The following is a 57671-nucleotide window of genomic DNA, read 5'->3' on the forward strand; positions in this document are numbered from 1 at the left end:
TGTTCCAAATTAGATAGTTCAACTATCGTTCCTATAGGAAGGTCGGCAACAATATCTATTAGTGCACGAACTACTTTAATATCAAACTTCCCAAATTCAGATTCATTAATCATCTCTATGACTTTAAAGGAAGATTGCTTTGTTCTATACAATCGCTCACAGGTCATTGCATGGAATACATCTGCAACAGCGATGATTTGAGCAAAAGTGGAAATATTTGCTATTTTTTCCCCTTTTGGATAGCCACTACCATTTAAACGCTCATGGTGCTGGAAAATAGCCTCTTTCATTGTATCTTTTAATATCGTTAAATCTTTGACCATATTATAGCTATAAATCGGATGCTTATAAATTTCAGCAAACTCTTGCTCTGTTAAGGTTGTTTTTTTATCGCGGATACGTGGATGAACTTTTGCCATTCCACAATCAGCTAATAACCCTCCAATTGCAACTTGAATTGTAATTCCTTTGTCATAGCCTAATTTTTGTGCAATCACTGAAGAAATCAATGCTGTTGCTACACAATGATGGTACAAATAATCTTTGGGATTTGAATACTCATTTAAATCAAAAATTATAGTCCGATCTTCTAAAACCATTTCTAATAATGGCAAAATGATTTTACGTGCTTTCGTAATATCTACCTTTGCCCCAGCTTCCCAATTTTTAAATTCCTTTTTGAATTGTTCAATAGAATTGTCATAAATCCTTTTAAAAGTTGGAATAGCCTCTATTGGAACAACTATTTCTGCTTCTTTTATCTCTGATTGAGCCTCTTTACCATCTTTATAAACTGGGACTCTCGAAATATTAAAAGCAAAAAAAACTTGTAAATGTTCATGGGAAATCATCGTGTTTTTAAAAATTATTGGATATCTTGTATTAGCAAAAATATCTTCAGAAATTACTTTTCCAACGCGTAACTCTGAAATAGGGACATGTATAGTTTCCACGCAATTAACTCCTCTTCACTATTTCGCTTGCTTAATTATAGTTAATTTTATTTTATCATGGAATTCAAAATAATTACTTATTTTTCAAGATTTATGTTAAAAAAACCGATGAACGGCAACAATAGCTGTCGTCATCGGTCTTTTATTATTCTTCTACTTGATCATTTTCTTCGTTAGATTCTTCATTAGACTCTTCTTCTTTTTCAACCTTCGCTACAGTTGCAACAAGCTCTTCATCGCCTAAACGAATTAAACGAACTCCTTGTGTACTACGCCCAATTAAAGAGATATCATTCACATCCATACGGATTAGCATGCCGTTAATTGTAATAAGCATTAAATCTTCTGAACCATCAACAGTTTTTACAGCTACCATTGGACCGTTCTTATCTGTGATTTGAATTGTTTTTAATCCTACACCGCCACGGCTCTGTAAACGATATTCCTCTTCAGAAGTACGTTTACCATAACCTTTTGCTGTAACAACTAAAATTTCCTGTCCTGGTTCAACAATTTCCATACCAACTACTTCGTCACCATCACGTAGTTTGATACCTCGTACACCACCCGCAGTACGGCCCATTGAACGAATATCCTCTTCTTGGAAACGTACTAGCATTCCATCACGAGTACCGATAATCACTTGTTTATCACCATCTGTTAAACGAACAGAAATGAGATCATCATCTTCTCGTAAACTTATAGCTATCAAGCCATTTGTTCGGATGTTAGCAAATTGAGATACTGGTGTACGCTTTGTAATACCTGTTTTAGTAGTGAAGATAAAGTATGCATCTTCATCAAATGAACCGACACGGATCATTGCTGTTACTTTCTCACCTTTTTCAATATTGAGTAAGTTAACAATCGGTAATCCTTTCGCTGTACGACCAAATTCCGGAATCTCATAACCTTTTGCTCTAAATACTTTTCCTTTTGTAGTGAAGAACAAAATTGTATCGTGTGTAGATGTATTCATAAGATGCTCTACAAAGTCATCTTCATTTGTACCCATTCCTTGTACACCACGACCACCACGTTTTTGACTGCGATATGTATTAGCAGCTAAACGTTTGATATAACCATTGTGCGTTAAAGTTACAACCGAATTTTCGACTGGGATCAAATCCTCGTCCTCAATCATTTCTAAACCGCCAGAAGTAATTTCAGTACGTCGTTTATCGTTAAAGCGTTCTTTTAGTTCTAATATTTCAGTACGAATAATATCAACAATTTTAGCTTCATCCGCTAAAATTGCTTTTAATTCAGCAATTAATATTTGAAGCTCTTGATATTCTGCTTCAATTTTTTCACGCTCTAATCCACTTAAACGAACTAAACGCATATCTAAAATCGCCTGTGCTTGACGTTCAGATAAATTGAATCGTTCCATTAATTGTGGTTTCGCTTCATCACCGCTTCGCGAACCACGGATAATAGCAATTATTTCGTCGATATGATCAAGGGCAATACGTAAGCCCTCTAAAATATGTGCACGATCTTCTGCTTTCCTTAAGTCAAATTCCGTACGACGACGAATAATAACCTTTTGGTGCTCTAAATAATGATACAACATTTCTTTTAAGCCCATTACTTTAGGCTGACCATTTACTAATGACAGCATATTAATACCGAAGCTAGACTGCATTGCTGTTTGTTTATATAAGTTATTTAAAACTACATTAGCATTTGCATCTTTACGAATTTCAATGACTACTCGCATACCACGTCGGTCAGATTCATCACGCAAGTTTGTAATACCATCAATTTTTTTATCGCGTACAAGCTCTGCTATTTTCTCAATAAGCTTAGCTTTATTCACTTGGTATGGTAATTCATGAATAAGAATTGTTTCTTTACCATTTGATTTCTGTTCAATCTCTACCTTTGCACGAATAATGATAGAGCCACGACCCGTCTCGTAAGCACGACGAATACCACTACGGCCCAAAATTAATCCACCAGTTGGGAAATCAGGTCCTGGGATAATTTCCATCAATTCTTCCGTTGTAATAGCCGGGTTGTCAGAAAGTGCAATCACTGCATCTATCGTTTCACCAAGATGATGTGGCGGAATATTTGTCGCCATACCAACCGCAATTCCTGCCGCTCCATTTACTAATAAGTTTGGATAGCGACTTGGAAGGACAATAGGTTCCTTTTCTGAACCATCATAGTTATCTGTATAGTCAATTGTGTCTTTATTAATATCGCGAAGCATTTCCATTGCAATACGAGACATACGTGATTCTGTATAACGCATCGCTGCCGCTCCGTCGCCATCGACAGATCCAAAGTTACCGTGACCATCGACTAACATATAACGATAGCTGAAATTTTGCGCCATACGTACCATTGCATCATAGATGGATGAGTCACCGTGTGGGTGGTATTTACCCATTACGTCCCCAACTATACGTGCTGATTTTTTGTACGCTTTATCTGCTGTATTCCCTAGCTCTTGCATGCCATATAATATACGGCGATGTACAGGCTTTAATCCATCTCGTACGTCTGGTAATGCACGAGAAACGATTACACTCATCGCATAATCGAGGAAGGATGTTTCAATTTCTTTTGTTATATTAACTCCTTTAACTCCGGAGCGTTCTTGTTCTGACAAAGTGTAGACCTCCTCTCAAGCAAAAATTAAATATCTAAATTAGCGTATACTGCATTTTCTTCGATAAATTGACGACGTGGTTCAACTTCATCGCCCATTAAACGCTCAAATGCTTGGTTTGCTTTAATTGCGTCATCTAATTCTACTTGTAACAATGTGCGGTGCTCAGGATCCATTGTAGTTTCCCAAAGCTGCTCTGCATTCATTTCGCCAAGACCTTTGTAACGTTGCACATTTGGTTTTGGCATTTTTGGTAGTCGTTCTAAAATTCCTTTTAATGTTTCTTCATCATAACAATATTCAACATGCTTACCTTGCTTTACTTGATAAAGAGGTGGTTGTGCAATATAAATATAACCTGCCTCTATGAGCGGTCGAAGGAAACGGAAGAAGAATGTTAGTAGTAATGTGCGAATGTGGGCACCATCGACATCGGCATCTGTCATAATAACAATTTTATGATAACGAGCCTTTTCTAAAGTAAACTCTTCACCAATACCTGTGCCAAATGCTGTAATCATCGCACGAATTTCTGCATTCGATAAAATTTTATCTAAACGAGCTTTTTCGACGTTAAGGATTTTACCACGTAACGGTAAAATTGCTTGGAAGTGTCGGTCACGTCCAGATTTCGCTGACCCTCCGGCAGAGTCACCCTCAACGATATAAATTTCGCATTCAGCTGGATTTGTTGATGAACAGTCAGCTAATTTACCTGGCAAGCTTGATACTTCAAGTGCATTTTTACGACGTGTAAATTCACGTGCTTTTTTAGCAGCGACACGTGCACGAGCAGCCATTAAACCTTTTTCAACAACTTTACGAGCGACAGTTGGATTTTCTAACATAAATCGTTCAAAACCATCTGAGAATAAGGAGTTAGTAATTTGGCTAACTTCAGAGTTACCAAGCTTTGTTTTTGTTTGTCCTTCAAATTGTGGATCAGGATGCTTAACAGAAACAATAGCCGTTAACCCTTCACGAACATCCTCACCAGTAAGATTTGCATCTGACTCTTTCAATAGCCCATTTTTTCGCGCGTAATCATTAATAACACGTGTCAGAGCCGTTTTAAAACCAGACTCATGTGTACCGCCTTCATACGTATTGATGTTATTAGCAAATGAAAAAATATTTGAAGAGAATCCAGCGTTATATTGCATAGCAATTTCAACTGAAATACCATCCTTTTCTCCAAGAACATCTATTGGATCATGGATTGGCTCTTTAGATTGATTCAAATGCTCAACATAAGAACGAATACCACCTTCATAATGATACGTAGTAGAACGTTCCTCTCCTTCACGTTCATCAGCAATTGTAATCTTGATACCACGATTTAAATAAGCTAATTCACGAATACGATGTGCTAAAATATCATATTCATAAACAGTCGTTTCTTTAAATATTTCAGGGTCTGCTTTGAAACGTGTAGTTGTTCCATTATGATCTGAATCACCGATAACTTTTAGCTCTTGAACAGTTTTCCCACGTTCAAATTTAATTTCATGAATATGACCCTCACGATGAACTTGAACGATTGTCTCAATTGATAGTGCATTTACAACAGATGCCCCTACACCATGAAGACCACCAGAAACTTTGTATCCTCCACCGCCGAACTTACCGCCAGCATGGAGCACTGTCATAATAACCTCAACAGCAGGCTTACCCATTTTCTCTTGAATACTTACCGGAATACCACGACCATTGTCTTCTACACGAATCCAATTGTCTTTTTCTATCGTTACATTTATATCTGTACAAAATCCTGCAAGTGCTTCATCAATACTATTATCAACGATTTCCCATACTAAATGGTGAAGCCCTTTAGAGCTTGTTGAACCGATATACATCCCTGGTCTTTTACGTACCGCTTCTAAACCTTCTAATACCTGTATCTGATCGGCTTCATAAGCTTGGTTTTGTAAACCTTCGTTCTCTATAGCCACGGCTTTCATCTACTCCTTCATAACATCATTGTGTGTAAATGAATGAACAGTCAACCGAGCTGACTATTACCATTCTTTTGTAATCTAAAAAACTCCCTGGCTAACTTTCTTCAATCGCTCCTTGTTTCACGTGAAACAGCTGTGCATGCTCCATCGTTTCATGATGAATTCCATCAACACTTGTAGTCGTAACAAAGGTTTGAACTTCACCTTGAATGGTATTTAATAAATGCGATTGACGATAATCGTCGAGTTCCGACAATACATCATCTAAAAGTAGTATGGGTGTTTCATTTGTTTCTTGTTTAATTAACTCGATTTCAGCAAGTTTTAATGAGAGAGCGGTTGTACGTTGCTGTCCTTGTGAACCGTATGTTTGAACATCATAGCCATTTACTAAAAACTGCAAATCGTCTCGATGTGGACCAACTAGTGTTACACCTCGGTCAAACTCACGCGGCTTAGCTTCTATTAGCTTTTTATGCAAGAAGTCTTCAATTTCACTGGAATTATGTTCTTTTTCCATACCAGCTACTGTGCGGTATTTAATAACTAACGTTTCTTTCCCTTGTGAAATACCTGCGTGAATTGGTTCTGCCCACTCCTGCAATAAATCCATAAATTGAAATCTTTTTCGAATAATTTGGGTAGCTGCGTGAATATATTGTTCATTATAAACTTCGTACATCACGTCATCCGGCATTGCTTTACCTTGATTCATTTTTAAAAAGTGGTTACGTTGCTTTAAAATTTTTTGAAAGGTTAACAAATCATGTAAATAGACAGGCGAAATTTGCCCAATCTCCATATCAATAAAACGTCGCCGTATTTGCGGACTTCCCTTTACAACATTTAAATCTTCGGGTGCAAACATCACGACATTCATTTGGCCAATATAATGACTGAGGCGACTTTGTTCTATGTGATTTATCTTACCCTTTTTGCCTTTTTTCGTAATCGTAAGCTCAATCGGTAAAATACCATGCCTTTTTTGAACGGCCCCTTCTATTTTACCATAGTCTGAATCCCAACGTATTAATTCTTTATCGTTCGTCGTGCGGTGGGATTTAGCCATCGCCAATACGTAAATAGATTCCATAACATTTGTTTTTCCTTGAGCATTTTCACCAATAAAAACATTAATTTTTGGAGAGAAGTTTAAAGCTAAGGCATCATAGTTACGGTAATTTGTAAGTTTTAATTGCTCTATATGCATAATCTACTGTCCAGCGGTACCAACGATACGAAATCGACCACACCCAGGAATATTTACAATGTCACCGTCACGTAATTTACGACCGCGGCGATCATCTACTTCTCCATTTACATATACTTCATTTTCGTGTAAAAACCACTTGGCCATGCCACCAGAGCTAATAGCATCGGTCATTTTTAAAAGTTGCCCTAATGTGACAAACTCTACATCAATTTCAATGTCCTTCATAGTTGAGTTCCCCTCCAAATACAGACTGTCTATCTCTCTATCATACCTAAAAATTCGCCATAAGTAAAAAAAGATAGCCGCAATTAGCGACTATCAGTACATTTTTCAAAGTCCTTTGAGTTTGAAATTATGAAGTTTATTCTCTATTTACTTCTTTCAACTTATTTCGGACACAATTAGGCCTCGGTTTAATTGATTTTCTAATAAGTACGTACAGGTAATATCAATTGTAAAATAGCATCGTCATGAACAGAACGTAAAATAAACGGTCTCATTGCTCCTGTGAATTGAATGACTACCTCTTGACCATCAATTGCTTTTAATGCTTCCATCATGTATTTCGCACTGAAAGAAATTTTTAAGTTCTCCCCTTCTAATGACTCAACAGGAATTTCCTCTTGAACTTTACCAATTTCAGGAGAATTAGAAGAAACTTCGACAGCTTGATTATCTAAAATCTCAAAACGTACAACATTATTACGATCACCACGAGCAACAAGAGATGCACGATCGATTGCTTGTAATAATGATTTACCATTAATCGTTAGATTTGTTTGGTACTCTTCTGGAATTAAACGTGATGTATCTGGGTAGTTACCTTCAAGTAAACGAGAGAAAAATAATACTTCTCCAGTTTTAAATAATACTTGCTGACTTGTCATAACAATTTGCACAAGATTTGTAGAATCCTCTAAAACTTTATTTAACTCATTTAAGCTTTTACCAGGAATTACAACACTATGTTCGACTTCAGGTAAATTTTCCAGTTGAACTTTACGTCTTGCCAAACGATGGCTATCTGTTGCAACACAGATTAATGTTCCATTTTTTATCTGCCAGTTTACACCTGTCAACACCGGTCTACTTTCTGAAGTGGCAACAGCGAATACTGTTTCACGGATAATCGACTTTAATAGATCCGCAGGAATAGTAAATTTTTGATCCTCTGTTAATTCAGGTAATAACGGATATTCAGTAGCATCTGAGCCAATTAAGTGGAATTCAGATTTACCTGAACGGATATGAGTTTGGAAACCAGTTGTTACTTGAATTTCAACCTCATTTGTTGGTAACTTACGTACAATTTCATTAAACATACGAGCTTGTACAACAATTGATCCTGTTTCTGTTATATGAATTATTTGTTGGCCATCTTCTTCAACTGGAATAAATGTTTGAATTGTAATATCGGCATCACTACCTGTTAAGCGAATACCCTCATCTGTTACATCAATTTTAATCCCCGTTAAAATTGGAATAGTCGTTTTTGAACTTACGGCTTTCATGACATCATTTAAACCCTCTAATAAACGGTCACGTAAAATATCAAATTTCATTCGTTTTCCCTCACATATTTATATTATTTATTTATATAAAATAAAAAAGATATAGTAATAGGCCCTGTGGATTTGTGGATAAGTGCTTTTAAGTGAATAAAATCAGTCTATCCACATGTAGATAGACTGTGTATAAGTTTGTGTTTAAATATTAGTGTTGTCCACAGCATTATTTTCCTAGCATGCTTCGAATTTGTTTAATATCTTGCTGTAGCTGAACGTCATTTTTCAACATAGAAGATATTTTTTCGTGAGCATGAATAACAGTAGTATGGTCACGTCCACCAAATTCTTCGCCAATTTTCGGCAACGAAAAATCTGTTAATTCGCGAGATAAAAACATGGCGATTTGACGTGGGAAAGCAATTAACTTTGTACGTTTTTTCGCGGTAAAATCCTCTAAACGAATGTTAAAATGCTCTCCTACTGCATTTTGAATGTCTAATATCGTGACAGTTCGTGGCTTTGAATTAGGAATAATATCTTTTAATGCTTCAGCAGCCAAAGTCGCATTAATATCCTTGTTAACAAGTGATGAATAGGCCACGACGCGAATAAGCGCACCTTCAAGCTCCCGGATATTGGAGTCAATCTGGTTCGCAATATAGAGCATGACTTCATTTGGCACTTCTAGACCATCAGCCTTTGCTTTTTTTCGAAGAATGGCGATACGAGTTTCCAAATCAGGAGGAGCAATATCTGTAATTAGTCCCCATTCGAATCGAGAACGTAAACGATCTTCCAATGTCGGTATCTCTTTAGGAGGACGGTCACTGGAAATAACAATTTGTTTCGATTCTTCATGCAATGTATTAAAAGTATGGAAAAATTCTTCCTGAGTTGATTCTTTTCCAGCTAGAAATTGAATATCATCAATTAGCAGTACATCTACATTGCGATATTTATTGCGGAAATCAAGTGCCTTATTATCTCGAATTGAGTTAATAAATTCATTTGTAAATTTTTCAGATGATAAATATACCACCTTTGCATTTGGATTGTGTTCCAATACATAATGACCAATCGCATGCATTAAGTGGGTTTTGCCAAGTCCTACTCCCCCATAGATAAAAAATGGGTTATAAGCCTTCGCAGGCGCTTCTGCGACAGCTAACGAGGCAGCATGTGCAAAGCGGTTACCAGAGCCAATAACAAACGTATCAAAAGTATACTTCGGGTTTAACATACCTGGTGAAATATCATGGTGATCGTTATTTTTTGCTTGGATAATCGGCGCTGGTAAATCGAAATCGTCCGAATCCTGGTTTTTTTGAACAACAAACTTAATAAGCAAGTCTTCGCCTGTAAGCTCCGTTAATATACCTGTAATCAAATGAATATAATGATTTTCAAGCCAGTCTCGAGCAAACGAATTTGGCGCAGCAATTGTCACAGTAGAACCACTACCATTGTAGGAAAGTAGTTTAGTAGACTTTAGCCACGTTTCGAAGCTTGGTTTAGAAATTTTTTGTTCAACTTGAGCCAGGACATTATTCCATAGTTCTTCTAAATGTTCCAAGCGGCTAATCTCCTTTACAGTTCAATACATAAAAAATAGCGAATTTATAGAAACGGTAAATACGTTCATTTTACAACTAGTCCACAAACTCACAAGTTGTGGATAAAAGTTAACCAAAGGCTGTGATAAAAATTATCCACAGCATATCAACAGTTGTGGATAAAATAAAAGTTAATTTCAGTTTTCAACAAAGTGAAGCACAGATATCGTATCAGAAAAACAAAGCCATTTCAATAGTTTGTGAAACTTATCCACATACCTTTTATTTATACACGTCCTAGTTGTCCACAAGGTCTGCATATGTGAAAAAGGTGTAGATAAATGTTGTGGATAAAAAATAATGCAAAAAATACTATACACAACTCTGTGTAAAAAAAACAAGTATTCTGTGGATAAATTATTTTTATTCTGTAGAGGATGATCGTAGTGAATAATAGACATAGATTTTGAGTAAATATAGAAATTTATAAAATCCATTGACAAAATAACTAGTTACTTTATATAATATTCAGGTCTGTATGTTGAAAAATTCAACTCATCCAGGAGGTGTCTATATAAATGAAACGTACTTACCAACCAAAAAAACGTAAGCACAGCAAAGTTCACGGTTTCCGCGCACGTATGAGCACGAAAAACGGTCGTAAAGTTCTTGCTGCTCGCCGTCGTAAAGGAAGAAAAGTATTATCAGCTTAAAATAAGTCCACTGAGACACATCAGTGGTCTTTTTTTTCTTTATTTTTGGTAAACCTAGAAATGAGGATTAAAGGATAATTATCAAGTAGCAGGTGAAAGTAATGAAAAAACGCCAAAGAGTGAAAAAAAACGATGATTTTCAAAAGGTGTTTAAAAAGGGTAAATCTTTCGCTAATCGTCAGTTTGTCGTTTATTTTTTAGAAAAAGAGGGACAAACAGAATTTCGTGTAGGATTATCTGTTAGTAAAAAGCTTGGGAATGCAGTAACACGCAACCAGATCAAACGCTATATTCGACAAAGTATCCATGAAATGAAGGATGAGCTGAAGTCGAATATGGACTATGTTATTATCGCCAGACAACCGGCGGCCACTATGGATTATCATGAAGTAAAACAAAGTTTGCAGCATGTACTACGAATCGCAAAGGTATTAAAGAAGACGTAATATGGATGGCAACCAAAGTGGTGAATAGAACGTTTCTGTGCGAAAGTGAAGTTATTGAAAATACTCACAGGGGTATTTTTGAATGGATTTTCACTACAATATATGAAGTATTAGTAACATTACTTAGTAAATATGTGCACATTGTTAGAATATTTAGTAGAGTGAAACGTTATATGCATGATAAAATAACTGATAACTTTATTCAGTAGCAGGGAACTGTAAATGTCTAAAGAAGAGAACGCATATAGTTTTAGAAAAAGTGAATAGTATTTGTAGGGGGAAGAAGGTTGAAGAAACAACTTTGGGTAATTCTGTCGCTAGCATCTGTAGCATTACTACTATCTGGTTGTACAGAATTCAAAGAACCAATCTCCAAAGAAAGCACAGGCTTCTGGAATGAATTCATTGTTTGGCCATTAGTGTCAGTGATTAAATACTTTGCTGATATGCTTGGTTCATATGCATGGGGGATCATTATTGTAACGATTATCATTCGTTTAGCAATTCTTCCATTGATGATTAAACAAACAAAGAGCTCTAAAAAAATGCAAGAAATTCAGCCGAAATTGAAGGAATTGCAAAAGAAGTATGCTTCTAAGGATGCTCAGACACAGCAACAGTATCAGCAAGAAATGATGAAGCTTATGAGTGAGTCTGGTGTCAATCCACTTGCTGGATGTTTACCTGTAATCATTCAAATGCCAATTTTAATTGGTTTCTACCATGCGATTAGTCGTATGAATGCTACACCTGCTTTTGATTTAGGAAATTTCTTTATTTTCCCGTTAGCAGATCCTGCACCGGCATTAGCAATTACTGCTGGTTTAATGCAATTTCTAGTTTTACGTACTGGCCCAGCGATGGATAACCCTCAAATGAAGATAATGATGTACATTATGCCATTTATGATTATTGGTTTCGGTATAGCATTGCCAGCAGCATTATCATTATACTGGGTGATCGGTAACATTATTTCGATTATGCAAAACCTGTTTATTTACAAACCTTGGGAAAAAGATAAAACACAACCTGCTCAAAATGGAGGGGCTAAAAAGTGAAACAACTTACGCAAATAGGCGCAACAACACAAGAAGCGATCTCATTGGCGTTACAGAAACTTGGCAAAACCCGTGAACAAGTAGATGTTGAAGTTTTACAAGAAGGTAAAAAAGGATTTTTAGGTTTTGGGGCACGATCTGCAGAAGTTCGTGTAACAGTAAAAGAAGTACAGGTTCGACCAACAATTGAAGCAGAAAAAGCTGAACAGCAAAATATGACTCAATTTGACGAACCAACAGTAATAGATGATGTTGAAACAAGAAGTTCACAAGTTTCTGAACAACCAAGTGATATCGAAGCTGTTCAACAAATCGTAGAGGCACAAAAAGAGGAAGAAGAAACCTCAGTAAATCCAATTGAAGAAGCAAAGGCTTATTTAGTAAATATTGCTGAACAATTGGATATTCATGATCTTGAGGTTGAAACGACACGTGAAGGGAAATATGTATTATTTCAACTAAAAAGCGAGAAAGCTGCACTGCTTATAGGGAAACGTGGTCAAACATTGAATTCCCTGCAACAATTAACACAACTTGTGTTAAATAAAAGTGCCAAGCAATTCTTAATGGTGAAATTAGACGTAGAAAACTATCGTGAACGTCGTCAAGTAGCTTTGGAGTTACTGGCAGATCGTATGGCGGATAAAGCACTTCGCTTAAATCAGCGTGTGACATTTGAGCCAATGCAGTCGTACGAGAGGAAAATTATTCATAATCAATTAGCAAATCGCTTTGATATTGAAACATACTCAGAAGGAACGGAGCCTAATCGTTATTTAGTCATTGAACCTGTAAAGAACGGTTAAACTTCGTAAAAACATACAGACAAAAATCAAAAGTCATTTTATCGTCATGATAAAATGACTTTTTTATGTTGTTGAAAAACAAGATGGTTAAGGGAACCTTTGTGAATGTTGTGGTGCTTCAGATGAGGGTTATTTCCGTTCCAGGCTACTCGTTTTCATGTGGGCGAGCGTCGAGCTGCTTCCTCGACTGTACTCCGTGCAGGGTTTCGTCTGTCTTGCTTTCCCACGGGAGTCGAGTAGCCTTCCACCATTCAGCGATAGTGTAGAACTTTAATAAGTTTTAATTCAAAAGTGAACACTATATCTATTTAACATAATCGAAAAGAAAAGACTTATAACAGTGACACAATTGTACACCAATTATTACTGCCACTGAGCTTTCGCACAGAGAACATTGCTGAAGTTTTTATTTCATCACTATAAATTTTGAGTGACATGCAGAAGATATATGCCTAGTGAAGTGGTTGATTGGAGTGGAGACTGAGCGACTCCTTGGGGATCAGCGAATAGAGGAACGAAGGCTAAAACCATCACATCCTGTGATAACGCCTTACGAAAATCAACCTCTCGTTTTGCCGAAGAGCCATACTTCTAGCATTCGCAATTCTTGTCGAAATACGTGCTATAATGTAAAGCTCTCTTATTATCCACAGTTGGAAATTATCCTTACTTTAGATTTTGCAGAAAATATGTTAGTCTAAGGTGTTAGTAAGTATTGGTCGGTTTTATTTATCCACATGTGGATAACGTTAAGGAGGTCATTAGATGGAGTTCGATACAATTGCTGCAATATCCACACCTATGGGTGAAGGAGCTATTGCTATTGTTCGTTTAAGTGGGGACGAAGCAGTCGCGATTGCAGATAAAATATTCAGATCGCCTGGTGAGAAAAGTTTAACTACGAAGGCTTCACATACAATTCATTATGGACATTTGGTCGATCCAAAAACAAATGAGATTGTTGAGGAAGTAATGCTGTCTTTAATGCGCGGACCTAAAACATTCACTCGTGAGGATGTAATAGAAATTAACTGTCACGGGGGACTAGTTTCGGTGAACCGTGTATTAAAGCTAGCATTAACAAATGGAGCAAGACTCGCAGAACCAGGTGAATTTACAAAACGCGCATTCTTAAATGGACGCATCGATTTATCACAGGCTGAAGCAGTCATGGATTTAATAAGAGCAAAAACTGATAGAGCGATGAATGTTGCGTTGGGACAAATGGATGGTAAACTATCGCGTTTAATTGGTGACTTACGCCAAGCATTACTAGAGACATTAGCGCAAGTAGAGGTTAATATAGATTATCCGGAGTATGATGATGTAGAAGAGATGACAGTACCAGTATTAGTAGAAAAATGTACATGGGTACGAAATGAAATTATTAAACTTCTGCAAACATCTTCTCAGGGGAAAATATTACGAGAGGGTCTATCAACTGTTATTTTAGGCCGCCCAAACGTTGGGAAATCTTCTCTTTTAAATAGTTTAGTACAGGAGAATAAGGCTATTGTGACAGATATAGCGGGTACAACTCGTGATATTATAGAAGAGTACGTGAATGTACGTGGTGTTCCTCTTCGTTTAGTCGATACTGCTGGTATTCGAGAGACAGAGGATATCGTCGAACGAATTGGTGTTGAACGTTCACGTGAGGCGTTGCGTGGCGCAGATTTAATTTTATTTGTTTTAAACTACGCAGAGGAATTGACTGCCGAGGATGAGCGTCTATTCGAAACAATTCAAGCGATGGATTACATCGTTATTGTCAATAAAACAGATCTACCGCAAAAAATTGATGTAGCTCGCGTTAAAGAGCTAGCCGGCAATCATCGCGTTGTGACAACTTCTCTTTTACAGGAAGAGGGTATCACAGAGCTAGAGGAAGCGATTGCCGCGTTATTCTTTGAAGGGCAAATTGAAGCGGGCGATTTAACATATGTTTCAAATGCAAGACATATTGCATTACTTCATCAAGCACAAGCAACGGTCGAGGATGCATTAGCTGGAGCACAAGCTGGTGTACCTGTTGATATGGTGCAAATAGATGTTACAAGAACATGGGAAATTCTTGGTGAAATTATCGGCGACACAGTACAAGAAAGCCTAATCAATCAGTTATTTTCACAGTTCTGCTTAGGAAAATAATTTTATTAAAGAAAGGAAGATACGAGCTATGCCAACAAATTATGAGGCAGGCACGTTTGATGTTATCGTAATTGGCGCAGGTCATGCAGGTTCTGAAGCTGCACATGCTGCTGCCAAAATGGGTGCTAACACACTGATGTTAACAATCAATTTAGATATGATTGCATTTATGCCATGCAATCCTTCCATTGGTGGTCCGGCCAAAGGAATCGTAGTACGAGAAATTGACGCATTAGGTGGCGTCATGGGGAAAGTTATTGATAAAACGCATATTCAAATGCGTATGTTAAATACAGGGAAAGGTCCTGCTGTGCGTGCATTACGTGCACAAGCGGACAAAGTTTTATACCAACAAGAAATGAAACGCATCTTGGAGGAAACTGAAAACTTGACAATTCAGCAAGGAATGGTTGAAGAGCTAATAATTGAAGACGGGGAAGTAAAAGGTGTTATTACACAAATTGGTGCTATATACCGCGCTAAAACAGTTGTTATCACAACAGGTACATTCCTTCGTGGTGAAATCATTATTGGTGACGTAAAGTATTCAAGTGGGCCTAACAACCAACAACCGTCAATTCGTTTAGCTGATAACTTAAAAGAGCTTGGTTTTGACCTTGTGCGTTTTAAAACAGGTACTCCACCACGAGTGAATAACCGTACAATTGATTATGATAAAACAGAGATTCAACCAGGAGATGATGTTCCACGTGCATTCAGCTTTGAAACAACTGAATTCATCATGGATCAGCTACCTTGCTGGTTAACTTATACAAGCCTAGAAACGCATGAAATTATTGAGGCAAACCTACATCTTTCACCGATGTACTCAGGGATGATTAAAGGTACGGGCCCACGTTATTGCCCTTCTATTGAAGACAAGGTTGTGCGATTTAACGATAAACCGCGCCACCAAATTTTCTTAGAGCCAGAAGGTCGCAATACACGTGAAGTATATGTACAAGGTTTATCAACTAGCTTACCAGAGCATGTACAAACACGTTTACTAAAATCAATTCCTGGCTTAGAAAAAGCAGAAATGATGCGTGCTGGCTATGCTATCGAGTACGATGCAATCGTGCCAACACAATTGTGGCCAACTTTAGAAACAAAACGTATTAAAGGTTTATATACTGCTGGTCAAATCAACGGAACATCTGGTTACGAGGAAGCGGCTGCTCAAGGCTTAATGGCTGGGATAAATGCTGCTGCTAATGTGCTCGGTAAACAAGAATTAATCTTAAGCCGTTCAGATGCTTATATTGGCGTATTAATTGATGATCTAGTAACAAAGGGAACAAATGAACCATATCGCTTACTAACATCTCGTGCAGAATATCGTTTACTACTTCGTCATGATAACGCTGATTTACGTTTGATAGAGCTAGGTTATAATGTGGGAATGATTGCTAAAGGAAGATATGCAACATTCAATGAGAAAAAAGAGCTGATTGAAAACGAAATTGCACGTCTCCGTGAAGTTATTATTAAACCAAATGAAGCAACACAAGCTGCTATTCGCTCTGTAGGTGGTAGTGAGCTAAAAGATGGTATCCGTGGAGCGGATTTATTAAAACGTACAGAAATGCATTATGAATTAGTTTCTTCGTTAATCCCAGCAGACATAGAGTTTTCGGATGAAGTAAAGGAACAAATTGAAATTCAGCTTAAATATGAAGGTTATATTGAAAAAGCATTGCAGCAAGTTGAAAAGCTTCATAAAATGGAGAATAAAAAAATCCCTGAAAATATTGATTATGACGCTATTTCAGGTCTAGCAACAGAAGCTCGACAAAAATTAAAACAAGTTACACCACTTTCCATTGCCCAAGCATCGCGAATCTCTGGGGTAAACCCGGCAGATATTTCAATATTACTTGTTTATATTGAGCAAGGTAAAATCGCACGCGTCAGCGGGGAATAATTAAGAACAGTAAAGTGAATAAGAGGCGGGCATTCTTTGTGCCCGCTTCCTATTTTTAATTTCTTTCAGCATTCATCTCCCATCTCCATAGGTGGTGAAATGAATGTGGTTTCATTTGCAGGCCTAAGCACAAAGCCGATTCCGGACGCAATTATGCCGAGGCATAATTGATGGTTTTGCTATTTTTATGTGAACGAGTACATGCTTACAGATCCATAATAGAGGTAGTAAAGCCAGTTAGAAAAAGGAGACTTTACATGAACGAACAACAATTTATCGAGGCTCTGAAGAAAAAGGGCATTGAACTTTCTGAAAAGCAGATTGCTCAATTCAAAAAATACTTTGAGTTACTTGTTGAGTGGAATGAAAAGATGAACTTAACTGCTATTACGGATTTAGAAGGGGTTTATTTAAAGCACTTTTATGATTCGATTAGTGCATCTTTCTATTTTGATTTTTCAAAGGTGACGACAGTTTGTGATGTTGGAGCAGGCGCTGGTTTCCCAAGTATTCCAATTAAAATCTGCTTCCCACATTTACATGTAACAATTGTCGATTCATTAAATAAAAGAATTACATTTTTAAATCATTTAAGTGATGAGTTACAATTAGATAATATGAATTTTGTACATGCCCGTGCAGAGGAATTTGCTCAAAATGCAAAATATCGTGAACAGTTTGATGTTGTAACAGCTCGTGCGGTAGCCCGATTATCTGTCTTATCGGAGTTATGTGTGCCTCTAGCAAAACAAGGTGGCTATTTTGTTGCTTTAAAAGCAGCAGCTGGCGCGGAAGAATTAAAAGATGCAAAAAAAGCATTGGCTACATTTGGGGCTGCACTAAAAGAAGAATTTTCTTTCCAGCTACCTGTTGAAGAAAGTGACCGCATTTTATATATCTTTGATAAAATAAAAGGAACACCGAAAAAATATCCGCGTAAACCAGGTGTACCAAATAAATCACCGATTCAATAATTAGTGTTTCATGTGAAACTTCTCAAAGTAGAAAATATTTTTTCTATTTTGAGCATACATACTAGTTATGGATGGTTCACGCAAATGACATCTACGAACTATATACATTTTAAGAAATATAATAAATAATAATAGAAATGAAACAGAGCAAGATAGTTACTTAAAGGTGGTGCCACTTGGATGAAAAGTCCTTTTTCACGTTTTTTTGGAGGCGGGAATAAAACTGAGCCTATTGTGAAAAATGAAGTAGAACAAGCAGAGACGGTTCATGCAGCAGAAGAAGTTATAAAGCTGCCTATAGATCAAATTGTGCCTAACCGTTTTCAGCCACGTACTATTTTTGATGATGAAAAAATTGAAGAATTATCAAGAACCATTCATACGCATGGTGTAATTCAGCCAATTGTTGTACGTAAAACAGCAGAAAATCAATATGAAATCATTGCTGGTGAACGTCGTTATCGAGCAATGAAAAAGCTACAATGGACAGAAGTTCCGGCAATTATAAGAAATTTAACTGATAAGGAAACAGCCTCTATCGCGTTAATTGAGAACCTACAGCGTGAGGAGTTAACAGCAATTGAAGAAGCTGTTGCCTATCAAAAACTATTAGAGCTGCATGAGCTTACACAAGAAGCTCTAGCCCAACGACTTGGAAAAGGACAATCCACGGTAGCCAATAAATTACGTTTATTAAAGCTGCCTGAAGAAGTGCAGCGAGCTATTATGAAGCGTGAAATCTCTGAACGACATGCACGTGCATTAATTGCAATTAAAGATCAGCCATTACAGCTAGAAGTTTTACAACAAACGATTGAAAATGATTGGAATGTTCGTCAGTTAGAAGAACAGATTTATTCTTTATTACATCCGGAGGCAGAAGCTCAAGAAGAAGCGGAGCCAAAGAAAGTAAAACCGAAACGTAAGGCCATTAGTAAAGACGTACGCATTGCTTTAAATACGATTAAACAATCGTTATCTATGGTAACAAAGAGCGGTATAACAGTTAAGACTGAAGAAGAAGACACAGAGGAATATTATCAAATTACAGTGAAAATACCTAAAAAGAAAAAGTCTTAAATAGTGATTGAATTGACTTTATGACATCATCAAAGTTGAGGATGATATTTTTATAACGGTCACCATGTGTATTAATTGATTGGAGCGAAGGCTGGGTGACTCCTTGGGGATTAGCAATAGAGAAACGAAGGTTAAAAGCATCACGTCCTGTGATAGCGCCTTCGTGACCAACATCGTGTTGCCGCTTCGTTTCGCGCAGATAAAACCCTTTTGCTGCCGCTACGTTAGCACTGCGCTTTCGCACAAGAAACATCTGTTGGCCCGAGACCCTGCAGCGAAGCGGGTTTCGTCATGATGAAGAGCCACTTTTATATGTCTGAAAGAAGGAGGTATCTCAGTAATAAATCTGAGATGTCTCCTTTTTTGCATATATTCTTAATATTTTATACAACTATTTTCTGTTTTTTTGATAGAATGAAAGTAAGATAGAGGTATTGAATAGTGATTTTACAAATGATTTGTCAAAGTGAACCTTTGATAGATGAAAGCAGGTGCTTTTAAATGGGTAGAATTATAGCAATCGCCAATCAAAAGGGTGGCGTAGGAAAAACAACGACATCGGTCAATTTGAGCGCTTGTCTAGCATACTTAGGGAAGAAAGTGCTCTTAATCGATACTGATCCACAAGGAAATACAACAAGTGGACTTGGTGTTAATAAAGGAGAACTTCAAGGATGCATTTATGATGTATTAATTGATGATGAAAACGTTGAAAATGTCATTCAACAAACTAATGTAGAAAATTTAGCAATCGTTCCAGCAACCATTTCACTAGCAGGAGCAGAAATTGAATTAGTTTCGACAATTTCCAGAGAAGTACGATTAAAGCATGCGCTTCAAGATGTAAAAGAAGACTATGATTATATTATTATTGATTGTCCGCCTTCGTTAGGACTACTAACAATTAATGCTTTAACTGCTTCGGATGCGCTTATTATTCCTGTACAATGCGAATATTACGCATTAGAGGGGTTAAGTCAGTTATTATCAACTGTACGTTTAGTGCAAAAACATTTAAATCAGCAATTATACATTGACGGTGTATTATTGACGATGCTTGATGCACGAACAAACCTAGGATTACAAGTGATTGATGAAGTAAAAAAATATTTCCAAGATAAAGTGTACAAAACAATTATTCCTCGTAATGTGCGATTAAGTGAGGCTCCAAGTCATGGGCAGCCAATTATCATTTATGACGCAAAATCAAGAGGTGCAGAAGTGTATTTAGAGATGGCGAGGGAAGTGATTAAAAATGGCTAAAGGTTTAGGGAGAGGCATAGGTGCATTATTTCCTGGAGAGTCTATAGAACAAAGTGGACAAGTGGAAGAAATACAATTAGAGCTTATCGTCGCAAATCCATTTCAGCCTCGTAAAATTTTCGATGAAGAAGCTTTACAAGAATTAGCTGACTCTATACAGGAGCATGGTATTTTACAGCCAATTGCTGTACGAAAAAAAGGACGTAAATATGAAATCGTTGCTGGAGAACGCCGTTATAGAGCAACTCAATTAGCAGGTTTAGAGGTTATTCCGGCTATTATAAAAGAGCTATCAGATGCGCAAATGATGGAACTTGCTATTTTAGAAAATCTACAGCGTGAAGATTTGACCGTTATTGAAGAGGCTGAGGCATATCAAAGCTTAATGGAAAGCTTACATTTAACACAAGAGGAGCTATCCAAAAGATTAGGAAAAAGTAGACCGCATATAGCCAATCATGTTCGTTTACTTACATTACCAGAGGATGTTCGTGGGTTTATGAATGATGGAACACTATCGATGGGACAAGGGCGAGCGTTACTAGGATTAAAAAATAAAAGAAGAATATCAGAAGTGGCAAACAAGGTCATTAAACAAGGTTTAAATGTACGGCAAGTTGAAATGTTAGTACACAATTTGAATGAAGAAGTTTCACGTGAAACAACTCAATCAAAGAAAAAGGATATATTTGTGGCAGCTAAAGAGTCGCAGTTACGTGATTACTTTGGAACAAATGTACAAATTAGAAAAGCTAATAATAAAGGGAAAATTGAAATTGAATTTTACTCTGAAGATGATTTAGAACGCATTTTAGAAATATTAAATTTACAGGAAGAATAAGAGAAATATCGATATCGTAATCAGAGCGCCGAAATACAAGGCGCTCTCTATTTTTCTAGAGAGAAGGAAGGTTGGGACGTGGTATTACTAGGAGCATTAATTAACGCATTGCTTATTATGGCAGGTTCATTAGTAGGACGTATTTTTAAAAATATTCCCGAATCGATGAAATCTACTGTATTATCGATTATTGGTTTAGCAGTTGCACTTTTAGGGATTAAAATGGGCTTTGAAAGTGATAATTTTATTATTTTAATGATAAGTTTAGTGGTAGGTACAGTAATTGGCGAGTGGTTAGATTTAGATAAGCAAATGAATAGACTTGGAAAATGGGTAGAATCTTTATTTAGTAAAAATCGTACTGATAATAATCAAATTGGGATAGCAGAAGGTTTTGTAACTGCCTCTTTAATATTTGTAGTCGGCTCTATGGGCGTCATTGGTGCGCTCGATAGTGGTCTGCGTAATGATCATAATATACTTATTACGAAAGGATTAATCGATGGATTTATATCGATAATATTAACATCTACATTAGGTATAGGAGTGCTATTATCTGCAGTACCTGTATTCGTCTATCAAGGTTTAATTGCACTTTTTGCAGGTGTAATCAGCTCTTTTATACCAGATGCTGCACTACAAATGTTTATTCAAGAAATGACTGCTGTAGGTGGTGTTATGATTTTGGCCATTGGTTTAAATATAGCTGGCTTAACTAAGATCAAGGCTGCTAACTTGTTGCCAGGTCTCATCATTGTTGGTATTGTGGTTGCTATCTTCTATATTTTTCAGTGAGTAACGATGTGCAGCGAGCAATAAAGCTCTTGAAAGTTTTTCCGCCATTGCATAAGAAATATGAAGTCTTGTATTTTGTAAAACAAGCATTTCCATAAAGCCTCCAACATTGACTATTCCTTTAACGGAAATATCGCCGATGGGAGGCAATTGTTTTTTTACAGCTTTTCCTGGAAAAATAGGTCCATTCTGTACAGAAATATGTCCAACGTTTTGTTCACTTCCAAGACATGCATCAATCGCAATAATGAATGGTTTTATAGTATGATTGTGTAGCTGTTGCATAGTAGTGTCTAAATTAAGAGCATGCAAAGGATTGTCTAGAGAGCCTACAATTTCATACGGAAAACTAACAGACTTTTTTAGGAAGCTACCTGTTAATGGCCCAAGTGTATCACCTGTACAACGGTCACTTCCAATACAACAGAAAATAAGGCGTTCATGATGAAAGGGTATATGTTCTAAAAATAATGTACTTAACTGCCAAACAATATTTTTACTTTCATGATGAAGAGAATAAGGGAGTAGCAATTTTGGTATAGTATTCATAAAAAAACTCACTTTCCTTTTTATTTGTAAAAAGTGCTCGATTTTTATGCAGTATACGCAAATTTTTAGCAAGTTATTCAAGAGGTGGTAATAATGGATTGGTTTAGTGAAAGGGTTTTAAAAAACGGTTGGGAAAAGCTGATGTCAGAGGAGCTCTGGATGAATATAACAATAGCTTCGGTTAAGATTACTATTATCTTGATTGCATCGTGGCTAGCTGTACGATTAGGAAAAAAGTTTATTAAAAAAGTGTTTTTAATGCGTATGCGTTCACCTTTAGACCATTCGGAACGTCGACAAACAACAATTTCAAGATTATTACAAAGTGTCATTTCCTATGTTGTTTATTTTTCAGCAATCATTGCTATTCTCTCTATCTTAGAGATTAAGATAGCAGGGTTATTGGCTGGAGCAGGGATTGTCGGCTTAGCCATTGGTTTTGGTGCGCAAAGTTTAGTGAAGGATGTCATTACTGGATTCTTTATTATTTTTGAAGATCAATTTGGTGTTGGTGATTATATAAAAATAAATTCAGCTGAAGGAACTGTTGTAGAAATCGGTTTACGTACAACAAAGATTAATGGTTCTACAGGGGAGCAGTTTATTATTCCGAATGGTTCGATTGGTGATGTTGTTAATTACTCTGTCAACAACTCTAAAATTTATATAGATTTACAAATGACGACTGATGCCAATTTTGAAAGAGCTGAGGCTATTATTAAAAAGTATTTAGATACTTTACCTGAAATTCATAAGGAACTTGTAGCAGTACCTGTATTTTTAGGTGTACAAAATGTTAAGGGTACAGAGGTAACGATTCGTATAGCCGCAGAAACATTACCACAACAACAATACGGGGTGGCTCGTACTATTCGTCGCGATGTTACAAAACTCTTTGAAGAAAATAATATACCAATGGCTCATCCGAAAATGATGTTCTATGGTATGAATGGAAATGAAGAGGGGAGAAATGAGTAATATGGAAGCGAAGAACTTTGGTTTAAACGATATTGTTGAAATGAAAAAGCAGCATCCATGCGGCACAAATAAGTGGAAAATTATTCGGATGGGGGCAGATGTGCGCATTAAATGCGAAGGCTGTCAGCATAGTGTCATGATTCCGCGCCGCGAATTTGAGAAAAAAATGAAAAAGGTTTTAATTTCCGCTAGTGAAGACTAGTTTTTATCTTCAATCAGTAGGTGTTCTGACTCCAACTGATTGAAGATAAAGCCTTCAGACACAATTACGCCAAGGCGAAAATGATATGTGTATTCCATGTGTATTAGACTTTTTATGAGTGAATCAATATAATAGATTAGGTTATACAGTGATTAATCAGTGAGGACTTTCTACATCCTCACAATATCCGTTAGTACGGGAGATAAGAGCAAATTTTAACAGATAATAGAAAGGTTGTGTCCATACATGGCATTAACAGCTGGAATCGTTGGTTTACCTAACGTTGGAAAATCAACATTATTTAACGCAATTACAAAAGCGGGCGCATTGGCTGCAAACTATCCATTCGCAACAATCGATCCGAACGTCGGTATTGTTGAAGTACCAGATGCACGTTTAGATAAATTAACAGAATTAGTAACACCTAAAAAAACAGTACCAACAGCATTTGAGTTCACAGATATTGCTGGGATCGTAAAAGGCGCTTCAAAGGGTGAAGGGTTAGGGAACAAATTCCTTGCTCACATTCGTGAAGTAGATGCAATTTGCCAAGTTGTACGTTGTTTTGTTGATGAAAATATTACGCACGTATCAGGTGGAGTAGATCCAATTGACGATATTGAGGTCATTAATTTAGAGCTTGCACTTGCTGATTTAGAATCTGTTGATAAGCGATTACAACGTGTTGGCAAAATGGCAAAGCAAAAAGACAAAGAAGCAATGATTGAAGAACCAATTCTTGTGAAAGTTAAAGAACAATTAGAAAACGGTCGACCAGCACGTGCTGCAGAGCTTTCAGAAGACGAGCTAAAGGTTATTAAAGGACTTCATCTTTTAACAATTAAACCTATGCTTTATGTGGCGAACGTTTCAGAAGATGAAGTTGCTGACGCAGATAATAACGAATATGTGCAAAAGGTACGTGAGTATGCAGCTACTGAAGGAGCTCAAGTTATCACAATTTGTGCAAAAATTGAGGAAGAAATTTCTGAGCTTGATGATGAAGAAAAAGCAATGTTCTTAGAAGAACTAGGCATTAAAGAATCTGGTTTAGACCAATTAATCCGTACTTCATATGATTTACTAGGGCTAGCAACTTATTTCACTGCTGGGGTACAAGAAGTACGTGCATGGACGTTCCGTAAAGGCATGAAGGCACCACAATGTGCTGGAGTCATTCATACAGACTTTGAACGTGGATTTATTCGTGCAGAAACAGTTGCTTTCGATGATTTAGTTGAAGCTGGATCTCAACCTGCTGCTAAAGAAGCTGGTAAAGTACGTCTTGAAGGTAAAGAATATGTAGTGCAAGATGGCGATATTATGTTATTCCGTTTCAATGTGTAAAATACAAACAGGGGCAATCTTTAAATGGATTGCCTTTTTTGTTTATATACTTATCTGAAATTTCAATCAGGCGGGGTTAGGTATGAATATATTACAAATAAAAGAACGTGGTTTAGAAATTGAACGTCTAGGTAGATTACCAGAAGATGTGTTAGAGCTTATTTACGAGCATCAATTGTTTAAGCTATTCACAGCAAAGGAATTAGGCGGTAAAGATTTAGATCTACTAGAGGGCATAAAAGTATTTCAGAAGATGTCTGTACTTGATGGCAATTTTGGATGGCTTGTCACAATAGGGGCAGGGGGTAACTCGTTTATTCCGACATTGAACAAAGAGGTTTGTGAAAAAATATTTTCACCAAGAAATGCAGTCATAGCAGGCAGTGGCTATCCTACAGGTACAGCAGTAAAAATAGATGGGGGCTATAATGTAACAGGCCAATGGAAATATTGTAGTGGAGCAGATTATGCTACAACTTTTACGATGAATTGCTTCGTCGAGAATGACGGTATTAGAACAGATGAAATCATTAGTTGCTCAATAAATAGTGATCAAGTAGAGGTCTTTAATGATTGGCGAGCAATGGGCTTAAAAGCGACAGCTAGCCATACGATTTGTGTGCAAGATGTTTGGGTACCTGAAGAGGAAACATTTCAATTGGGTATAATTAAAAACAAGTATGGAAGTGCGGTACATAGTTTTCCGTTTGGAGCATTTGCAGAAGCTTCTTTTTTAAGTGTTTGCCTTGGGATAACAGAAAACTTCTTAGAAGAGACAGCTATTTTAGTGAAACAAAAAAACAATGACCCAAGCCGTACTGAACGAATTGGCGCAATACAATTTTTATTGATGCAACAACAGAAGAACTTTAGACAGCTTGAAGAGCAATTTTATTCATTGTTGAAAGAATACTGGCAAAAACATAAAGAAGGTCAAGAGTTGACTGATGAAGAACTACAACAATTTTCTCGGATGAGTAAAGATATTGCAGCAGCTTGTGTAGATATTGCCAACAGCTTAATACGTAGACTTGGTATGGATGCAATTACGGAAACATCTTCGATTAATCGTATTTGGAGAAATTTATATACAGCTGCACATCATAGTTTTTTAACGCCATAAATTTGTGTCAAAAATAGAATCTGCTTGGAGCCAAGCAGATTCTATTTGTAACGTGACTTCTATCAAAGTTATTTCTTTTCCTCGGGCATATATACATAAAGTTTGGGTAATTGAGGATCATCCTGTATTAATGCATTTTTTGGATATTTGCGCAGCTCTTTATACATGGAAAAATCACCTAATGCACCAGCTATTAAAAAAGCCCCCACTAACACTAAAACAGTACTGTTAAAATAGAAACCAGCAACTGTCGGGAGGACGCCAGTTGTCCAGAATGGAAGTAATAAAGCTTTTTTCATTGCACGATTTTGTAATGGTTGTTCGGTTGTTGCGTACGCTACGCCAAGCTCTAAATTTAGGCCATATTTTAATGATTTAAAAGGCACGCCACCGAAGACCATAAAACCAATTAAATGAAAGGCTTCGTGTAAGATAATGAAAATAATATACAGAATGACGAAAAGGATGGATCCAATAATCATATTCCAAAATGTTACGGAAAAAGGATCTTTAGTGTAAATATATTGAATCGCCATAAATATTAGTACAAGACCACTAGTGACAACGATATTTTCCAACATTAGTTTCTTTATATTGAGTTCAATGACAATAGGTTCTTTATCTGGTAGCATGAAGATCCTCCATCCATTCATGAATTAAGTTCATTATATAGAAAGAATTGTTTGTTTGCGACTTGAAAGACATGCGTCTATGTGTTACAATTCATTGATGTGAGTAATAATTATTACTTGCTCCTTGCTCCCTGTGTACAGGAGAGCCTAAGTCCATAAGGAGGTGTAAACAGATGAGAAAATACGAATTAATGTACATCGTACGTCCAAACATTGAAGACGAAGCGAAGAAAGCTTTAGTTGAACGTTTCAACGAAATCTTAACTTCTAACGGTGCAGAAGTCATCGAATCAAAAGAGTGGGGCAAACGCCGCTTAGCTTATGAAATTCAAGACTTCCGCGAAGGTTTCTACCAAATCGTGAAAGTAAACGCTACTACAGAAGCAATTAACGAATACACACGTCTTGCTAACATTAGCGAAGATATCATTCGTCACATTGCGGTTCGCCAAGAAGCGTAATCATTTATTTTTAACAAAATGCTGAAAAGGAGGTTGCATTTCTGATGATAAACCGTGTCGTATTAGTTGGAAGACTAACAAAAGATCCTGAGCTACGCTATACGCCTAATGGTGTTGCGTCTACAAGATTTACAGTTGCTGTGAATCGAACATTCTCAAACCAACAAGGTGATCGCGAAGCTGATTTCATTAACTGTGTTGCTTGGCGCAAACAGGCTGAAAACCTTGCGAACTTCATGCGAAAAGGAAGTTTAATTGGAGTGGAAGGCCGCATTCAAACAGGCAGTTATGAAGGACAAGATGGTAAGCGAGTATACACAACAGATGTAGTGGCAGATAGCGTACAGTTTTTAGAACCTCGTAATGGTGGCGGTGCTCCTGCATCTCCTCAATACGGTGGACAGACTTACGGTAATAACCAACCGTCATATGGCGGTGGTCAACCACAACAACAGTTTGGTGGTGCTATGCCAGGACAGGGTTCATTTGGCGGCGATGCTTATCAGCAAAATCAACCACCAGTGAATCAGCCGAATTATACACGTGTAGATGAGGATCCATTTGCTAATAGCAAAGGACCGATAGAAGTATCTGAGGATGATTTACCGTTCTAATACTTCTAAAATAAAAAATGATAAGGAGGAGACACACTATGGCACCACGTCGCGGAGGCCGCAAACGCCGTAAAGTTTGCTACTTCACTGCTAATAACATTACGAATATCGACTATAAAGATGTGGATTTATTAAAAAAATTCATCTCTGAGCGCGGTAAAATCTTACCACGTCGCGTAACTGGCACTAGCGCTAAGTACCAACGTAAATTAACTTCAGCTATCAAAGTTTCTCGTATCATGGGATTACTTCCATTCGTAGCAGAAGACAAATAAGATATAAATAAAGGCACAACAAGGTTTAATTAACTTTTGTTGTGCTTTTTTTATTCGGCTCATCGGCGCTCCCAGGCGAGCGCCTAGTCGGAACGGAAATCAATCATACGTTATTGTGATGACCTTATTTTACCTCAGTAATTACTCTATATATTACCATTTGCTATTAGTATAAGAATTTATTACACTTTAAGAGACATAAATAAAGAAAATATGAAATGTTAGAGATTGAGAAACAAAATGCTATCGTATTTCTAAAACGTATGAATGAGAAGAACAATCGACTAAGTAACATTTTAAAAAACAAAACGGCTTATAATCATTTCGATTAAAAGCCTTTTTTCATGTATTAGTAACTGTCGTACGCTACTCATTTCTAATGTTGAAAATTTAAATATATATAAAGAAGAACTTAAATAAAGAATGAATTTGTTATGCTTTTTCGGTAAAAAATCTCCTATATAGCCTTGTATTTTACGCTTTAGTCATTGGTTCTACAAAATTAATGACAAAGCGTCCAGTTGTTCTTAGCGTTTTTTGTTCAATAACCTGAAAAAATGGTACAATAAAAGTCAGTAAGTTTGACTGAAAAAAGGAAGGTTTTCAATGCCGAATAATCAAACAAAGGCGCTTGTACAAGGCTCAATGATGGTCGCAATCTTTACGATTCTAATGCTTATTTCTGCATATGTACCATTCATTTTTATAGTAAGTCTAATATTTGCTCCACTACCGATTGCTTGGTATAGCGCAAATTACAAGCGTTCATCATCAATATTTGTAGCTGTAGTAGGCTGTATCTTAACCACTTTAACGAGTGGCATAACTATGGTACCATTTGCCTTTATTTTGGCATTACTTGGTGTCGTTATAGGAAGTGCAATTAATCTAAAGAAGAGCAAACTTTACCTATTCATGTCATCGGGGGTTACTGTTCTTCTGTCAATGGCAATTGTCTATGTTGCCTATGTTCAATTTGCTGGTATCAATATCATTAGCATGAGCATGGAGATGTTACGCGAAAGTTATGAGCAATCAAATGAACTTGCAAAAACTATGACAGGTCAAGAAGCGTTTCAGCCAGAGATAATTGAGGCTATGTTAAAAACAATTGAGCTGACAATACCTGCAACAGTAACAATCTCTGCTTTTATGACAGCATTTATAATCATAACGTTAAATTTACCTATATTAAAACGTCTTGGTTTAGATGTACCGAAATTTGCGCCGTTCCAAAATATGCGTCTACCACGATCTATTTTATGGTATTACATGATTGTTTTATGCATTAATTTATTTATGCGTCCAGAAGCTGGATCTACATTAGATATTATTGTTTTAAATGTTTCTTATGTTTTATGGATGTTATTAATCCTGCAGGGGATTTCCTTTATACATTACTTTATTTCTAAAAAGGAAATGCCGAATGGTGTAAAATGGGTAGCTACTTTGTTAGCCTTACCACTATCATCCTTTATGATATTGCTAGGCATTGTAGATTTAGGTTTCGACGTACGTTCACTTGTGAAGGGGAAAACTAAAGAATAAGGGGCTGATGTAATGGGGACTTTTAGAAAACGACCAATCCGCTATCCGCTTTTTGTTCTTTCCATTTTTGGCATTGTGACGTTCGTGCTTCTATGTATTTGGAATATTGGGATAGGTATCGGCTATGGAGTAGGTTTTGTTCTATTAATGGCCTATACGTGGAAGGTAGAAAAGATTACCTTTGAAGAAACAGAAAAGCATATTGAATCCATCTCTTTCCGCATGAAAAAAGTTGGGGAAGAGGCATTGCTTGAAATGCCAATTGGGATATTACTTGTCAATGATCAATATGAAATAGAATGGTCGAATCCATATATGCAAGGCGTTTTAAATATGGATAATTTAGTAGGTGAAGGAATCGTTAATATATCTGACGACATTTACGTGCTAATGAAGAGCGAGGAGACAAACGAAGATACGATTACACTCCGTGATCGTAAATATCGAGTTTATTATAAAAAAGAAGAGAACTTATTATATTTCTTTGATATCACTGAGCAGATAGCTATTGAAAAACAATACTTTGCAGATCGTACAGTTATTGCAATTTTATTTGTTGATAACTATGACGAAATTACGCAAGCAATGGATGATCAGCCTCGTAGTTTAACGAATACGATGGTGACATCAATTGTTAATGATTGGGCGGCTGAGCAAGGGATATTTGTGAAGCGAATATCATCCGATCGTTTTTTAGCTGTATTAAACGAATCTATTTTAATGGAACTTGAAAAGAAAAAATTCGCCATTTTAGATACAATCCGAGAAAAAACAGCGCAAAAAAACATGTCATTGACATTAAGTATTGGGGTTGGCGCAGGATCATCTTCATTAGTAGAGCTTGGTGAACTAGCACAATCAAGTTTAGATCTTGTTTTAGGCCGTGGTGGTGATCAGGTTGCTATCAAGCAACCTTCAGGGAAGTTAAAATTCTATGGCGGGAAAACTAATCCTGTTGAGAAACGTACACGCGTTAGAGCACGTGTTATTTCCCATGCACTACGTGATTTAATTCAAGATAGTGACCAAGTATTTGTTATGGGACATAAAAACCCTGATATGGACTCTATTGGTGCCTCTGTTGGTGTACGTAAAATGGCACAGATGAATGATGTGAAGGGCTATGTTATCATAAATTTTGAAGAATTAAACGGAAGTGTAACCCGTTTAATGAATGAAATAGAAAGTAAATCGGATTTCTATGAAAATTTCCTAACACCAGAGGAAGCTGCGGCAAGAATGACCGAAAAATCATTGCTCGTAATAGTCGATACGCATAAACCGGATTTAGTCATCGAATCACAATTATTGAAGTTGGCTGAAAAAGTTGTGGTGATTGATCACCATCGTCGAAGTGAGGATTTTATAGAAAATCCAACGCTTGTTTATATGGAGCCATATGCATCGTCCACAGCTGAGCTTGTAACAGAGTTACTCGAGTATCAACCAAAACGTGCGAAGATTAATATGCTAGAAGCTACGGCATTGCTGGCGGGAATTATTGTCGATACGAAGAGTTTTACATTACGTACAGGAGCCCGTACGTTTGAAGCGGCTTCTTATTTACGGACAAATGGTGCCGATACAGTACTTGTACAGCGATTGTTAAAAGAAGATGTAGATACGTATATTGAGCGTTCTAAAATAGTGCAAACTGTTAAGTTCGTGAAGCCGGGTATTGCTATTGCTGTAGGCGAGGAAGCAAAAGTGTATGATTCCGTACTAATAGCGCAAACAGCAGACATTTTACTAACAATGAAGGATGTAGGTGCTTCATTTGTCATTGCGCATCGTTCAGATGGCAAAATCGGTATAAGTGCAAGATCGCTTGGCGAGGTAAACGTGCAGCTTATTATGGAAAAGCTAGGCGGCGGCGGGCATTTAACAAATGCAGCTTGCCAAGTTGAAGCAAGTTCTATTGCTGGAGTAAAAAAACATTTAGAAGAGGCCATAAATGAGGTACTCGAAGGGAGTTCTGAATCATGAAAGTAGTATTTTTAAAAGATGTTAAAGGAAAAGGGAAAAAAGGAGAAGTAAAAAATGTAGCAGATGGCTATGCACAAAACTTCTTAATTAAAAATGGCTATGCTGCTGAAGCAAATGCACAAGCAATAAGTCAATTAGATGGTCAAAAGAAATTAGAAGCGAAAAACGCTGCTGCAGAATTAGCTGAAGCGGAAGCATTAAAAGAGAAATTAGAAGCTTTAACAGTAGAATTAAAAGCAAAATCAGGTGAAGGTGGTCGCCTATTTGGCTCAGTATCTACAAAGCAAATTGCTGATGCACTTCAAAAAGCGCATGGCATAAAAATTGATAAACGTAAAATGACTTTAAGTGATGGAATTCGTGCGCTAGGCTTTACAAATGTACCTGTAAAACTACATCATGAAGTATCTGCAACTTTAAAAGTTCATGTAACGGAAGAATAAGGGGCGACGATCCATGAACGAACCGATGATGGACCGTGTTCCACCGCATAACCGGGAAGCGGAGCAATCGGTTATCGGTGCAATTTTCCTCGATCCTCAATCGTTAATCACTGCATCTGAAATTTTACTTGCAGATGATTTTTATCAGAATGCACATAAGAAAATTTTCGAAACGATGCTACGTTTAAGTGATCAAGGAAAAGCGATAGATGTCGTAACAGTTACTGAAGAATTATCAGCTAAAAAAGAAATTGAGGATGTTGGCGGGCTATCTTACTTACTAGAGCTCGCCAATGCTGTCCCTACGGCTGCTAACGTCGCACACTATGCGAAAATTGTCGAAGAAAAGGCTCTTTTACGTCGTTTAATTCGTGTAGCTACTAAAATAGTAGAAGATGGCTATACTCGTGAAGATGAGGTAGAGGCATTACTAGGCGAAGCAGAGAAGAAAATGATGGAGGTAGCCAATCGTAAAAATGCGGGTGACTTTAAGCATGTCAAAGACGTATTGGTGGAAACCTTTGATAACATCGAAAAGATGCAATCACAAAAAGGTGATGTTACAGGTATCCCGACAGGCTTCCGTGATTTAGACCATATAACAGCTGGCTTCCAGCGCAACGATTTAATTATTGTAGCTGCGCGTCCTTCTGTAGGGAAAACAGCCTTTGCGTTGAATGTCGCACAAAGTGTTGCCGTTCAAGCACGAGAAAATGTTGCGATTTTCTCCCTAGAGATGGGTGCTGAGCAGCTAGTTATGCGTATGCTTTGTGCGGAGGGAAATATAGATGCACAAGTTTTACGTACAGGTGCTTTAACAACGGAAGATTGGGGTAAACTAACTATGGCAATGGGAAGTTTATCGAATTCCGGAATTTTTATTGATGATACACCAGGTGTACGTATCAATGAAATACGAGCAAAATGTCGACGTTTAGCACAGGAGCATGGCCTCGGTATGATTTTAATCGATTATTTACAGCTTATTCAAGGTAGTGGTAAGCCAGGGGAGAACCGTCAGCAAGAGGTATCTGAGATTTCACGTTCTTTAAAAGGTTTAGCGCGTGAATTAAAGGTTCCAGTCATTGCACTATCACAGCTATCTCGTGGCGTTGAACAACGTCAAGATAAGCGACCTATGATGAGTGACTTACGTGAATCGGGAAGTATTGAGCAAGATGCTGATATTGTTGCCTTCTTATATCGTGATGATTATTACGATAAAGAGTCAGAGAGTAAAAATATGATTGAAATTATTATTGCTAAACAGCGTAACGGTCCAACAGGTACAGTTACACTTGCATTTAAAAAAGAATTCAATAAATTCATTAATGTGGATTGGTCGCAAATGCCGCCACCACCTCCACGTGATTAAATATTTATCTTAACTTCCTTCTTTTTAGAGGAACTCAACGTTGGAGATTACGCCAAGATGGAATTAATCTGAATGTTAGATAATATTCATACCATTCTGTTATTAAACACGAACGTTGAATCATATTTTTTGATTTTATGTTCGTGTTTTTAAGTATTTTTGTTGACTAGGCGTTTCTTTCATTGTTACAATAATTAACGGCTTAAAATTTGAGATACAAATCGTATCTAACGGAGGTGCTGACTATGACATCAGTTGTAGTTGTAGGAACACAGTGGGGAGACGAAGGAAAAGGTAAAATTACAGATTTCCTTTCACAAAAAGCCGATGCAATCGCTCGTTTTGCAGGCGGTGATAATGCAGGACATACTATTAAATTTGATGGTGAAACTTACAAGTTACATTTAATTCCATCAGGTATTTTCTATAAAGAAAAAACTTCAGTAATCGGAAATGGTTTGGTTGTTAATCCAAAGTCATTAGTTACTGAACTTAGAGGCTTACAAGAGCGTGGCGTTGATACAGATAATTTACGAATTTCTAATCGTGCGCATGTTATTTTGCCATATCATATAAAGCAAGATATCGCTGATGAGGAAAGCCGTGGCGATAATAAAATTGGTACGACTTGTAAAGGAATTGGACCATGCTATCAGGATAAAGTAGCACGTATCGGTATCCGTATGGCTGATTTACTAGACAAAGATGTATTTGAAGAAAAACTACGTCAAAATTTAGCAATTAAGAATAAATTATTTGAGAAATTTTACGAAGTTGAAGGCGTAACATTCGAAGACATTTTCGAGGAATATTACGGCTATGGACAAGAAATCGCAAAATATGTAACTGACACGTCGAAAATCTTAAATGATGTATTAGATGAAGGCGGCAAAGTGTTATTTGAAGGAGCACAAGGTATTTTACTTGATGTCGATCAAGGTACGTATCCATTTGTAACATCATCAAATCCTGTTGCCGGCGGTGTAGCGATTGGTGCTGGTATTGGTCCTTCACGAGTTTCAAATGTTATTGGTGTATCTAAAGCTTATACTTCTCGTGTTGGCGATGGACCGTTCCCAACTGAATTATTTGATGAAGTAGGTCAACAAATCCGTGAAGTTGGTCGTGAATACGGTACAACAACTGGCCGTCCACGTCGTGTAGGTTGGTTTGATACTGTAGTTGTACGCCACTCACGCCGAGTAAGTGGTATTACGCATCTTGCGCTTAACTCAATTGATGTTTTATCTGGTTTAGAAACAGTTAAAATTTGTACAGCGTATAAATATAAAGATGAAACGATTACTGAATATCCAGCAAATCTTCATATTATTGAACAATGTGTACCAATTTATGAAGAGCTTCCAGGCTGGTCAGAAGATGTTACAGGCTGCAAAACATTAGAAGAGCTACCTGAGAATGCACGACGCTATGTAGAACGCGTGAGTGAATTAACAGGTATCGAAATTGCTACTTTCTCTGTTGGACCTGCACGTGAACAAACGAACGTTTTAGTGGACGTTTGGGAAGCAAAATAATTATAAATGACAAAAAGGGCGTACCATATGCGGTACGCCCTTTTTGTCATTAGTGAATATCTCTCTTCTTGAAGCGACCACCTCTAACCTCAGCAATGTTACCAATTGCTAGAAATGCGTGATCATCTATCTCAGAAACGATTGTTTTAAGCTTAGATTCCTCTAATCGGGTAATGACGGTAAAAATAACTTTTTTATCGTTACCTGTATAAGCCCCCTCACCATGAAGGAAGGTTACACCTCGACCTAGTCGGTCCATAATGGTCTGCCCAATTTCATCGATTTCATCACTTATGATATAAACAGATTTTGATTCCTCCATCCCTTGAATGACGATGTCAATCATTTTATAGGCAATATAGTATGCCAGAATAGAGTACATGGCTTGTTCCCATGTGAACACAAACCCCGCTACCGCAAAGATTAGTAAATTGCAGAACATAATAATTTCACCAACGGAGAACGGTGTTTTTCTATTAAATAAAATAGCTAAAATTTCTGTCCCATCTAATGAGCCACCATAACGAATGACGATGCCGACACCAATACCTAAAATCATGCCTCCAAAAACTGTGGCCAATAGCGTATCTTGAGTAAACGGTTTTAGATTATGTAAGAAGAGCGTTGTTAATGAGAGTACAGTAATTCCGAGCCCTGTGGAAAGTGCAAAGGTTTTACCGATTTGTTTATAGCCTAAAAAGATGAAAGGTAAGTTTAAAATGAAGATGAAAATACCAAGAGGTAAATTTAATAAATGGGAAGTGATAATGGAAACACCTACGATTCCACCATCCATAATGTTGTTTGGTACTAAAAATAGCTCCAGTCCTAGTGCCATAATGAATGCACCTAATGCCACCATAATGGTCCTAATTATAAGTTTACTAATGGGATTCTTACTTTGGGGCTTTCTTACTTTAGGGGTTATTCCAGAGGTTTGTAAAACATTCAAATTAAATCGCTCCATTCAACTAGTGTATCTAATTCATATTTTATCAGAATATTTAAAAATCAAAAAGTGGTAATTCTAAAATTATACTAAAAATAAATGGAATACTACCTGTTTAGTCAAACACTACTACTGGAGTAGAGGGTGAGCGGTTTAGGGTCTAGACAACCCAAGGGAAGTACCAGACTGGAACAAAAAGCCCTCTACTATAAAGCTAAAATTTTATTAAAAGCTACAAAAATAGGAATGATGTAACAATTAGTAGGTAATTAATACATTTACATTACAAAAAGATGAAAAACAGTTAAACAGTATTTTCTTTATGGTACAGTATAGTGGTGCAAAAAAAGTTGAAAGGTGCTATACGGGCACCTATCTTCAGTTAAAGCGCAAGTTAGGACAAGTAGTAGAAAAAGGTTCTGGTATAGGAATTATAGGATCTACTGGAAATTCAACAGGTACACATCTACACTTTGAAGTTAAGAAAAAGGGTTCGTTAGAAAATCCATCATCATACTGTAGGGCGTTAATCAGTTCGAATAGAAGGCAGTCCAAAACAGGGCTGTCTTTTTGTATTAAATCTATATTATTTCCCAAGAAATATTTGTCGAAAAATAACTTAATACAAAATCGTAAAATGTCTTAGGATTTAGAATAATGCATAGAAGCTAAAAGCATGGTAGAGTTAGAGTAGTGACTTTAACTTCTTTAAGCAGATGTCTTTTGACCGAAAGCGAAGCGTCAGCTACAAGTGTTTTATGTAGCGAAAGTGAAACGGCAGTTACAAAAGTCTCCCATCCTTATAGGTGGTGAGTTTAAGTTGTTTTTCAGTGGATGTCCGCTGAAATAAAGGAACTCAGTCTAAGAACGTCACTTCCTGTGGCAACAACTGAGTGACCAACATCACGTTGGCCCAAAGCCTCCGGCGAATCCAGACGCGATTATGCCGAGGCATAATTGATAAATACAATCGTTTAAAAATAGATAAATAGCGAAAGGGAGAAAAAATATGGACAAAACCATTTTAGTTGTTGACGATGAAAAACCAATCGCGGATATATTACAGTTTAATTTAATAAAAGAAGGCTACAAAGTTATTTGTGCTTATGATGGAGATGAAGCACTAGAAAAGGTTGAGGAAGAACAACCAGATTTAATGCTTTTAGATATTATGTTACCTAAGCGTGATGGGATGGAAGTTTGTAGAGAAGTACGAAAAAAATATGATTTCCCTATCATTATGCTAACTGCAAAAGGGTCTGAGATTGATAAAGTATTAGGACTAGAAATGGGCGCAGATGATTATGTGACAAAGCCATTTAGTACACGCGAGCTTATTGCGCGTGTAAAGGCAAATATGCGTCGCTTACAGGTAGTAGCCCCTACTGCCGAAGAGGTTGAAGAAGAATCCAATGAAATTGTAGTAGGCTCTCTTGTTATTCAGCCAGATGCTTACTTAGTATTGAAACGTGATGAGGCAATTGAACTAACACACAGAGAGTTTGAACTTTTACATTACTTAGGTAAGCATATCGGTCAAGTAATGACGCGTGAACATTTACTGCAAACTGTGTGGGGCTATGACTATTTCGGCGATGTACGAACAGTAGATGTAACAATTCGTCGTTTACGAGAGAAAATAGAGGACAATCCTAGTCATCCGGCTTGGATTGTAACACGCCGTGGCGTAGGTTATTATTTACGAAATCCTGAACAGGAGTAAAAGGGAATGCAGAAAGTAAGCTTTTTTAAATCAATTCATGTCAAGCTAGTACTAATTTATATTTTACTAATCTTGCTTGCTTTGCAAATAATAGGGATTTATTTTGCGAATGAATTAGAGCAAAATTTAAAAAGCAACTTCCGAGAATCCATTTTTCAACGTGTCGATTTGATGGAATATAGCATTCGTGAAGAGATGTTAAAAGAACGCGATGAAAGTATGCCATCTCTAGAAGAGAGCTTGAAAACGATTGTAATGGAGTTTTCCACGGGGTTAAAGGAAGTTTCTAATGGAGATATTTTAGGAATCCGTGTCATTGATAATAGACAGCGTATTCGCGCCACATCTGAGGTAGATAATCAAAGTTTGATTGGACAGCGCTCGAATAATGATCTCGTACGCCGTGCGATCTCTGCAGAAACATTATTTGAAAACATTAAACTTGATAATAAAACAAGAAATCGAGTGTGGGTGTTAGCTTCGCCAATTCGAGAAGGTGCAGGTCCTGATGATGAAATCATAGGGGTACTCTACATTGAAGCTAATATTGAATCTGTTTTTGAACAAGTGAATGACATTAACGGTATTTTCCTTGGTGGTACAGCAGTGTCCTTGGTGATTACTATCTTTTTAGGAATCTTAGTGGCACGAACAATTACACAGCCAATTGCAGATATGCGTAAGCAGGCACAGGCGATGGCAAAGGGTAACTATTCTCGAAAAGTACGGGTTTACGGTACAGATGAGATAGGGCAGCTTGCTATAACCTTTAATCATTTAACGAATCGTTTGCAGGAGGCGCAATCTACTACAGAGGCAGAGCGGCGAAAGCTCGATTCGGTCCTTAGTAATATGACCGATGGTGTTATTGCAACAGATCGAAAAGGGCGCATCATTCTTATTAATGACCCCGCACTAGAGCTGCTGCATATTTCAAGAGATATTACATTAGGTCGTCCGATTGCATCTGTTTTAGGTATTGACCAAGAGTATAGTTTTGAGGATTTAATTCACATGAATGATGCGGTGAATTTAAATTTCAGTACAGCAGACGCACCGTATATTTTACGTGCGAATTTCTCTGTTATTCAAAAAGAAACGGGCTTTATTAATGGTCTAATTACCGTACTGCACGATATTACGGAACAAGAAAAAATAGAGATGGATCGCAGGGAATTTGTTTCAAATGTGTCCCATGAATTAAGAACACCATTAACGACAATGCGCAGTTATTTAGAGGCGTTAGCAGATGGTGCATGGAAAGATGAAAATATTGCTCCAACATTTTTGAATGTCACACAAACAGAGACAGAGCGTATGATCCGCTTAGTGAATGACTTATTGCAGTTATCACGAATGGATAGTTCAGATTATGAACTGAATCAAGATATTGTTCTATTTAATTCATTCTTTAACCGTATTATCGATCGTTTTGAAATGTCTAAGTCAGACAAAGTGATGTTTGAACGTTTATTCCCTGAGGCATCTTATTATGTAGAAATCGATACGGATAAAGTGACACAAGTTATCGATAATATCATTTCCAATGCTATTAAGTATTCACCTGATGGAGGTAATATTCGCTTTGGCTTTACAGCGCGAGAAGATATGCTGAAGGTTATGATTTCCGATGATGGTATGGGAATTCCTAAGGAAAATGTGGGACGTATTTTTGAGCGTTTCTATCGAGTAGATCGCGCCCGAGCTCGATCTATGGGAGGCACTGGTCTAGGATTAGCTATTGCCAGGGAAATGATTGAAGCTCATGGAGGTAAAATATGGGCCGAAAGTGAAGAAGGACATGGAACAACGGTTTTCTTCACATTACCACTTAATTTAGATGATTTTGACGAGGCAGGTGAGTGGGAATGAAATATATAGAACCAGTAAAATCAGTTGTTTTATTCCTACTTGTTATGCTAAGTGTGGTTTTAACCTTTATGATTTGGACATACACGCCAGATTATAAATTTATTGAACAGACTGAAGGAAAAGAAATTCTAATTGGACCACAAAAAGAAATGAAGGATGTAATTCGTCCTTATAAAGCTATTTATCGTTTTGATAAGGAATTTACCGGAACAGTATCTAATAGCGCAATGGTAGATATTATGGAGGCATTTCAAGGATGGAATATCCTAGATTTAATGCCCGTTGACAATAATCTTAAGGCCGACTCTGTAAATGAGATGATTCGTACTAATAATAGTATGACTGTCTTTTTTCCTGGTGAAATTCCTTACTCTGCTTTTAACACAATTTTTCAGTTCGCCGATAAGGAATTACCTGAAACAACCTTTAATCGTATGATTATAGATTGGAGTAAGTATAATAACAAAGAGTTACAAGTGTTTTTCCTTAGTGGTAATAATGAATTATTAATGCGTTCACATGTAAGTCTAGAAAATGCTAATCAATTTGTAAGAAATATTATAGAGCCAGCGAAAACATATAGCACTTTTAAAGAAGTGGAACGAGATGGCTTTATCTCACTATATATTGCAAACGATAAAATTGAATCAGCAAAATATACGTATTTTATCGAAGAGAAACCTGAATTATTTAAAGATGTGTTATTTACGAATCTAAACAATGTCGTGCGTACTGATGAAAGTGCAACTACTGAAAAATATCACGATGGAATGTCACGGATGGTGATTGATTCGAAAGCGAAATCATTGACCTATGTATATCCAGCTGCAGAAAGTAGTGTAAGAATAGAGCCTTCCAAGCTCTTTACGGATAGCTTTGAATTTATCAATGAACACGGAGGTTTTACAGATGATTATCGCTTAGTATCATCAAGTACAAGCAATAATCAATTGGATTATCAGCTATATTTACATGGATTACCGATATATAGTGATCAGGCTATAAACCGAATTACAACCGTTTGGGGAGATAACCGTATTTTCCGCTACAAACGTCCATATTTTTCTTTTGAGAAAGATATTACATCTGAAAAAGAGATGAAGGAACTTCCGTCAGGATCGGAAATCGTTGAAAAGATTAAAAAGCTAAATAACATTGATTTATCAGATATAGATGATATTGTTGTGGGTTTCTATTTAACTTATGATCAAAGCACAATAGTGACATTAGAGCCATGCTGGTTTGTTATTCGCAACGGTATATCGACAAAACTGACGCCTGACATATTAGGGGGTGTCAAAAATGGATTGGAATAGAACAAAATCTATTTTTATATTCGTTTTTTTAATCTTAAATATCTTCTTGTATTGGATGTATTTAAATCGCTATAATGAAGCGCAGAGCGTAGAAATACTAGGTGAAAAAACAATAGAAGCCCGTTTAAAAGATGATAATATTACGTATGGACCACTGCCGAATAGTAATGATTCTGCTACTTACATTACAGGCAAAGTGCATATTTTTAAAAATACTGTTTCCGATGACAATCAGCAAGTAAGATTCACTGATGAGACACATGCACATATACGTGTTAATTTTATTAACCCTGTAAAATTACGAAATATTAACGATGATACAAGTTTTACTGATTTTGTCCATGCAAACGTTAGAGAGGGAGACTCTTATGCATTATGGAAGGTAGATCGTGAGGAAAGGGTCGCAGTCTTCTTTCAAAAGAAAAATAATCGAATGTTCTATTACAATGATAGTGCCGTATTAAAAGTACAGTGGAATTTAGATAACGAAGTGACAATGTATGAGCAGACAATGATTGATAATATCGAAGAGATGGAGCAACAGGAAACGGTCATACCACCACTTCAAATTTTCCAGACACTTTATAATAAAGGGCTATTAAAATCAGAATCGCGTATTAAGCAAGTGAAGTTAGGTTACTCGACATTTAGTAATTTAACGCAAACACAAGTGTTGATACCAACGTGGGAAGTACAAGTGGAATTATCGGACGGAGAAATAGAAGAGTATTTCGTTGATGCTATTGATGGAAAAATTATTGAAATCCAAGGAGACAAGCAAGAGGCTGAAGAGGAAGACTGGGGAGTTGAATAATGCGATTTAGTGTTTTAGCAAGTGGCAGTACAGGAAATTCGATTTATGTAGAGAACGATGATCATGCATTTATTGTCGATGCAGGTCTTAGTGGCAAAAAGATGGAGCAACTATTTACAAAAGTCGATCGCAATATGAAACAGCTAAGTGGCATTTTCGTTACACATGAGCATAGTGATCATATTAAAGGAATAGGTGTATTGGCACGAAAATATAATGTACCTGTTTATGCTAACGCCAAAACGTGGCAGGCGATGGACGGGCTAGTCGGTGATATACCTTTAGAGCAACGTTTTGAATTTGACATGGATACTGTAAAGCATTTTGGTTCATTGGCTGTTGAATCTTTTGCTGTATCACATGATGCAGCAGATCCAATGTTTTATAGCTTTCATGAAAATGGACGTAAGCTTGTTGTTATTACGGATACAGGCTATGTTAGCGACCGTATGAAGGGGATCATTCGAGGTGCGGATTCCTTTGTATTTGAAAGTAACCATGATGTGAATATGCTGCAAATGGGGCGCTACCCATGGTCTATCAAACGTCGTATTTTAAGTGATGTAGGGCATGTTTCAAATGAGGATGCAGCTATAGCAATGAGTGAGGTAGTATTTGAAAAACCAACAAATATTTATTTATCACATTTAAGTATGGATAATAACATGAAAGAGCTTGCGCGCATGAGTGTCACACAAACTTTGCAATCTTGCGGCATTATAGCCGGAGAGTATTTAAATTTATTTGATACAGATGCAGAAGAGCCGACGAAATTAGTTACAGTTTAATGATAATAAAAAAATGAACCTTTAAGAGGCTGTTCAATGACATTTTATAGAAAATGCATTGAGCAGCCATTTTTATGTCCATTTTATTTATTTTTCATCTGATTTTAATGTTTGAATTGTAATATTAGGGTAACAACTAGCAAATACTAATAAGGGAAAGGATGAGGACATATGAGCTATTTTCAAGATGATGATAAAAACAATGACTCTCTAAAAAATGATGAAATACAAAAATCACCTCTTCAGGAGCGACTCGAACAAGAGGAGCGAGAAACGCAAGAGAAACGTCAAAAAAGGAAAGGCGGTGGCGGAGGTAAAGGTGGTTATTTATTTACCGGTTTTATCGGCGTCATCATAGGCGCTTTACTCGTTTGGCTCATGATGCCTGGACTTGTCAATCAAATGCCTGGTACAACGACAAGTAGCGCAGGGAATAAAAATAATACAACCATTAATCAAGTTGCAACAGAAGTGACAACTGATGTTACGAAAGCAGTAGATAAGGCTTCAGATGCTGTTGTAGGGATTACAAATATTCAAGAAGTGTCTAGTGGCGGATTCTGGAGTCCACAATCCACATCAGAACAGCCTGCTGGAAGCGGTTCAGGTGTTATTTATAAAGTTCAAGGTGATAAAGCCTTTATCGTGACAAATAACCATGTTATTGAAGGTGCAAAACAGTTAGAAGTAACAATGCCAGATGGAACGAAAGAAGTAGCACAATTAGTTGGTCATGATGTTTGGACAGACTTAGCGGTCATTTCAATCAGCTCTAAAAATGTTAAGACAGTAGCGACATTTGGTAACTCAGATGTATTAAAACAAGGTGAAACAGTAATTGCGATTGGTAACCCACTGGGCTTAGAATTCTATGGTTCTGTTACTACAGGTGTTGTTTCTGGTAAGGATCGTTCTGTACCAGTTGACATAAACGGTGATGGCACTTCAGATTGGCAGCAAGAAGTATTACAAACAGACGCAGCTATCAATCCTGGTAATAGTGGTGGTGCACTTGTAAACATTGCTGGTGAATTAGTCGGCATTAACTCCATGAAAATTGCGGAATCTTCAGTTGAGGGGTTAGGCTTCTCGATTCCGATTAACTCAGCAATTCCAATTATCGAGGAATTAGAGGCAAATGGTGAAATGAAACGTCCAACAATGGGTGTTTCGTTAGTAGACTTAACGGATGTTCCGGCATTCTACCAACAACAAACATTAAAATTGCCAAAAGATTTAACAACAGGTGTTGTTATTACAGATGTTGTGGGGAACTCTCCAGCTTCAAAAGCAGGCGTTCAACAATACGATGTAATTGTTGAAATGGATGGCAAAAAAATCGAAACAGCAATCGATTTACGCAAACATTTATATAACAACAAAAAAATTGGTGATAAATTAACGTTGAAAGTATACCGCCAAGGTAAATTAGTGGATCTATCACTAACATTAACAAATAGCGATTCGTTGTAAATTAAAAATCAGTGGAGATAATATGATCTCCACTGATTTTTTCCATGTTGTTGAGTCAATGAAATTAAGGTGTCATATTAAAGTATGCTCTTCAGCGAAACGAGAGGTTGATTTCCGTTCCGACTGGGCGCGTAGGCTGAAATGAAAATTGCCCTCGCTACAAAGAATTTCTTGATCGTTTTTTTGTGAACAGAAATATGTTTGAAAGAAAAGCCAATTGAATTATTAAGAATGATTTAGAAAATATTGTGGATAACTAGAAAATTGTGAATAATAACATATACATGGCGAGAGGCGGTAGAAAGCCTATTCTTCCATACTCGCCCGTCCTTTGTTACAATAGAGTGTGGATAACATAGACCGAATTGTGAATAAGTTTGTGGAAATTTCGGAAAATAAGAAGAGGTGCAAAAATGGAAAAATACAGTTGTGAAAACCATATAGAACACGCTTTAGACATGTTTGTGGCAGAGCAAAAAGAGTTCCCAATTATGGATAAAATCGAAGAGGATAAAAAGTTATCCACAAAATGTAGCTACTGCGAACGACCTGCAGAATATCTTGTATCAAGTAAATAACTTTACACAAGATATAGGAATCGCTTGTGGATATGTTGATAACTTTTGTGGATAATTTGTTTGTAAATGAATTGTAAAGGTGGATAACGTGTGAATATAACGATTGTATCAGTCGGAAAACTAAAAGAAAAGTACTTAAAAATGGGAATAGATGAATACGTAAAACGTCTTGGTGGCTACGCAAAAATGGATTTAATCGAAGTACCAGATGAAAAAGCACCCGAGCAGCTAAGCGAAGCAGAAATGGAAATCGTGAAGAAAAAAGAGGGTGAACGTATTCTATCTAAAATCGGCCCAGATACATACGTTATCGCCCTAGCCATTAACGGCAAAATGAAAACCTCTGAACAAATGTCGGCAGATCTTGAATCCCTCATGACCTACGGCAAAAGTAAAATTGCGTTCGTCATCGGCGGCTCCCTCGGTTTACACGATGATGTATTGAAACGAGCTGATGAGCTACAATCCTTTGGAAAGATGACATTACCGCATCAGCTAATGAAGCTTGTTTTGGTAGAGCAGGTTTATAGAAGTTTTAGGATTATGAAGGGTGAACCGTATCATAAGTAAGTGCGGTTTAAAAAAAGACCATTTAGGACGTTGAATTTGCAACGTCTTAGGTGGTTTTAATTTATTGAGTAAGAAAATATAAATTTCCGCAGAAGGTAACATTGAAAATGCTATTATTTACGTTTATGGCAAAGCGCTTTTGTTTATGATTTTAATTGATAGCCCCAAAAAATTTCATGGAAACAAAAAAGGCAACATCTCACAAGGAGATGCTGCGGTAGAATTCTTTGTTCCTGAAGAACTCTAATGGGTTTGGCACCCAATAACGCTAATTTGTTCAATCTAAAATTACCATTATTCGGTGTCAACAATTGTTGTTTACTACTTATATAATATAGCATAGCAACCTGTGATATGTTAATTAATTATGTATTCTGTGTATACGTTACACAGAATACATAAAACTGAGGACACATTCGATTTATATTTAAGCGTTGTATAAAAATCGCACTTAAGCCTATTACGGTGAACCGTATCATAAGTGAAGTGACCCCTAAAAGTTAGACACGGTTATTTCATTAGGCAGCTTGGGTAAAATGAGTTCGGTATTGTACCGGACTCGTTTTTAATTTTGCCTTGATCCGTTTCGTATTATAGTAATTTATATATTTTTCTAATTCTATTTTAAAATGCTCTATACTTTCAAATTCTCTCATGTAAAGGAATTCAGATTTCATAATTCCAAAGAAATTCTCCATGACAGAGTTGTCGTAACAGTTTCCTTTACGAGACATACTTTGAACAATCCCTCTTGATTCTAAGGCGCGACGATATTTATTCATTTGATAATGCCAGCCTTGATCGGAATGCATGAGTAACTGGTGGTGCTCAGGTAAACGTTCGAACGCTTTGTCCAACATATCTGAAACAAGTGAATAGGTTGGTCTAGAGCCAATTGTATACGTGATAATTTCCCCGTTAAATAAATCTAAAACTGGCGATAAATAAAGTTTCTCACCGAACAATTTAAATTCTGTAATGTCTGTTACCCATTTTTCATTTGGGGCATCTGCTTTAAAATTGCGGTCTAAAATATTTGGCGCAATTTTACCAACGTTTCCTTTATAGGATTTATATTTTTTCATACGTACAACACACTTTAAACCCAGTTCTTTCATGATACGTTGCACTTTTTTATGATTCACTTTTTGCCCACGATTCGCTAGCTCGTCACGAATACGGCGATAGCCATAACGCCCTTCATGTTCTTCATAAATCGCCTTAATTTCCTCTTTTAAATCGGCATCTAAATCTGGTCGATTCATACGTTTTACTAAATCATAGTACGTACTTCGTGGAATGCCAGCGAATTTTACGAGTGCTTTCACCGGATATTTATGCCTTAATTCATAGACTACTTGCGCTTTGTCCTGTTTGGTGATTTTTCTTTGTTTTGAACTAAGGCATTCAACTTTTTTAAATACTCATTTTCCATTTCTAGTTGTTTAATACGTGCTTCAAGTGCTTCGGTAGAGCCTTCAACTGGTGCTTGTTTCGATTGTTTATTAAATTCTTTTTTCATGGATGGACGCCCCTTTTTCTTTGATTGAAGGGCATCTAATCCTTGAATTTCATATTGCTTTCTCCAAACACTAATTGTTGAAGGGGCAGGTATCTTAAAAATCGCTGCCGTTTCGTTTAAGGACGTACCATTTTCAATCATAAAATTTAGTACATCCATTTTAAACTCTAGTGTGTAATTTGTATATGGCTGAATAAAAGCTTCAACACCATTGTATTCATATTGCTTAACCCATTTAAGGATTGCTTTATTATCAGTCTCCATAGATTTAGCTATATCATAGGAACTTTCCTTTCCATTTAAGTAACGCTCAACAGCTTGTAATTTATCTTTGGCAGTATATTTTTTGACCATACAAAAACTGCACCTCCAATTGTTAGATGTGTCTAACAATTGGGGCGCAGTTCATAAGTAAGTGAGGTTTTTTTGAAAAATAGTACAGCACCTCCTCAAATAGTGGAATAAGTGTTTTTTTGTTGTTTGGCCGTATAAAAAGAATGAACTCCTTATGAGAACAGAATAGTGGTAAAGCAGAGAATAGAAGTTCCTCTGGATAGCAAGGTTCTATTGGAGCGATACGTGAACAATTTATTGGATAATGCGGTTAGACATACACCTCGCCAAGGGTAGATTTTTGTAGAATGCTATACACAAAGATATTATCCAAATAATACTTTAGCTAAATTAATGTATTTGACTAAATCTAAATTTCTTCTTCGAATAAGATATATTATTCTAAATCGAAAAGAAGGTGGTATAATGTCAAACCAACGAGGTCATAAAGATAGTAATGATGGGTCTAATTCCAAGGAAATACAAAGCGGTATGGAAAGTAAAAATGAAAAAGTAAGGATTATTGTAAAAAAAGATGGAGAAGAAATTAGGACTGATGCTCCTGTATCGGATAAGTTAAAGGTTGTAATTGTTATAAATAATCAGTTCACTAGTGCACCTAATACCACGCAAATTGCAAGTGGGGCAGGAAGAAATAGTGCAGCTGGTAGTAATGCTGCAATAGATTCCTCGAATACCGATCAACAGCAAAGTGTGGGAGCACAAGGGGTGGCTAGAAATAGCGGTATGAAGGGGGAGCAGACTGAACCTCACGAACAGCATGAAGACTGGGATGGTGATGAAGAAATTGTTATCATCATCAATAATCAGATAAATCAGGGTCAAAAACAGTCGTCAGCTACTCAGATAGCAAGCGGAAGCGGTTTAGATAGTACGGGAGGAACTAATTCAGCCATAGGAAGTTCTAATACGAAGCAGCAGCATGCGGTTGGTGGAGGCGGTCGTGCAATAAATAAGGGTGAGAATGGTGATCAAGAGGAAAAGTAACAATTCATTGTAAAAGTTAAAAAGGATTAAAATATAATTATCTACGTAAACTAAAAGAGAATTGATCCCATAGCTTATAGATAGTTAAGAATCAGTTTTTTATTTAATCAGAAGGATAATATCTGGGCCATATCATATTTCTAGTTTTTTAGACTCGGCAGTAAAGTTAACCATTGAAAGAATGGGTAGCAAATATTTATTCGCCTTTTTCATAGAATGAATATTCTATAGTTTTTACCTATAGGAAACGTAAATGCTGTTCTATCTCTCTTTTTAGATGATAGTAAAGCAGCGACTAATAGCGAATAGCTGACATGCGTGGGGCCAGAATAATGTATGAGTACATTTGATCGAAAACCTCATTTATTTACGTTACGGTGAACCGTATCATAAATAAGTGAGTTTTTTTAAACAGGCACATTCGCTTCATGCGAATGTGCCTGTTTTTACTAAAGTATATGTTGCAACTAAGTAAGTCACTTTAACTGGCAACGGTTTCTGAAAATTTCATCTCCATCAGCCGAAATATTTAAGCCGGTAGCAATGATCGATGTAGAATAAATTTAACTTCTGTGTAATTGCTCAATTCTATTCTGATGTCTTTTGTTTTTGGTCTAAATGATGACTAAAGAAAGTTAGCAGACTTGCACAGACTGCAACTATCCCACCGACCCAAGTTACATTCATTAAATCTCCTTGATGGTACACAATTCCTCCTAACGCAGAACCAAAAGCGATACCTACGTTGCTTGCCACTGGCATTAGTGAAGCGGCGAGTCCTGTAGCTTTTGGCTGATAAATTTCTGCGAGGTCAATTAAATATAGCTGAGTAGATGTTGTTAAGAGGATAGCCATTAACGACATTAATCCAATATTTATTAATCCTAAAACAAAATGATTTGTAGTCCAAAATAAACTTATCAGAACAACTGCTTGCACGAGAAAAACAAACCGAAGGCGACCGATTGCATTGTGGCTAGCAATTTTACCAGCGAGGATGTTGCTGAAAATCGAAATAAACCCATAACAAAATAAGATTATACTAATTGAATTATTTGGTGCTCCTATTTCTTTTAAGATTGGTACAAGGTACGTAAAGACTGCATAAGTTGCGCCAAATCCGAGTGCAGGAATGAAAAAAGCCATCAATATACGTGGCTTGGTCAATAAAGAAAACTGATCACGTATCGAGCTGCGTACTTGGCTGAGTCTATGAGGTAAGACAAAAAAGGATGCTAAAAACGCCAATCCTCCTAGGAAAGTGGTTAACATGAAAGTGGCATTCCAGCCGTACTCTTCGGCGATCACAATACCAATTGGCACTCCAACGACATTTGCAAGTGTGAAACCACCGAAAACGAATGAAATAGCAAGTCCACGTTTTTTAATCGGCATGGTTTCACTTGCTACAATCATGGCTAGAGAGATTAAAACTCCTGTTACAATCGCTGTCATAATCCGAAGTGCAAGGAGCATGATATAGCTCGTCGAAATTACGCACAAAGCATTTAGGACGATGAAAGATCCTATCAAAAACAACATCCATTTTCGCTTTGGAAAATGACTTGTTGCTGACATCACTAGTGGTGTAGCTATGGCAAACGTAATTGCAAACGCAGAAACGAGTGTGCCTGCTTTTACATTAGTCATATGAAGGCTTGAAGAAATATCTGTTAAGATTCCGACAATAACAAATTCACTTGTCCCGAGAACAAATGTTAATAAAGAAAGTGTTAAGATAAGCAACCAATGTTGCTTGGATAATTTTGTGGAGTGCATAAATACCTCTTTCTTAGATGAATGTAAATGTGTGACATAGTAAATACACAACCTTAACATCATACCAAGAATATATTTGCCTGAAAAACCTTATCTTAGTCAAGTAGAGAATAATGGATCTCCGGAATCGACAAGGATGCAGAGTTAGCACAAGACCATTTAAAAAAGCGCACTTCAGATAAAGAGGAACTGATTTGTATCAAATATGGCAAGAAAATCAGCAAGGAGATAATCTTTTAAAGGGATTGCTTTATAATAAATAAAAAAAAGAGAAATTGCGTTGTGCAATTTCTCTTTTTGTTTGAACTGAAATTAATTATAAATCATCTTCGGTAACTTCATTATTATTTCATTGCCATTGCCATTGCCGTTGCCATTACCGTTGCCATTACCGTTGCCATTACCGTTGCCATTACCGTTGCCATTGCCATTGCCATTACCGTTGCCATTACCGTTGCCGTTGCCGTTGCCATTACCATTACCATTGCCATTGCCATTGCCATTGCCATTGCCATTGCCATTGCCATTGCCATTGCCATTGCCATTGCCATTGCCATTGCCATTGCCATTGCCATTGCCATTGCCATTGCCATTGCCATTGCCATTGCCATTGCCATTGCCATTGCCATTGCCATTGCCATTGCCATTGCCATTGCCATTGCCATTGCCATTGCCATTGCCATTGCCATTGCCATTGCCATTGCCATTGCCATTGCCATTGCCATTGCCATTGCCATTGCCATTGCCATTGCCATTGCCATTGCCATTGCCATTGCCATTGCCATTGCCATTGCCATTGCCATTGCCATTGCCATTGCCATTGCCATTGCCATTGCCATTGCCATTGCCATTGCCATTGCCATTGCCATTGCCATTGCCATTGCCATTGCCATTGCCATTGCCATTGCCATTGCCATTGCCATTGCCATTGCCATTGCCATTGCCATTGCCATTGCCATTGCCATTGCCATTGCCATTGCCATTGCCATTGCCATTGCCATTGCCATTGCCATTGCCATTGCCATTGCCATTGCCATTGCCATTGCCATTGCCATTGCCATTGCCATTGCCATTGCCATTGCCATTGCCATTGCCATTGCCATTGCCATTGCCATTGCCATTGCCATTGCCATTGCCATTGCCATTGCCATTGCCATTGCCATTGCCATTGCCATTGCCATTGCCATTGCCATTGCCATTGCCATTGCCATTGCCATTGCCATTGCCATTGCCATTGCCATTGCCATTACCATTGCCATTGCCATTACCGTTGCCATTACCGTTGCCGTTGCCGTTACCGTTGCCGTTGCCATTGCCATTGCCATTGCCATTGCCATTGCCATTGCCATTGCCGTTGCCATTGCCATTGCCATTGCCGTTGCCATTGCCATTGCCGTTGCCGTTGCCATTGCCATTGCCGTTGCCGTTGCCATTGCCATTGTCATTACCTGGCTTTACAACCAACACATCAAATGTTAGTGTGTGCTTACCATACGTTACCGTAACCGTTGTGTTACCTTGACCTCTTCCTTTTACAGCCCCTGCTTTTACAGTAGCTATTTTATCATTCGCCACTTCGTAGGTTGCAAGCTTTGTAACATCTTTTTCTGTTGTTTTACCATCAAAAGTAGTTACTTCAGTAATCTTAACTGTAACTTCTTTACCTATTCCAGTTTCAACCTGAGCTTGGTCAATTTCTAGTGTTACTTTTGGTTCTTCTATAACAGGTGCTTTAACTGTAACATTCATAGTAACTTCATTATCACCGTATGAAATAGTAATTGGAGTCGTGCCCTCACCTACTGCAGTTACTAATCCATTTACTATTGTTGCAACATTTTTATCTCCAACAACATAAGTAGCTTTTGAAGTTACGTCTTTCTCTGTTTCCTCACCTTCTGCAGGCGTTGCCGTTTCTGTTACCGTAATTTGTGCAGTCTCTCCAGTTGTTAGGTCTAGCTTAGTTGGATTTACAGAAAGTGCTACTACTGGTTCTACTACTTCTTTTTCATATATCTTCGCTTCACCAACATTCCCTGCAGCATCTTTAATTATTACTGATACAGCATTTGTTTCTGCTGTTACTGGGAATGTGAAGCTACCATCTTGATTTAATTCAAAAGCAACTGGCGCTTGTACTTTGCCATTTACCGTCGAAACATAGGAAGCTTTTAATTTATCATTTAAATTGTAATCTAAATCATATAAATATAACTCTTCATTGTAGTCGATATACTTATCTGTTACCTGTCCTGTAGCGACACCTTTAGCTACTGAACCAGTAATTTCTGGTTTAGTCGTTTTCACGACAATTGGTCCAACATAATCGGAAACTTCTCCTGATGCTGCAAGACCAGTGAAGTCAATTGTATACAGACCATCTGGAATTGTTGTGGCAGGTGCTGTTCCCCATGGCTTGTACTGCCCACCAACCTTCAGCGTATAAGAGCCTTTTGCTAGTGCAGTACCTGCATGAAGATAGCCAATGTAGCCGTCTCCGTATTCTCCACCTTCAGGATTCATAATATCCCAAAGCTCGATATAGTTAGTTGTTACATCTCCAGTTAATGTAAATGAAAGTACAGCTGAGTCTTTCACTCCATCTCCGTTAAAGGATAGGTCTGTTTCTGTAATCTTAAAATCTTTGATTGCAGTTGCTGCTGCGCTGCCAAAGTCAGCTGCGAATGGCAATGAGATTTCTGTATCTCCACCGCTGATGTAAATATACCCTAGTATTTCAGAGCCGTTTGGTGCAGTAGCTTTTGAAGCAGTTAATGTAATATTTAAAACTTGCTCACCATCTAGATTAAATGTCGGCTTATCTACTGTAACAGTTGCATCACCAAATGTTTTTGTCACATCAATTGATACGTTATAATTGCCGCCGTTCCCTTTAATATCTTTTACTAAAACTTGTTTCGTTACAGAAATATCTCGGTCTTTAAGCGATTGTGGACCGAAAGTAACTGTACCTTTCAAGTTTTCTGTAACTGCACCAGTTGCATCTAAAATTGCGCTATCAAGTGCATAAGCAAGAATTTCCGGATGAGCTGCCGCATAAGCATCTACTCGCCCTGCACCTTGAGAAAACACATCGTATTTTGTTTTATCTATAACCTTTGCTGTATTAGAAAGCGCCACTTTTACATCGAACGCATTCCAATTCGGATTTGCTTGTTTAACTAATGCAGCAATACCTGCAATATGCGGTGTTGCCATAGAAGTTCCTGTTTTACGGCCATATGCTTCCCCATAATCTGCATCAGGGAAATCTTTTTTATACATTGGAATCGTTGACATAATGTTTGTTCCAGGTGCACTTACATCTGGTTTAATATCAAAGTTTGGTGTAGATGGTCCACGTGAACTTGAATCGTTTACATCATCTCCCAGTGTCTTTGTGGAAGCAAATTTACTAAAACTTACTTTTCCGGCTCCGCCTGCTAATGCAGCGCGAATTGCAGCGCCATCCGTTTGGGACATATCAAATGTTGGCAGATACTCAAATGCATCACCAAGGAATGTGCCTGAAATGTTCGGGGCATTCGTTCCACCAGCAAAGTTATGAATAATTGTTGCGACTGCTCCTTTTGCCTTTGCATTCGCAATTTTATCAACGAATGCGATACTACCACGAGAAATCAATGCCACTTTACCTTTTACATCAATTCCTTCAAAGTCTTTTACTTCCCCGTTTCCAGGAACAGCAACTAGGTCAAATTCTCCTTGAAGCTGTGTCGCTATATCTTTTCCAAAAGTAGTTCCCATTAATGGAAGCTGTTTTGTTAAGTTGTAGTTGCCAACCTTAACATTCACTTCCCCGTTATACATTGTTTCAGGATTTGTTGTGTTACCAACAGCAATTCCTAAACGAGCGGTTGCAGGCGTACCCATCGTTCCGCGATTCGGACCCTCATTCCCTGTTGCAACTACTCCGATTGTTCCAGCCATCATTGCATTATTAATAGCAAATGAACCAGCATCCGTTTCAGAGTTAGCTCCCCCGCCAAGTGAAAGGTTGATAACGTCCATTTTTTCTTTTACAGCAGTTTCAATTGCTTTGACAATACCAGATGTAGCTCCACTTCCGTACGCCCCAAGAACTCGATAAGCATAAAGGTCTACTTTTGGAGCAATTCCTTTAATACCGAATTTGTTAGCTCCGATTGCTGCAATTGTTCCAGCAACATGTGTACCGTGAGAAGTATAGAACGCACTACCCTTTTCATTAAATTCAGGTGTCCCGGCTGGGCGCTCCGAAGGCGATGTTTCCGATGCATCGTCATCTTTTCGAGGCTTCGTATAAGTTGCTGAGTTCGGAATAAAGTTTTTTCCACCTTTGTAAACTCCAGCGAACTCAGGGTGATCTACATCAATACCAGTATCTAATACTGCTACTTTTACTCCTTGTCCTTCAAGTCCTTCCTTCCAAAGCTGTTCAATGCCAAGGAAAGAATTACTTGTATTCATTTGAGCTTCTAATTGATCTTCCTTAATAAGTTCCGATGATTTCATTGTATTATCTTCTGATGCGGAAACAATTGCATCAGGTTCGATTAATGTAATTCCTTCTACTGTAAGCAGTTTCGGGAGATCATTTGCTTTCACAGTTGCCGCAAAACCGTTTAAAACAGTATCAAATGTGTATCCTTGAGTCATCTGAACATTTTTAGCAGCTAACTCTTCTTTAACTTCTGCTTGTTGTTCTTTTACATTTGAACGAACTTCATTTTCTTGGGCTTTAGAGAATTCTTCGCCTTTAACTAGGCTCATTCCTTCCTCTAGTGCCACAGGCTTTTCAGATAAGTGAACGATGACTGCAACTTTTTGATTGCCTGATACATTTTGTAAGCTTTCGTGAAGAGTTGGCCCATCTTTAGACAAGCTTAGCTGTTCAGCAATAGCCGCCTTTAGTTGAATTATACTTTCACTTTGACCATCCTGCTTGAATGGCTTCGATTCTTTAGCACTAGCACTCGACAATGGAACCAATAGATAAAGCACCATAACGAAAGCTAGAATACTACTTAAGAACTTCGTAAACTTAAAATTTTTCAAATCTCATTTCCCCTTCCACCTTTAATTGTCACACTTTTCAGTTTAGTGTGATATTTCCAATTTATCATATGGAAACAAATGTGAATATATGAATATTTAAATATTCCAAAATATTGATAATTAGTATCAGTTTATCAAATATAGATTAAATCTATTTTCCTAGTAATTTAATAAAAAGGTAGAACTTTCAAATGAGGAATGACTTGCAGTAATTCACTAATTTTTTCAATTAATCCTATCAATGCAGCAGTTGTTGGTACAGTCAGTGGTGTAATTGCTTATAGAGAAATTAGGAGGGTAGTAAGAGGAGTGATTGGAGGAGAATTATTATCTTTTTTAACAACAATTTGATTAATAATAGAATGTAGAAAATCTTTTTGTTGTTCAGGGTAAGAGTGGGTAATATTTTAGAAAACTCACTTAAAACCATAGAGATCGGTTTTAACCTGAACAAAGAAAGGGGGCCAAAGCGAAGAAAAAATATAGCGCACCTTAGTATGTTAAAGGGAACCGTATCATAAGTAAGGTTATTAAAAAGACCACACCTAGAACGTTGATATTACAATGTTTTAGGTATTTTTATTAACTCTAAATTAAAGTTATGATAAGCTAGAAAAGGGAAATTTAGGAGAAATGCTGATGAAAAAGCTTTGGCGATGGGTTGGTCTAGTAGTTATCTATATAATTGGCATTTATCTTAGTCTCTTATCTGGTGTATATCTTTTGGATGGTAGAACAGCTTTAGATACGAAGAAGATCGACAACAACATAAAGAAATTGCGGATGTATCCATGGTTTAATGAACTATATGAACATGAAGAACATCACCGTTCATTCTTTGCAAATATAAAAGTTAGAAAATACTTAGAAAGCTCTATACGTGTTTCTAGGTTACTTAACAATGAGCGGGAGCAAAAAAGGTTTATAAGAATGTTAGAAGAAGTAGCGCAAGTACGAAAAAAATGAACCGAGCTTAAATAATTTACAGAAATGTATCATAAGCAAGTGCGGTTTTTATCGGAGGGTCGAATAATGAAAAAGGCAGAAAAGATGGATGAGTATTTTAATTCTTATGGGAAAGAAATTAGTAGTTCTGAGATTTGTCATGTTGTAGATTTAATTTTCAAGATTAATTTAGATGAGGCACCTATTTTATCGAAAGAGAAGGAAAAGGCAGATGGATTTTCTTCATCAACAGGAAGAGAAGCGATAGATTCCCATCTAAATCAATACGACAGCGAAATCACAGGGGCAGAAGTTCGTAAAATAATAAATGAAATTTTTGGTGTTAATTTAGAAGCGATATCATCATTAGAAGGAGCAAGAATTTCTTTATATTCAAAAGGTCAGTGGATTGTACAACATGAAAAAGACTTATTTGTAGTATACACTGGAGAAAGTGATATTGATGTGAAGGTCTTTCCAACACAATATTTCACTGAACAAACTGGGCTAGTAGAATTACCTACTGACTTACAACATGCACTAACGAGTATAGGGTATTACTTCGATGAGAAAAGCGATAGTTACTATTTCTCAAACCCCACAGGTGAAGCTGTTCCAGATGCCTTCAAAGGAAAAACAATAGGCGCTATACTTGGAGTCATTCAACATTCATTTTCAAATTTATAAACAAACGGATACATAGAAGCTATTAGTTGGAGATAGAAAAATGTAATTATCCATAGACATAACAGGGAAGTATAACTAGAAGAGAAAAAAAGTCATATAGGGGAATATGATTCCCATCTATATGACTTTTCACATTTAGTTATACAACTTTATAAACTCTTACTTTCCGAAAGAAGATAAAAATTTAACTCGGTCTCCCATAGGAGGCGTATTATTATCTGTTAAAACTACTTCCAAGACTGCTGGACCATTTAAATTCGATAAGTTATTAATCATATCTTGGTTAATATCTTGTAGTTCCGTTACTTGGAAACTCGGTATACCCATAGCTGAAGCCAAAGCACTAATACTAACTGGATTTTGCTCAAAAGATGGGTGAGTACGGTGGAACTGTAGATTATGTCCATGGTATACCATTCCTAAACGAGCATTATTCATAACAATAAATAAAATTGGTAGATTGTATTCTTTTGCTGTTAATATTTCCATTCCATGCATGAAAAAGCAACCATCACCTGTGATACATACAACAGGGCGTTCTGGTTCAGCTAACTTTGAGCCAATGGCAGAACCAATTCCACTTCCCATTGCACCAAAATGGACATTAATATCAAAGGTATCATAATCTAAAACATTCATGTGATGAATGACATAGGACATAAATTCACCAATATCAATTGTATACCTAGTGGAAGATGGTAAATATTTTTGAATATTTAATAGAACGTTTTTCGTATTATACTCCTCTGTATCTCCAAGAAGCTCTTTATTTTCTTTAACCTCAAGTGCAGTCCCTTTTTTTGTTGCCCCTTTAGCTTTTAATTCTTCTATAAGGAATAGTAAACTTAAATTTATATCACCTAGCACAGGTATATCAATTTCATATTTTCGATTGAACACCGTTTGATCATAGTCCATTTGTATAGAAAAACGATTTTTCGTAAGATTTAAGTTGTAGTTATTTGTTGCTGTTTCTCCTAAACTTGAACCTACGATTAACAATACTTGACCATCGCCTTCAGCTATTAATTCTGAGGCAGCTTCGTGGCCAGCAAAACCGAAAACACCAGCCAGAAGAGGATGATTCTCTGGAATGTATCCTTTTGCTTGTGGTGTTGTTAGAATCGGCCAATTCAGTATTTCAGCTAACTCTAGTAATTCCTCAACTGAGTTCCTTACCCCTTGTCCTACCAAAATGTAACCATTTTTTCTTTTCATTAGCTCTTCAGCTACATTGTTAATGGTATCTATATTAGGAACTATTGCTGTTCTTTTTGGTGGGGCTGGTATTTCTATGTTTTGAACTATTTCGTGTTGAACATCTAT

At 37.1% G+C, this 57671-nt stretch carries 51 protein-coding genes and 1 pseudogene (2 of these 52 running past the window's edge); 37 read left to right on the forward strand and 15 right to left on the reverse strand.

Annotated elements, in window-relative coordinates; genetic code table 11:
• The 7 genes from ACZ11_RS00195 to dnaA all read right to left on the reverse strand — a co-directional run.
• Positions 1-953 carry the 5' portion of an HD-GYP domain-containing protein gene (locus ACZ11_RS00195; RefSeq protein ID WP_049662556.1) on the reverse strand. 130 nt of this gene lie to the left of the window's left edge, so only the first 953 of its 1083 coding nucleotides appear in the window; it begins with the start codon at positions 951-953; its stop codon lies beyond the left edge, outside the window.
• Between the two features lie 145 nt (positions 954-1098).
• A complete protein-coding gene (gene gyrA, locus ACZ11_RS00200) occupies positions 1099-3576 on the reverse strand; it encodes a DNA gyrase subunit A (protein ID WP_049662559.1) in 2478 nt (825 codons plus the stop codon).
• 26 nt (positions 3577-3602) lie between these two features.
• Positions 3603-5537 (reverse strand): DNA topoisomerase (ATP-hydrolyzing) subunit B, encoded by a 1935-nt coding sequence (gene gyrB / locus ACZ11_RS00205; RefSeq protein WP_049662560.1) that lies wholly within the window; start codon positions 5535-5537, stop codon positions 3603-3605.
• A 91-nt stretch (positions 5538-5628) separates the two neighbouring features.
• Positions 5629-6744, reverse strand: a complete 1116-nt coding sequence (recF, locus tag ACZ11_RS00210) for a DNA replication/repair protein RecF (protein ID WP_049662562.1) — start codon at positions 6742-6744, stop codon at positions 5629-5631.
• Between the two features lie 3 nt (positions 6745-6747).
• Entirely contained in the window at positions 6748-6972 is a 225-nt protein-coding gene (yaaA, locus tag ACZ11_RS00215; RefSeq protein ID WP_049662564.1) for a S4 domain-containing protein YaaA, read from the reverse strand.
• 200 nt (positions 6973-7172) lie between these two features.
• On the reverse strand, positions 7173-8309 hold the full coding sequence (dnaN, locus tag ACZ11_RS00220) for a DNA polymerase III subunit beta (RefSeq protein WP_049662567.1): 1137 nt from the start codon (positions 8307-8309) through the stop codon (positions 7173-7175).
• A 169-nt stretch (positions 8310-8478) separates the two neighbouring features.
• On the reverse strand, positions 8479-9828 hold the full coding sequence (gene dnaA, locus ACZ11_RS00225) for a chromosomal replication initiator protein DnaA (protein ID WP_049662570.1): 1350 nt from the start codon (positions 9826-9828) through the stop codon (positions 8479-8481).
• Between the two features lie 558 nt (positions 9829-10386).
• Here dnaA and rpmH point away from each other — a divergent pair.
• The 9 genes from rpmH (at position 10387) to noc (ending at position 18960) form a co-directional block, all read left to right on the forward strand.
• Complete coding sequence (gene rpmH / locus ACZ11_RS00230) at positions 10387-10521, forward strand: 50S ribosomal protein L34 (RefSeq protein ID WP_004233310.1); 135 nt, start codon at positions 10387-10389, stop codon at positions 10519-10521.
• A gap of 101 nt (positions 10522-10622) precedes the next feature.
• Positions 10623-10967: a ribonuclease P protein component gene (gene rnpA, locus ACZ11_RS00235; RefSeq protein WP_049662576.1), complete on the forward strand. Its 345-nt coding sequence runs from the start codon at positions 10623-10625 to the stop codon at positions 10965-10967.
• A gap of 5 nt (positions 10968-10972) precedes the next feature.
• The gene (locus tag ACZ11_RS00240) at positions 10973-11176 is read left to right on the forward strand and encodes a hypothetical protein (protein WP_049662580.1); all 204 of its coding nucleotides are present in this window, start codon (positions 10973-10975) and stop codon (positions 11174-11176) included.
• A gap of 78 nt (positions 11177-11254) precedes the next feature.
• Positions 11255-12025: a membrane protein insertase YidC gene (yidC, locus tag ACZ11_RS00245; protein ID WP_049662582.1), complete on the forward strand. Its 771-nt coding sequence runs from the start codon at positions 11255-11257 to the stop codon at positions 12023-12025.
• A complete protein-coding gene (gene jag, locus ACZ11_RS00250; protein WP_049662583.1) occupies positions 12022-12831 on the forward strand; it encodes an RNA-binding cell elongation regulator Jag/EloR in 810 nt (269 codons plus the stop codon). Before yidC ends, jag begins: the two co-directional genes overlap by 4 nt.
• 765 nt (positions 12832-13596) lie before the next feature.
• Positions 13597-14982 carry a tRNA uridine-5-carboxymethylaminomethyl(34) synthesis GTPase MnmE gene (mnmE, locus tag ACZ11_RS00255; protein WP_049662585.1) on the forward strand — a complete coding sequence of 462 codons (1386 nt, stop codon included), beginning with the start codon at positions 13597-13599 and terminating at the stop codon, positions 14980-14982.
• Positions 14983-15010: 28 nt separating this feature from the next.
• Positions 15011-16906 (forward strand): tRNA uridine-5-carboxymethylaminomethyl(34) synthesis enzyme MnmG, encoded by a 1896-nt coding sequence (mnmG, locus tag ACZ11_RS00260; RefSeq protein WP_049662587.1) that lies wholly within the window; start codon positions 15011-15013, stop codon positions 16904-16906.
• Between the two features lie 257 nt (positions 16907-17163).
• The gene (gene rsmG / locus ACZ11_RS00265; protein ID WP_049662589.1) at positions 17164-17880 is read left to right on the forward strand and encodes a 16S rRNA (guanine(527)-N(7))-methyltransferase RsmG; all 717 of its coding nucleotides are present in this window, start codon (positions 17164-17166) and stop codon (positions 17878-17880) included.
• A 180-nt stretch (positions 17881-18060) separates the two neighbouring features.
• Entirely contained in the window at positions 18061-18960 is a 900-nt protein-coding gene (gene noc, locus ACZ11_RS00270) for a nucleoid occlusion protein (RefSeq protein ID WP_049662591.1), read from the forward strand.
• Here the strand turns inward: noc and ACZ11_RS00275 are convergent.
• Positions 18941-19213: a hypothetical protein gene (locus ACZ11_RS00275; protein ID WP_049662593.1), complete on the reverse strand. Its 273-nt coding sequence runs from the start codon at positions 19211-19213 to the stop codon at positions 18941-18943. The two genes, noc and ACZ11_RS00275, sit on opposite strands and share 20 nt — an antisense overlap.
• A 248-nt stretch (positions 19214-19461) precedes the next feature.
• On the opposite strand from ACZ11_RS00275, the gene ACZ11_RS00280 reads away from it, so the two are divergent.
• The 3 genes from ACZ11_RS00280 to ACZ11_RS00290 all read left to right on the forward strand — a co-directional run bounded on the left by ACZ11_RS00280 (position 19462) and on the right by ACZ11_RS00290 (position 21859).
• Positions 19462-20223 carry a ParA family protein gene (locus ACZ11_RS00280; RefSeq protein ID WP_049662596.1) on the forward strand — a complete coding sequence of 254 codons (762 nt, stop codon included), beginning with the start codon at positions 19462-19464 and terminating at the stop codon, positions 20221-20223.
• Positions 20216-21064, forward strand: a complete 849-nt coding sequence (locus ACZ11_RS00285) for a ParB/RepB/Spo0J family partition protein (RefSeq protein ID WP_049662599.1) — start codon at positions 20216-20218, stop codon at positions 21062-21064. The genes ACZ11_RS00280 and ACZ11_RS00285 overlap by 8 nt, the downstream gene beginning before the upstream one ends.
• Positions 21065-21142: 78 nt before the next feature.
• Positions 21143-21859, forward strand: coding sequence for a DUF554 domain-containing protein (locus ACZ11_RS00290; RefSeq protein ID WP_049662601.1), 717 nt, complete (start codon positions 21143-21145; stop codon positions 21857-21859).
• On the opposite strand, the gene yyaC is transcribed toward ACZ11_RS00290, so the two are convergent.
• The gene (gene yyaC, locus ACZ11_RS24780) at positions 21776-22408 is read right to left on the reverse strand and encodes a spore protease YyaC (protein WP_082172623.1); all 633 of its coding nucleotides are present in this window, start codon (positions 22406-22408) and stop codon (positions 21776-21778) included. The two genes, ACZ11_RS00290 and yyaC, sit on opposite strands and share 84 nt — an antisense overlap.
• Positions 22409-22501: 93 nt before the next feature.
• On the opposite strand from yyaC, the gene ACZ11_RS00295 reads away from it, so the two are divergent.
• The 4 genes from ACZ11_RS00295 (at position 22502) to ACZ11_RS00310 (ending at position 26058) form a co-directional block, all read left to right on the forward strand.
• The gene (locus ACZ11_RS00295; RefSeq protein ID WP_082172624.1) at positions 22502-23386 is read left to right on the forward strand and encodes a mechanosensitive ion channel family protein; all 885 of its coding nucleotides are present in this window, start codon (positions 22502-22504) and stop codon (positions 23384-23386) included.
• A gap of 1 nt (position 23387) precedes the next feature.
• A complete protein-coding gene (locus tag ACZ11_RS00300; protein ID WP_049663460.1) occupies positions 23388-23588 on the forward strand; it encodes a DUF951 domain-containing protein in 201 nt (66 codons plus the stop codon).
• 246 nt (positions 23589-23834) lie between these two features.
• The gene (gene ychF / locus ACZ11_RS00305; RefSeq protein WP_049662606.1) at positions 23835-24935 is read left to right on the forward strand and encodes a redox-regulated ATPase YchF; all 1101 of its coding nucleotides are present in this window, start codon (positions 23835-23837) and stop codon (positions 24933-24935) included.
• Positions 24936-25017: 82 nt separating this feature from the next.
• Positions 25018-26058, forward strand: coding sequence for an acyl-CoA dehydrogenase family protein (locus ACZ11_RS00310; RefSeq protein ID WP_049662608.1), 1041 nt, complete (start codon positions 25018-25020; stop codon positions 26056-26058).
• A 68-nt stretch (positions 26059-26126) separates the two neighbouring features.
• Here the strand turns inward: ACZ11_RS00310 and ACZ11_RS00315 are convergent, their stop codons facing one another.
• Positions 26127-26690 (reverse strand): DUF3267 domain-containing protein, encoded by a 564-nt coding sequence (locus ACZ11_RS00315; RefSeq protein WP_049662610.1) that lies wholly within the window; start codon positions 26688-26690, stop codon positions 26127-26129.
• Between the two features lie 173 nt (positions 26691-26863).
• On the opposite strand from ACZ11_RS00315, the gene rpsF reads away from it, so the two are divergent.
• The 8 genes from rpsF to ACZ11_RS00355 all read left to right on the forward strand — a co-directional run bounded on the left by rpsF (position 26864) and on the right by ACZ11_RS00355 (position 34930).
• On the forward strand, positions 26864-27151 hold the full coding sequence (gene rpsF / locus ACZ11_RS00320) for a 30S ribosomal protein S6 (RefSeq protein ID WP_049662612.1): 288 nt from the start codon (positions 26864-26866) through the stop codon (positions 27149-27151).
• Between the two features lie 44 nt (positions 27152-27195).
• The gene (ssb, locus tag ACZ11_RS00325; RefSeq protein ID WP_049662614.1) at positions 27196-27765 is read left to right on the forward strand and encodes a single-stranded DNA-binding protein; all 570 of its coding nucleotides are present in this window, start codon (positions 27196-27198) and stop codon (positions 27763-27765) included.
• 38 nt (positions 27766-27803) lie between these two features.
• A complete protein-coding gene (gene rpsR / locus ACZ11_RS00330; RefSeq protein WP_049662616.1) occupies positions 27804-28040 on the forward strand; it encodes a 30S ribosomal protein S18 in 237 nt (78 codons plus the stop codon).
• A gap of 606 nt (positions 28041-28646) precedes the next feature.
• Complete coding sequence (locus ACZ11_RS00335; protein ID WP_049662617.1) at positions 28647-29588, forward strand: YybS family protein; 942 nt, start codon at positions 28647-28649, stop codon at positions 29586-29588.
• Between the two features lie 12 nt (positions 29589-29600).
• Positions 29601-31574 (forward strand): DHH family phosphoesterase, encoded by a 1974-nt coding sequence (locus ACZ11_RS00340; protein ID WP_049662620.1) that lies wholly within the window; start codon positions 29601-29603, stop codon positions 31572-31574.
• The gene (rplI, locus tag ACZ11_RS00345) at positions 31571-32017 is read left to right on the forward strand and encodes a 50S ribosomal protein L9 (RefSeq protein ID WP_049662622.1); all 447 of its coding nucleotides are present in this window, start codon (positions 31571-31573) and stop codon (positions 32015-32017) included. The genes ACZ11_RS00340 and rplI overlap by 4 nt, the downstream gene beginning before the upstream one ends.
• A gap of 13 nt (positions 32018-32030) precedes the next feature.
• Complete coding sequence (dnaB, locus tag ACZ11_RS00350; protein ID WP_049662624.1) at positions 32031-33392, forward strand: replicative DNA helicase; 1362 nt, start codon at positions 32031-32033, stop codon at positions 33390-33392.
• Positions 33393-33637: 245 nt separating this feature from the next.
• On the forward strand, positions 33638-34930 hold the full coding sequence (locus ACZ11_RS00355; RefSeq protein WP_049662626.1) for an adenylosuccinate synthase: 1293 nt from the start codon (positions 33638-33640) through the stop codon (positions 34928-34930).
• A 49-nt stretch (positions 34931-34979) separates the two neighbouring features.
• Here the strand turns inward: ACZ11_RS00355 and ACZ11_RS00360 are convergent, their stop codons facing one another.
• On the reverse strand, positions 34980-35897 hold the full coding sequence (locus tag ACZ11_RS00360; RefSeq protein WP_049662628.1) for a YitT family protein: 918 nt from the start codon (positions 35895-35897) through the stop codon (positions 34980-34982).
• 342 nt (positions 35898-36239) lie between these two features.
• Between ACZ11_RS00360 and ACZ11_RS27380 the strand changes: the two are divergent.
• The 9 genes and pseudogenes from ACZ11_RS27380 to rlmH form a co-directional block, all read left to right on the forward strand.
• A pseudogene (locus ACZ11_RS27380) lies at positions 36240-36396 on the forward strand (M23 family metallopeptidase); the annotation flags it as partial.
• Positions 36397-36888: 492 nt separating this feature from the next.
• The gene (gene yycF / locus ACZ11_RS00365; protein WP_049662630.1) at positions 36889-37602 is read left to right on the forward strand and encodes a response regulator YycF; all 714 of its coding nucleotides are present in this window, start codon (positions 36889-36891) and stop codon (positions 37600-37602) included.
• A gap of 6 nt (positions 37603-37608) precedes the next feature.
• Complete coding sequence (walK, locus tag ACZ11_RS00370; RefSeq protein ID WP_049662631.1) at positions 37609-39474, forward strand: cell wall metabolism sensor histidine kinase WalK; 1866 nt, start codon at positions 37609-37611, stop codon at positions 39472-39474.
• A complete protein-coding gene (locus ACZ11_RS00375; protein ID WP_082172625.1) occupies positions 39471-40790 on the forward strand; it encodes a YycH family regulatory protein in 1320 nt (439 codons plus the stop codon). Before walK ends, ACZ11_RS00375 begins: the two co-directional genes overlap by 4 nt.
• Positions 40777-41604 carry a two-component system regulatory protein YycI gene (locus ACZ11_RS00380; RefSeq protein WP_049662637.1) on the forward strand — a complete coding sequence of 276 codons (828 nt, stop codon included), beginning with the start codon at positions 40777-40779 and terminating at the stop codon, positions 41602-41604. The genes ACZ11_RS00375 and ACZ11_RS00380 overlap by 14 nt, the downstream gene beginning before the upstream one ends.
• Complete coding sequence (locus tag ACZ11_RS00385) at positions 41604-42392, forward strand: MBL fold metallo-hydrolase (protein WP_049662639.1); 789 nt, start codon at positions 41604-41606, stop codon at positions 42390-42392. Before ACZ11_RS00380 ends, ACZ11_RS00385 begins: the two co-directional genes overlap by 1 nt.
• Before the next feature lie 171 nt (positions 42393-42563).
• Positions 42564-43865: a S1C family serine protease gene (locus tag ACZ11_RS00390; protein ID WP_049662642.1), complete on the forward strand. Its 1302-nt coding sequence runs from the start codon at positions 42564-42566 to the stop codon at positions 43863-43865.
• Between the two features lie 413 nt (positions 43866-44278).
• Positions 44279-44443 carry a CxxH/CxxC protein gene (locus tag ACZ11_RS24790; protein ID WP_049662644.1) on the forward strand — a complete coding sequence of 55 codons (165 nt, stop codon included), beginning with the start codon at positions 44279-44281 and terminating at the stop codon, positions 44441-44443.
• Between the two features lie 90 nt (positions 44444-44533).
• Positions 44534-45013: a 23S rRNA (pseudouridine(1915)-N(3))-methyltransferase RlmH gene (gene rlmH / locus ACZ11_RS00400; RefSeq protein WP_049662646.1), complete on the forward strand. Its 480-nt coding sequence runs from the start codon at positions 44534-44536 to the stop codon at positions 45011-45013.
• 518 nt (positions 45014-45531) lie between these two features.
• Here rlmH and ACZ11_RS24795 read toward each other — a convergent pair.
• Positions 45532-46889 (reverse strand): IS3 family transposase gene (locus tag ACZ11_RS24795; protein WP_134008815.1). Its coding sequence is split into 2 segments (ribosomal slippage): positions 45532-46418 and positions 46418-46889, totalling 1359 coding nucleotides; the frame shifts between segments, so codons are not numbered across the junction.
• A gap of 471 nt (positions 46890-47360) precedes the next feature.
• Between ACZ11_RS24795 and ACZ11_RS00415 the strand changes: the two genes are divergently transcribed.
• On the forward strand, positions 47361-47876 hold the full coding sequence (locus tag ACZ11_RS00415; RefSeq protein ID WP_049663462.1) for a hypothetical protein: 516 nt from the start codon (positions 47361-47363) through the stop codon (positions 47874-47876).
• Positions 47877-48464: 588 nt separating this feature from the next.
• On the opposite strand, the gene ACZ11_RS00420 is transcribed toward ACZ11_RS00415, so the two are convergent.
• Both ACZ11_RS00420 and ACZ11_RS00425 read right to left on the reverse strand, forming a co-directional pair.
• Positions 48465-49655, reverse strand: coding sequence for an MFS transporter (locus tag ACZ11_RS00420; RefSeq protein WP_049662653.1), 1191 nt, complete (start codon positions 49653-49655; stop codon positions 48465-48467).
• 312 nt (positions 49656-49967) lie between these two features.
• Complete coding sequence (locus ACZ11_RS00425) at positions 49968-54713, reverse strand: S8 family serine peptidase (RefSeq protein WP_049662655.1); 4746 nt, start codon at positions 54711-54713, stop codon at positions 49968-49970.
• A gap of 198 nt (positions 54714-54911) precedes the next feature.
• Here ACZ11_RS00425 and ACZ11_RS26845 point away from each other — a divergent pair, with 198 nt between their 5' ends.
• The 3 genes from ACZ11_RS26845 (at position 54912) to ACZ11_RS00435 (ending at position 56345) form a co-directional block, all read left to right on the forward strand.
• Entirely contained in the window at positions 54912-55064 is a 153-nt protein-coding gene (locus ACZ11_RS26845) for a hypothetical protein (RefSeq protein WP_236690753.1), read from the forward strand.
• Positions 55065-55352: 288 nt separating this feature from the next.
• The gene (locus ACZ11_RS00430) at positions 55353-55679 is read left to right on the forward strand and encodes a hypothetical protein (RefSeq protein ID WP_082172626.1); all 327 of its coding nucleotides are present in this window, start codon (positions 55353-55355) and stop codon (positions 55677-55679) included.
• 66 nt (positions 55680-55745) lie between these two features.
• On the forward strand, positions 55746-56345 hold the full coding sequence (locus ACZ11_RS00435) for a hypothetical protein (RefSeq protein ID WP_049662657.1): 600 nt from the start codon (positions 55746-55748) through the stop codon (positions 56343-56345).
• A 159-nt stretch (positions 56346-56504) separates the two neighbouring features.
• Here the strand turns inward: ACZ11_RS00435 and ACZ11_RS00440 are convergent, their stop codons facing one another.
• Positions 56505-57671, reverse strand: the 3' portion of a protein-coding gene (locus ACZ11_RS00440) for a thiamine pyrophosphate-binding protein (protein WP_049662658.1). 477 nt of this gene lie beyond the right edge of the window; only the last 1167 of its 1644 coding nucleotides appear in the window; its start codon lies off the right edge, out of view — the gene reads right to left on this strand; it ends in the stop codon at positions 56505-56507.

This window comes from Lysinibacillus xylanilyticus (genome assembly GCF_001183605.1).
GTDB lineage: Bacteria > Bacillota > Bacilli > Bacillales_A > Planococcaceae > Lysinibacillus > Lysinibacillus xylanilyticus.

Excerpts from the sequence above, each read along its gene's own strand:
- gyrB (WP_049662560.1), bottom strand. The coding sequence starts at position 5,537 with ATGAAAGCCGTGGCTATAGAGAACGAAGGTTTACAAAACCAAGCTTAT.
- recF (WP_049662562.1), bottom strand. The coding sequence starts at position 6,744 with ATGCATATAGAGCAATTAAAACTTACAAATTACCGTAACTATGATGCC.
- yaaA (WP_049662564.1), bottom strand. The coding sequence starts at position 6,972 with ATGAAGGACATTGAAATTGATGTAGAGTTTGTCACATTAGGGCAACTT.
- dnaN (WP_049662567.1), bottom strand. The coding sequence starts at position 8,309 with ATGAAATTTGATATTTTACGTGACCGTTTATTAGAGGGTTTAAATGAT.
- rpmH (WP_004233310.1), top strand. The coding sequence starts at position 10,387 with ATGAAACGTACTTACCAACCAAAAAAACGTAAGCACAGCAAAGTTCAC.
- rnpA (WP_049662576.1), top strand. The coding sequence starts at position 10,623 with ATGAAAAAACGCCAAAGAGTGAAAAAAAACGATGATTTTCAAAAGGTG.
- ACZ11_RS00240 (WP_049662580.1), top strand. The coding sequence starts at position 10,973 with ATGGCAACCAAAGTGGTGAATAGAACGTTTCTGTGCGAAAGTGAAGTT.
- mnmE (WP_049662585.1), top strand. The coding sequence starts at position 13,597 with ATGGAGTTCGATACAATTGCTGCAATATCCACACCTATGGGTGAAGGA.
- mnmG (WP_049662587.1), top strand. The coding sequence starts at position 15,011 with ATGCCAACAAATTATGAGGCAGGCACGTTTGATGTTATCGTAATTGGC.
- rsmG (WP_049662589.1), top strand. The coding sequence starts at position 17,164 with ATGAACGAACAACAATTTATCGAGGCTCTGAAGAAAAAGGGCATTGAA.
- noc (WP_049662591.1), top strand. The coding sequence starts at position 18,061 with ATGAAAAGTCCTTTTTCACGTTTTTTTGGAGGCGGGAATAAAACTGAG.
- ACZ11_RS00275 (WP_049662593.1), bottom strand. The coding sequence starts at position 19,213 with ATGTTTCTTGTGCGAAAGCGCAGTGCTAACGTAGCGGCAGCAAAAGGG.
- ACZ11_RS00280 (WP_049662596.1), top strand. The coding sequence starts at position 19,462 with ATGGGTAGAATTATAGCAATCGCCAATCAAAAGGGTGGCGTAGGAAAA.
- ACZ11_RS00285 (WP_049662599.1), top strand. The coding sequence starts at position 20,216 with ATGGCTAAAGGTTTAGGGAGAGGCATAGGTGCATTATTTCCTGGAGAG.
- yyaC (WP_082172623.1), bottom strand. The coding sequence starts at position 22,408 with ATGAATACTATACCAAAATTGCTACTCCCTTATTCTCTTCATCATGAA.
- ACZ11_RS00295 (WP_082172624.1), top strand. The coding sequence starts at position 22,502 with ATGGATTGGTTTAGTGAAAGGGTTTTAAAAAACGGTTGGGAAAAGCTG.
- ACZ11_RS00300 (WP_049663460.1), top strand. The coding sequence starts at position 23,388 with ATGGAAGCGAAGAACTTTGGTTTAAACGATATTGTTGAAATGAAAAAG.
- ychF (WP_049662606.1), top strand. The coding sequence starts at position 23,835 with ATGGCATTAACAGCTGGAATCGTTGGTTTACCTAACGTTGGAAAATCA.
- ACZ11_RS00310 (WP_049662608.1), top strand. The coding sequence starts at position 25,018 with ATGAATATATTACAAATAAAAGAACGTGGTTTAGAAATTGAACGTCTA.
- ACZ11_RS00315 (WP_049662610.1), bottom strand. The coding sequence starts at position 26,690 with ATGCTACCAGATAAAGAACCTATTGTCATTGAACTCAATATAAAGAAA.
- rpsF (WP_049662612.1), top strand. The coding sequence starts at position 26,864 with ATGAGAAAATACGAATTAATGTACATCGTACGTCCAAACATTGAAGAC.
- ssb (WP_049662614.1), top strand. The coding sequence starts at position 27,196 with ATGATAAACCGTGTCGTATTAGTTGGAAGACTAACAAAAGATCCTGAG.
- rpsR (WP_049662616.1), top strand. The coding sequence starts at position 27,804 with ATGGCACCACGTCGCGGAGGCCGCAAACGCCGTAAAGTTTGCTACTTC.
- ACZ11_RS00335 (WP_049662617.1), top strand. The coding sequence starts at position 28,647 with ATGCCGAATAATCAAACAAAGGCGCTTGTACAAGGCTCAATGATGGTC.
- ACZ11_RS00340 (WP_049662620.1), top strand. The coding sequence starts at position 29,601 with ATGGGGACTTTTAGAAAACGACCAATCCGCTATCCGCTTTTTGTTCTT.
- rplI (WP_049662622.1), top strand. The coding sequence starts at position 31,571 with ATGAAAGTAGTATTTTTAAAAGATGTTAAAGGAAAAGGGAAAAAAGGA.
- dnaB (WP_049662624.1), top strand. The coding sequence starts at position 32,031 with ATGAACGAACCGATGATGGACCGTGTTCCACCGCATAACCGGGAAGCG.
- ACZ11_RS00355 (WP_049662626.1), top strand. The coding sequence starts at position 33,638 with ATGACATCAGTTGTAGTTGTAGGAACACAGTGGGGAGACGAAGGAAAA.
- ACZ11_RS00360 (WP_049662628.1), bottom strand. The coding sequence starts at position 35,897 with ATGGAGCGATTTAATTTGAATGTTTTACAAACCTCTGGAATAACCCCT.
- yycF (WP_049662630.1), top strand. The coding sequence starts at position 36,889 with ATGGACAAAACCATTTTAGTTGTTGACGATGAAAAACCAATCGCGGAT.
- walK (WP_049662631.1), top strand. The coding sequence starts at position 37,609 with ATGCAGAAAGTAAGCTTTTTTAAATCAATTCATGTCAAGCTAGTACTA.
- ACZ11_RS00375 (WP_082172625.1), top strand. The coding sequence starts at position 39,471 with ATGAAATATATAGAACCAGTAAAATCAGTTGTTTTATTCCTACTTGTT.
- ACZ11_RS00380 (WP_049662637.1), top strand. The coding sequence starts at position 40,777 with ATGGATTGGAATAGAACAAAATCTATTTTTATATTCGTTTTTTTAATC.
- ACZ11_RS00385 (WP_049662639.1), top strand. The coding sequence starts at position 41,604 with ATGCGATTTAGTGTTTTAGCAAGTGGCAGTACAGGAAATTCGATTTAT.
- ACZ11_RS00390 (WP_049662642.1), top strand. The coding sequence starts at position 42,564 with ATGAGCTATTTTCAAGATGATGATAAAAACAATGACTCTCTAAAAAAT.
- ACZ11_RS24790 (WP_049662644.1), top strand. The coding sequence starts at position 44,279 with ATGGAAAAATACAGTTGTGAAAACCATATAGAACACGCTTTAGACATG.
- ACZ11_RS00415 (WP_049663462.1), top strand. The coding sequence starts at position 47,361 with ATGGAAAGTAAAAATGAAAAAGTAAGGATTATTGTAAAAAAAGATGGA.
- ACZ11_RS00420 (WP_049662653.1), bottom strand. The coding sequence starts at position 49,655 with ATGCACTCCACAAAATTATCCAAGCAACATTGGTTGCTTATCTTAACA.
- ACZ11_RS26845 (WP_236690753.1), top strand. The coding sequence starts at position 54,912 with ATGACTTGCAGTAATTCACTAATTTTTTCAATTAATCCTATCAATGCA.
- ACZ11_RS00430 (WP_082172626.1), top strand. The coding sequence starts at position 55,353 with ATGAAAAAGCTTTGGCGATGGGTTGGTCTAGTAGTTATCTATATAATT.
- ACZ11_RS00435 (WP_049662657.1), top strand. The coding sequence starts at position 55,746 with ATGAAAAAGGCAGAAAAGATGGATGAGTATTTTAATTCTTATGGGAAA.